Annotated in this window: 38 protein-coding genes and 2 pseudogenes (1 of these 40 cut by a window edge); 26 read left to right on the top strand and 14 right to left on the bottom strand. The window is 47.8% G+C overall.

Features of this window, described 5'->3' with window-relative positions; all coding sequences use genetic code 11:
• Positions 1-278: 278 nt before the first annotated feature.
• From H6F91_RS22280 to H6F91_RS22265, 4 genes and pseudogenes are all read left to right on the top strand, one after another.
• Positions 279-539: pseudogene (locus tag H6F91_RS22280) on the top strand (thioredoxin domain-containing protein); the annotation flags it as partial.
• A gap of 289 nt (positions 540-828) precedes the next feature.
• Positions 829-1218 (top strand): RidA family protein, encoded by a 390-nt coding sequence (locus H6F91_RS22275; protein ID WP_190789497.1) that lies wholly within the window; start codon positions 829-831, stop codon positions 1216-1218.
• A 66-nt stretch (positions 1219-1284) separates the two neighbouring features.
• Positions 1285-1662, top strand: coding sequence for a nuclear transport factor 2 family protein (locus H6F91_RS22270; protein ID WP_190789496.1), 378 nt, complete (start codon positions 1285-1287; stop codon positions 1660-1662).
• Positions 1663-2018: 356 nt separating this feature from the next.
• Positions 2019-2204 (top strand): annotated as a pseudogene (locus H6F91_RS22265) (response regulator transcription factor); the annotation flags it as partial.
• A 119-nt stretch (positions 2205-2323) separates the two neighbouring features.
• Here H6F91_RS22265 and H6F91_RS28040 read toward each other — a convergent pair.
• Together H6F91_RS28040 and H6F91_RS28035 are read right to left on the bottom strand one after the other, a co-directional pair.
• Entirely contained in the window at positions 2324-2500 is a 177-nt protein-coding gene (locus H6F91_RS28040) for a hypothetical protein (RefSeq protein ID WP_242035922.1), read from the bottom strand.
• 12 nt (positions 2501-2512) lie between these two features.
• The gene (locus H6F91_RS28035; protein WP_277874446.1) at positions 2513-2992 is read right to left on the bottom strand and encodes a transposase; all 480 of its coding nucleotides are present in this window, start codon (positions 2990-2992) and stop codon (positions 2513-2515) included.
• Between the two features lie 296 nt (positions 2993-3288).
• Here H6F91_RS28035 and H6F91_RS22255 point away from each other — a divergent pair, with 296 nt between their 5' ends.
• The gene (locus tag H6F91_RS22255; RefSeq protein WP_190789494.1) at positions 3289-4011 is read left to right on the top strand and encodes a Crp/Fnr family transcriptional regulator; all 723 of its coding nucleotides are present in this window, start codon (positions 3289-3291) and stop codon (positions 4009-4011) included.
• Between the two features lie 75 nt (positions 4012-4086).
• Here the strand turns inward: H6F91_RS22255 and H6F91_RS22250 are convergent, their stop codons facing one another.
• Positions 4087-4488, bottom strand: coding sequence for a response regulator (locus tag H6F91_RS22250; RefSeq protein ID WP_190789493.1), 402 nt, complete (start codon positions 4486-4488; stop codon positions 4087-4089).
• Positions 4489-4660: 172 nt separating this feature from the next.
• On the opposite strand from H6F91_RS22250, the gene H6F91_RS22245 reads away from it, so the two are divergent.
• Complete coding sequence (locus H6F91_RS22245; protein ID WP_206754962.1) at positions 4661-5128, top strand: response regulator; 468 nt, start codon at positions 4661-4663, stop codon at positions 5126-5128.
• Between the two features lie 71 nt (positions 5129-5199).
• On the opposite strand, the gene H6F91_RS22240 is transcribed toward H6F91_RS22245, so the two are convergent.
• The 4 genes from H6F91_RS22240 to H6F91_RS22225 all read right to left on the bottom strand — a co-directional run bounded on the left by H6F91_RS22240 (position 5200) and on the right by H6F91_RS22225 (position 10913).
• On the bottom strand, positions 5200-5700 hold the full coding sequence (locus H6F91_RS22240; protein WP_199307990.1) for an IS1 family transposase: 501 nt from the start codon (positions 5698-5700) through the stop codon (positions 5200-5202).
• 195 nt (positions 5701-5895) lie between these two features.
• Positions 5896-7083 carry a substrate-binding domain-containing protein gene (locus tag H6F91_RS22235; RefSeq protein ID WP_190789491.1) on the bottom strand — a complete coding sequence of 396 codons (1188 nt, stop codon included), beginning with the start codon at positions 7081-7083 and terminating at the stop codon, positions 5896-5898.
• A gap of 57 nt (positions 7084-7140) precedes the next feature.
• Positions 7141-9858 (bottom strand): DAHL domain-containing protein, encoded by a 2718-nt coding sequence (locus H6F91_RS22230; protein WP_190789490.1) that lies wholly within the window; start codon positions 9856-9858, stop codon positions 7141-7143.
• Positions 9855-10913 carry a cytochrome c peroxidase gene (locus H6F91_RS22225; protein ID WP_190789489.1) on the bottom strand — a complete coding sequence of 353 codons (1059 nt, stop codon included), beginning with the start codon at positions 10911-10913 and terminating at the stop codon, positions 9855-9857. Before H6F91_RS22225 ends, H6F91_RS22230 begins: the two co-directional genes overlap by 4 nt.
• Positions 10914-10995: 82 nt before the next feature.
• Here H6F91_RS22225 and H6F91_RS22220 point away from each other — a divergent pair, with 82 nt between their 5' ends.
• From H6F91_RS22220 to H6F91_RS22160, 12 genes are all read left to right on the top strand, one after another.
• Positions 10996-12078 (top strand): response regulator, encoded by a 1083-nt coding sequence (locus H6F91_RS22220; RefSeq protein ID WP_190789488.1) that lies wholly within the window; start codon positions 10996-10998, stop codon positions 12076-12078.
• A complete protein-coding gene (locus tag H6F91_RS22215; protein ID WP_190789487.1) occupies positions 12075-12746 on the top strand; it encodes a response regulator transcription factor in 672 nt (223 codons plus the stop codon). The genes H6F91_RS22220 and H6F91_RS22215 overlap by 4 nt, the downstream gene beginning before the upstream one ends.
• 260 nt (positions 12747-13006) lie before the next feature.
• A complete protein-coding gene (locus H6F91_RS22210; protein WP_190789486.1) occupies positions 13007-13237 on the top strand; it encodes a peptidoglycan-binding domain-containing protein in 231 nt (76 codons plus the stop codon).
• Positions 13238-13516: 279 nt separating this feature from the next.
• Positions 13517-14965 carry a M12 family metallopeptidase gene (locus H6F91_RS22205; RefSeq protein ID WP_190789485.1) on the top strand — a complete coding sequence of 483 codons (1449 nt, stop codon included), beginning with the start codon at positions 13517-13519 and terminating at the stop codon, positions 14963-14965.
• 137 nt (positions 14966-15102) lie between these two features.
• Positions 15103-18516, top strand: a complete 3414-nt coding sequence (locus H6F91_RS22200; RefSeq protein ID WP_190789484.1) for a caspase family protein — start codon at positions 15103-15105, stop codon at positions 18514-18516.
• 44 nt (positions 18517-18560) lie between these two features.
• The gene (locus H6F91_RS22195; protein ID WP_190789483.1) at positions 18561-22802 is read left to right on the top strand and encodes a caspase family protein; all 4242 of its coding nucleotides are present in this window, start codon (positions 18561-18563) and stop codon (positions 22800-22802) included.
• 656 nt (positions 22803-23458) lie between these two features.
• Positions 23459-23836, top strand: coding sequence for a hypothetical protein (locus H6F91_RS22190; protein WP_190789482.1), 378 nt, complete (start codon positions 23459-23461; stop codon positions 23834-23836).
• An 869-nt stretch (positions 23837-24705) separates the two neighbouring features.
• Positions 24706-25140: a hypothetical protein gene (locus tag H6F91_RS22180; RefSeq protein ID WP_206754961.1), complete on the top strand. Its 435-nt coding sequence runs from the start codon at positions 24706-24708 to the stop codon at positions 25138-25140.
• Positions 25141-25271: 131 nt separating this feature from the next.
• The gene (locus tag H6F91_RS22175) at positions 25272-26855 is read left to right on the top strand and encodes a B12-binding domain-containing radical SAM protein (RefSeq protein WP_190789479.1); all 1584 of its coding nucleotides are present in this window, start codon (positions 25272-25274) and stop codon (positions 26853-26855) included.
• Between the two features lie 34 nt (positions 26856-26889).
• Positions 26890-27447, top strand: coding sequence for a hypothetical protein (locus H6F91_RS22170; protein ID WP_190789478.1), 558 nt, complete (start codon positions 26890-26892; stop codon positions 27445-27447).
• 61 nt (positions 27448-27508) lie between these two features.
• Positions 27509-28912: an NCS2 family permease gene (locus H6F91_RS22165; RefSeq protein ID WP_190789477.1), complete on the top strand. Its 1404-nt coding sequence runs from the start codon at positions 27509-27511 to the stop codon at positions 28910-28912.
• A gap of 47 nt (positions 28913-28959) precedes the next feature.
• Positions 28960-29745, top strand: a complete 786-nt coding sequence (locus H6F91_RS22160; RefSeq protein ID WP_190770747.1) for a PAP/fibrillin family protein — start codon at positions 28960-28962, stop codon at positions 29743-29745.
• 132 nt (positions 29746-29877) lie between these two features.
• Here H6F91_RS22160 and H6F91_RS22155 read toward each other — a convergent pair whose 3' ends face one another.
• From H6F91_RS22155 to H6F91_RS22130, 5 genes are all read right to left on the bottom strand, one after another.
• The gene (locus tag H6F91_RS22155) at positions 29878-30177 is read right to left on the bottom strand and encodes a hypothetical protein (RefSeq protein WP_190770748.1); all 300 of its coding nucleotides are present in this window, start codon (positions 30175-30177) and stop codon (positions 29878-29880) included.
• Positions 30178-30712: 535 nt separating this feature from the next.
• Positions 30713-31195 (bottom strand): SRPBCC family protein, encoded by a 483-nt coding sequence (locus H6F91_RS22145; protein ID WP_190770750.1) that lies wholly within the window; start codon positions 31193-31195, stop codon positions 30713-30715.
• A complete protein-coding gene (locus tag H6F91_RS22140; protein WP_190770751.1) occupies positions 31188-31742 on the bottom strand; it encodes a pentapeptide repeat-containing protein in 555 nt (184 codons plus the stop codon). Before H6F91_RS22140 ends, H6F91_RS22145 begins: the two co-directional genes overlap by 8 nt.
• A gap of 269 nt (positions 31743-32011) precedes the next feature.
• Positions 32012-32149, bottom strand: a complete 138-nt coding sequence (locus H6F91_RS28030) for a ssl1498 family light-harvesting-like protein (protein ID WP_347280071.1) — start codon at positions 32147-32149, stop codon at positions 32012-32014.
• 187 nt (positions 32150-32336) lie between these two features.
• Entirely contained in the window at positions 32337-32804 is a 468-nt protein-coding gene (locus H6F91_RS22130) for an ATP-binding protein (protein WP_242035920.1), read from the bottom strand.
• Positions 32805-33333: 529 nt separating this feature from the next.
• Here H6F91_RS22130 and H6F91_RS22120 point away from each other — a divergent pair.
• The 8 genes from H6F91_RS22120 to H6F91_RS22095 all read left to right on the top strand — a co-directional run bounded on the left by H6F91_RS22120 (position 33334) and on the right by H6F91_RS22095 (position 40753).
• Positions 33334-34212, top strand: coding sequence for an isoaspartyl peptidase/L-asparaginase (locus tag H6F91_RS22120; RefSeq protein ID WP_190770271.1), 879 nt, complete (start codon positions 33334-33336; stop codon positions 34210-34212).
• A 197-nt stretch (positions 34213-34409) separates the two neighbouring features.
• The gene (locus H6F91_RS27630; protein ID WP_199307988.1) at positions 34410-34580 is read left to right on the top strand and encodes a pentapeptide repeat-containing protein; all 171 of its coding nucleotides are present in this window, start codon (positions 34410-34412) and stop codon (positions 34578-34580) included.
• Positions 34581-34591: 11 nt separating this feature from the next.
• Entirely contained in the window at positions 34592-34684 is a 93-nt protein-coding gene (locus H6F91_RS28635) for a pentapeptide repeat-containing protein (protein WP_199307992.1), read from the top strand.
• Positions 34685-34695: 11 nt separating this feature from the next.
• Positions 34696-34755, top strand: a complete 60-nt coding sequence (locus H6F91_RS28630) for a hypothetical protein (RefSeq protein ID WP_347280070.1) — start codon at positions 34696-34698, stop codon at positions 34753-34755.
• Between the two features lie 490 nt (positions 34756-35245).
• A complete protein-coding gene (locus H6F91_RS22110; protein ID WP_190789476.1) occupies positions 35246-37489 on the top strand; it encodes a family 1 glycosylhydrolase in 2244 nt (747 codons plus the stop codon).
• Between the two features lie 471 nt (positions 37490-37960).
• A complete protein-coding gene (locus tag H6F91_RS22105) occupies positions 37961-39058 on the top strand; it encodes a sulfonate ABC transporter substrate-binding protein (protein ID WP_199307987.1) in 1098 nt (365 codons plus the stop codon).
• A 26-nt stretch (positions 39059-39084) separates the two neighbouring features.
• Positions 39085-39867 carry an aliphatic sulfonate ABC transporter permease SsuC gene (ssuC, locus tag H6F91_RS22100; RefSeq protein ID WP_190770257.1) on the top strand — a complete coding sequence of 261 codons (783 nt, stop codon included), beginning with the start codon at positions 39085-39087 and terminating at the stop codon, positions 39865-39867.
• 100 nt (positions 39868-39967) lie between these two features.
• A complete protein-coding gene (locus H6F91_RS22095; RefSeq protein ID WP_190770258.1) occupies positions 39968-40753 on the top strand; it encodes an ATP-binding cassette domain-containing protein in 786 nt (261 codons plus the stop codon).
• A 477-nt stretch (positions 40754-41230) separates the two neighbouring features.
• On the opposite strand, the gene H6F91_RS22090 is transcribed toward H6F91_RS22095, so the two are convergent.
• On the bottom strand, positions 41231-45253 hold the full coding sequence (locus tag H6F91_RS22090) for an ATP-binding protein (RefSeq protein WP_190770259.1): 4023 nt from the start codon (positions 45251-45253) through the stop codon (positions 41231-41233).
• A 204-nt stretch (positions 45254-45457) separates the two neighbouring features.
• Positions 45458-46047, bottom strand: partial view of an ATP-binding protein gene (locus H6F91_RS22080; RefSeq protein WP_190770261.1) — the end only. The gene runs 2413 nt beyond the window's last position; the window shows 590 of its 3003 coding nt (coding positions 2414-3003); the start codon falls outside the window, past its right edge; the stop codon is at positions 45458-45460.

Here is a 46047-nt window from a genome sequence, read left to right as displayed (position 1 = left end):
GTGAGCGATCGCACCCAAGCTGTGATTGTTGCGGTTAAACGCGGCATTGTTAGTTTATAGAATGTACTTTCGATCGAGTTGAGAGCCTATCTTAAGTTAGAGCCTACCTTCTACTTCGCGATGGCACGGTTAATCTATCAATTTGCACTGTAAAAAATTCAACTTGCTGTAGGCGACAGCTTGAAGGCGGCCGCCTATATTGAATTTATGCAAACAGTCATGCAAATGGATCGAGCAAGTAAATTGCACGGTTCCATGCTTGGTGCAAATGTAAAAAGATGAGTAACGATCGTAGCCACAGTTCTTTACTTGTACCACCTTCAACTCAAGATTGGATTCAAGGTATTCTGAGCGCCAAAGTAGTGCTGGTGATGTACGGAGACTATCAATGCCCTAGAAGTGCGGACGTTTACAAGCTGATTAAAGCGATCAAACGAGAGCTTCGTGCTGCTTTTGGAGAAGATTATTTATGCTTCATCTTCCGTCATTTTCCACAAACACAGATTCATCCTCATGCTCAACGGGCAGCCCAAGCAGCACCCGTTTCTCAAAGCCATCGGAAGGGTCTTCGGTGATCTCGTTAGTTCGTGAAACCATCAGCAAATGTATCAAAGGACTTCATCACTATGCCTAAAGTGTCTTCTAACCACCCACAAAAGCTAGGGAAGTTCCCCACCGCATCCTCGGTTATTTGATTTTGTGCTGAAATTCACCGGAGAAGAAAGAATGAAACGATTTACATTGTTTACTTTCCTGTACCTCTCGCTTGGAGTTTGTCTGACAGCGAACACTGCGTGAAGCGAAGCTACCGCGCTTGGGTATCCAAATCTGCCTTCGGGCCTTCAAACCTATGGGGAATATCTTTTGAATCAATTGCATTACTCGCAAGCGGTAAAAATTGGCGATCGCGTTGAGACATCAGGTCAAGGTGACTGGGATGACAACCTGCAAATTCCAGAATCGCTTGCGGATGAGATTGCCCAAGCATTTCGGAACATAGAGCGAACCCTGGCGACTGTCGGGGCGGGTTGGGAGCATGTTGTTCATGTCAATTCTTACCATGTTGGCGGGTTTCCTCCAGAAGTTAACGATGTGATGGTCAGGCTATATCGTCATTACATGCCCAACCATGCCCCAGTTTGGACACAGGTAGGAGTCGCGGCTCTTGGACTTCCAATGATGCGAATTGAAATCCGCGTTACTGCAATTGTTCTATGAGTTTTGCATCAGTGGCAGCAAAGACGGCTCCGTTAAAGTATCCATTTGAACAAAGGAGAAATTTAGATGTCAAACAACAATAAAGCCATCTTAGAAGCGGCAAACGCAGCAATTGCTGAAGGCAACTATGAAGGATTCTTGTCGTTCTGCACCGACGACACGCAATGGACATTTGTCGCCGACAATACCCTTCAAGGGAAGGAAGCCGTTCGCCAATGGATGGCAACGGAGTATGTGGAACCACCTTTGAATATCGTCACCAACTTAATCGCTGAAGGTGATTTCGTTACAGCAGTTGGCGACCTGACAATCAAGGGCAAAGACGGGAAGGCGGCTCATTACTCGTACTGCGATGTCTGGCGCTTTCGCGGCGGCAAGATGGTCGAACTAAGAGCTTTCGTCATCAAACCCGAAGTCAAGGATGAAACTAGCAGCGTAGCGTAATTAGAAGCTCATAGATTCGTCTTTTGAATTCACCGCAAGTTAGAGGGTATAACTTTAGATCTTGTCCGTGGTGTGATCGCTGAGGTAGGGTAAATCGCGGCAGTGATCGCCGCTCTAGTCACAACGCTTCTGCACAAAGCTGCAAGGCTTTCGTATCAAATTGCAATCCTTTTGCATCAAGCCGCAATGTTTCTGTATCGAGTCATCTTGCTTCTGTCACAGGTTGCAATGTACAGCTATCAGCAAAAACTTGATTGATTTATAACTCATAGTGAGCAACTTTAACACCACCTAAGAGGTTTTTTATGCAAGAGACAAAATACTCTTCCTCAGTGTCTTTTCAGGCTACGCACAGGCTCTCAAGCCGTGAATTGGAAGTTTTGAAACTCATGGCGGAAGGTCAAAGTAATTCTGAAATTGCAGCCCATCTATATCTGAGCCAGAACACTATAAAAACTTATGTACGTGGTATCTTCAACAAACTTGGAGTTGACCATCGTGTACAAGCTGCTGTAGTTGCTTTACGTCAAGGGCTGATTTAGGAGGTTCAATGATGAATTTTGAAGAAGCACTGGAAGTTGTAGAGCAAATTTCACCACCAGGAACACTAAGGAAATTTCCAGGAATGAATTTACCCATGAGCGGGTCGAATTAGGATATCTCAGATCTTGAACCTTTTCCAGTAAGCCTGGTCAGGCAAGAATTTGAGAACAATTTCAAACCCATACTGTGCCGCAATATCTGTACTCATTCGGATCTGTTTGAGTAATTGAAACCAGACAATCACGGGCAATAAAGTTTCCAGAGCTAAACGGCTAGCCGCTTTCCAGTCCAGCATAGGAGGCAGTGACTATTGGTCAATCCAATGCGCTAACAAATAAGCAATCAACGACAAAATGAGCCAACGATATACTCCTAGCGTGGTTCCTTGACCAAAACAATGAAGCCCAAACCGATGTTTAGCTGTTTTGAAAAAGCCTTCGATGGCCCAACGCTTGCGTCCCAACTGCACCAGATAGGCTCCTGAATACGGATAGGTGGACGCGACAAATCGCAGTTCTCGTTTGCCATCGGCCTGTTTGAGCCAAAACCAGGACACGGTCAGGGGATAGTCCATGCCCTTGAGATACACTTGTAGACCACGCTTGTCATGACGGTAGAGGTCTTTGAGGCAGCGACCGTCCTTGAGCGTACGATTGCTCCGCAGGCCAACGACAGGTCGCCAAGAACGTTTACGAACCGCATCGAGAAACTGGAGAGTACCAAACTCGATATCGGCCTGCATCAGAACCACTCGACCGTTGAGCAAGGACTTGGGCACCGTCGCCAACAACTTGCGGCCCAACTGAGCCAGACTGGCATAGCCCTTCCCCCGCCAAACTCGAAATGGCTCTTTGGCAACCCTTACTGAGAATGGTGCAAGATCTCAGGTAGAGAAAGCAAAGATTATTTCCATTATGGATAATCTGCTCCTAAATCACCAACTTTTGCTAGTGTGAAGATAGTTCCGGCAGGTTGTCGTGGAACTAGAAAAGTTTCTATTGCCATATTGGAGTGGATTACAGCGTCCCTCCCTTGTGCTGACAGTTGATTTTCTCGACTTGGCACATTTAAAGGGAGGTACTCATGTCCATCAATCAAGATTCTGGTGTTCCCGTCAATCGGCTACTTGCGGCTTTACCTACTGAAGTCTATCAGCGGCTGCTGCCCCATTTGCAGCAGGTTTCACTAGTTTTAGAGCAAGTCATCTACGAAATTGATGAGCCTGCGCCGCACGTTTATTTTCCTCATCATTCCGTGATTTCATTGATCGCCCCCATGCTCGATGGTTCTGTCCTCGAAATCGGTCTGGTTGGGCAAGAGGGAATGGCCGGAATTTTTTCGGTTTTAGGCAACAGAACAAAGGCACATCGAGCCATTGTGCAGGTTGCAGATAGTGCGATGCGGATGGATGCAGCGGTGCTGAGAGCCGAATTCGATCGCGGTGGACCGTTGCAGCGCTTGCTGCTGCGCTACGTTCAAGCACTGTTCACGCAAGCGTCTCAATGTGCTGCTTGCAATCGGTTTCACACCACTGAAGAACGTCTTGCCCGTTGGCTTTTGCTCGTGCGCGACAGTGTGCAGAAGAATGAGTTCTCGCTCACACAAGAATTCATGGGTCAGATGTTGGGAACTCGTCGCTCTAGTGTGACCGTGGCGGCTGGCAACCTCAGCCAAGCCGGACTGATTCGCTACACACGCGGCAAAATCACGATTCTCGATCAATCGGGGCTAGAAGAGTTTGCTTGTGAGTGCTACGGGGTCATTCAAAGCGAGTTTGCTCATCTATTAGGCAGTGAGACAGCGTAGTCCTTCTTTGGATAGAAAAGTATCTTTATGTTGAAAATTCGACCGACTGGCGCGATCGATTTCTTTACGATGAAATCAGTCTCGATTGAAGGCTTGCTCATTGAACCTACAGTAAGCCTCGACTTTTGACAACACCTCGTCCAAATCAAGCGGTTTGTGCAGGACTCCGTTTGCTCCGATCTCCAACGCTTGCTCCAGCGTGATCTCGTGGTCGGCTGTGAGCAGCAAGATGGGAATCAACGGCAACTCCTGCTCTTGGCGAAGCTGTCGGGTCACCTCGATGCCACTGAGATCCGGCATCATCACATCGAGCAAAATCAAGCAAGGGGGAGCGCGTTGCACGGTGGCGATCGCTGCCGTGCCAGTGGTGACAGTACTCACCAGATACCCTGCTAGATCTAAAACACATTGCATGAGGGTCAAGTTGTCGATGAGGTCATCCACAACCAGCACATAACGACGATGAGAAACAGTCACAATAATTTGATTTTTAAGGAAGAAAGGCTAATTAAATCAAGATTTGAACAGCCTTGCACTATGCTGACGAATGCTTGCTCAGATTTAATCTGCCCAGCGGTGTGCATTGTTATTGTATTGAGCGAGATCGCAGCGCTTAACATTCGTAATCTTGCCCTTCACGGCTGAATTTATGATGTTTAATTACACGGATAACAATTTCCTCGTGAAGGAAAACAATCAGGGACACGGCGCTAAAAATCGGTCGCCAGTTCTCGTTGGATTGCGGGTGCTGGTCGTGGATAATGATATCGATACCAGCAATCTATTTTGCTTCATACTGGAAACCGAAGGTGCAAAGGTGATTGAAGTTGCTTCGAGTCAGGCCGCAGTCTTGGCTGTCCAGCAAGCTTGCCCTGATGTTTTGATCAGTGACATTTGCCTTCCTGATGAAGATGGATACACGTTGCTTCAAAAAGTCACTGCGATCACAGTGGCAGAGGGAAAACAGCTTCCAGCCATTGCAGTGACGGGGCTGTTCACTGAAGAAGATTGCCAAAAGTTAGCATTTTCAGGCTTTCAAAAGCATCTGCCCAAGCCAACCGACCCCGATGAACTAGTGACGGCTGTGGTAGAAGTGATAGGAAGGAGCAGCAAATGATCGGCAAGTACAGTGTGTGATCTATAGAGAGGGTTGTCATTTTCGGTGGTGTTCTAGACGTGTGGGTGGGGCTAAACGACCCGACCCAACTCATAACGGTTGATGAATGGCCCAATAACAGTATCGTGTAATCGTTCAGACGTTGAAAAACAAATCGTTTTGCGTGCTAATCGTTTGATTCGAGTCCATAGGTTGAGATGCTTGCGCTCAATCTTCTGGGTATGGCGTTTACCAACCTCATGAGTATTTTCATCAAGGACTCTGGCATACGCGCCCCAACCATCGGTGTAAAAACGATGAATACCAAAAGGGGCTAACAGTGCCATTAACTCTTTCAACGCAACGTCAACGTGAGGAGCCAGGACGTAAGCGAGAATCTCACCCGTTGGATGATCGATCGCATGCCACAACCATCGCTCTTGTTTTTTGTTGCCACCGAAACTCCACATCTCGTCCATTTCGGCTTCTCCTCCTCGCTGTAGGACAACTTCGAGGTTTTGAGGTTGAGCTAATCGTTCCAGCACCGCTTCGTTAGCAGGCACCCGTTGGAGGAATTTTTTTAAATTCTTCAATCATAGTGCCGAATGAAAGCACTACGGGAGTTCCAACATGAGGAGTTCGCTGTACATTAAATCCTCTGCATTCAAAATTGCCTGTGCGTCTACTTCCTGCTGTTCCTATCTGGCGATCAGTAACAGGTTTCGCATTGCAGGGTTACTCTCTCGATCCTCGACAGTAACTGGATTCCCTTCAAACCGAAGATCTATCTACTGCTTTGCATGAGCAATATTGCGACAGATTCCCGTCGTGTCATCATTTAATCCATGACAAATCTGCTCCCTCGTCAAATATCCATCCGCAATCACTGTCTGCTGAATATTCAATTTATCCACTACGATCGGATCTAACAACACGGTTGCCAACTGTCCTCCTGGTTCCAATGCCGTTTGCCCATTTACCAAGGTTCTCGGATCAGTTCCATTGCTCAACGCCGCGACTACCTGCGCCGTCACTTGCGCCTGTTTCGCGATCGGTTTATAAACCGTCATCACCTGATCACCCGTGAGAATGTTCTGAATTCCTGTGACAGTCGCATCTTGTCCCGTCACTAACACCCTGCCATCTAGATTCTGCGCCCTCAGCGCTGCAATCGCCGCATTCGCCATTCCATCATTTGCAACATAAGCAATCTGAACATTTTGCTGCTGCGTCAGCAGCCTTTCCATACTCGATTGTGCCTGAGCACTATCCCAGTTCGGCGTATATTGGTCGAAAACTAGATTAATCTTTTTGCTATCAATCAACGGCTGCAATGCTTTCAGCGCACCTTCTCTGAACCGCAAGGCATTGTTATCTGTTTGCGCTCCATGGATCATCACCAGATTTGCACCGGGCTTCAGACCAAATTCGCCTTTATGAAACTGATCAACAATGTATTGTCCTTGTAGTTCACCAACACGAACATTATTAAACGAAACATAGAAGGCAGTGTCTGGGTCTTGAATTAAGCGATCGTAGGCAATCACCGGAACCCGGCTAGCTTTCGCTCGTTGCACAATCACCGACGCTTTATCACTATTCTGCGGACCAACCACAAGAATACAAGCTCCCTTCATCAGTGCCTCTTCTGCCTGGTTCTGTTGAGTGTTCGCATTGTTGTTTGCGTTAGCGTATTGAACTGTGACGCCTGGAATCGCTTGCTTAATTTCTTTTTCTAGCAAGGGATGATCGTAAGTCTCATATCTGATTGAAGAATCTGATTCCGGTAACAAAATTCCAACATTCTTACATCCTTTCGCCGTAGCAAATTTTGTAGTGTTTGTACTTATAGATGGATTGTTTATCGTATTCGTGTCTATATTGTTTTCAGCATTATTTTGATGACTACAAGCCGCAAATAGTAAAACACTTATTAAAGGGGAAAACCAACAAGCAAATCTAACTATCGTATTCATGTGCACCCTGCCTTAAAGTCTGATCGAGAAACGGTAACGAATCTACACCCCTTTTTCTTAATCAATCTTCAGCAATAGCTGCTTAGTTCTTGCAACAATTTCTTCAAACTGAAACTGATCAACAAGGTGGGTTAAAGCTTTTGCTAAATCTGCTTGCGACTCTGGAATTTGTTCGATCAATTGCCTAATGACCTCTGCATCGACGCAAATTGCTGCCTGATGCAATTGGGTTTGCCAAGCGGGTGGCATTTGGTTCAGATGGACTACTTCAATCATTTCAGGGGTGAGAACCGAGGTGTGAAGGGACAGTGATCCTGGTTCTGCTGCGTAGCGGTAGCGGACTCCTAAGTACTGTGCGATCTTTTCAAAAATAATCTCTGCTCGAAACGGCTTTCGTACGAAATCATCACACCCCGCTGCTAACGCCTGATCTCGGTCTTCTTCAAAGGCACTGCCTGTGATGGCAATGATGATGGTCGGGGCTTCATTGTTTTGCCGCTGGGTACGAATCTGTTCTGCGACTTGATAGCCATCTAACACGGGCATCCGTAAATCTAGACAGATTAAGTGCGGCGACCAAGCTTTCCATTGCTCAATCGCATCCTGTCCATTGCTCGCCTCCTGCACCTCAAACCCAATGGGACGCAATAACTCCACCAGGAGTTGGCGATTCTCGAGTTTGTCTTCCACAATCAGGATGCGGTACGTGGGTTGCCCTGGTTCTAACCCAATGACTTGGCGTTGGCTCGACTGAATCAGGATGCCATCTCTTTCAGCTATTGGTGCCTGAATCGTGAAGTGAAACGTTGAGCCATCTCCGATCTGACTTTCAACCCAGATCTCTCCGCCCAATAGCTGAACAAACCGATGACTGATCGCTAAGCCGAGCCCGGTGCCGTCCTGGGCTTGCAGGGGTATCCCCTGATGGGATTGCTGTGTCGCCTTAGCTTGAGCAAAGGGATCAAAGATGCGATCGCGTTCCTCCGGTGCAATGCCAATACCAGTATCGGACACTGCGAAGTGAAGGGTGTTCGTGTCAGGTTGCCATTGGACGCGCAGAACGATCGCTCCAGTTTGGGTAAATTTAACGGCATTCCCTAATAGATTGACCAATACTTGACGCAGTTTGCTTTCATCGGTGCGAATATATTGCGGTAAATCAGAAGATTGTTCCACCATTAATTGCAGCCCTTTAGACTCTGCCTTAAATTGAAACATCTGTTGTAGGGTTGAGATGACGGCATCAAGATCAACGTCGGTTTCATTTAAAGTGATGCGACCTGCTTCAATTTTCGACATTTCTAGAACGTCATTGATCAACATCAATAAATGTTCTCCACTGCGGCTTATCGCATCTAAATGTTGTTGTTGCTGAGCGGCGAGGGAATCACTATAGCTTAGAAGTTGGGCAAATCCAAGAATGACATTCAACGGCGTTCGGAGTTCGTGACTCATATTCGAGAGAAAAATGCTTTTCGCTTTGTTTGCGGATTCAGCCGCTTCTTTGGCGCATTGCAGTTCTTCTTGAGATTTTTTCTGCTCAGTAATATCTCTCGTAATGATCAGCACTTCATTTTTACCGCTCACAACAATTCGATTTTCTAAGTGTTGAACTTTACTATTATTTGTTAGCTTATACTCATAAACTTGTAGTTTACCCGTTCGCAGTACTTGCCGAATATAAGCCATCCGTTCTTTTGCTAATTTAGCAGGCAGAACATCAAATACAGTTTTACCCACGACATCCCGTTCTGTATGGTTCAAATAAACTTTGAAATTGTTTGCTGGAATAAAGTCTAAATATGTACCATCGGCAGTTAAACGCATCATCAAATCTGGAATGGCACTGAGCAGGGTGCGGAATTTTGTTTCACTTTGTCGCAGTGCCTGTTCTGAGCGCTTCAGCTTGAGAATAATCGACGTGGCGATCGCAATCACCCCAACCGTACACATGGCAAAAAACCAGAATCGATAAAAGTCAACGGTTGTGAGTGTTCGTTGATAAGACTGATAGTATGTTTTTGCAATCGCTTCGCCAGTGTCTCTGGTGGGAATAATCAAAATGCCGTGAAGAAGGGCTTCCCATCGGGGTTGTCCTCGTAAAATTAGCTGGGCATGAGCGACCACCGTTTTTAACTCTGGCTCATTGGATCGATCGGCTTCTAGTTGTTCAATCTGTTGCATGAGTTGAGCCGAGACATCTCCGTTGTCTCCTAATACATCTAACAATAGAACGTTCTGAAGGAACAAATTTAGCTGCTCAGACTGGGATGGAGCGATTGTTGGTTTTTCGACTAGCGTGCGAACTAAAATCGGAAAATACGACAGCGAATTCTTCAAAACCGCATTTTGGGAATTGAACTGGTTGATCAGTGCTTCTTTGGCTTGCAACAGTTCCTGCTGGCGGCGCAGCAATTGATCTAGGGCAGCATGTTCTGTGGGATCAACAAAGCTGGGAATCTGTTGCAGGTTGGCTTGAATCTGCTTCAATTTAGCCATTTTGGTCACGATGGAATCGTAGGAGGAAAGCTGCCCTAATCGTGCTTCCAAAACGCGCTGATTCAATCGTGCATCAACCTCTTGCGATTCACGTAAAAGTGTAAGGTAGCGGCTATGTTGATGAATATCAAGGATATTCGCTTTGTTCCACAACACCATCAACACGATCGCAAAACCAATCCAGATCACTGTGTTCCAACACAGCAATTGAGAAAAACGTCCTACTCGCTTGGATCGTCTTGAACGATTGTGATTAAAACTATCAACACGGGTCATGATGCACTCCTGGGAGGTTCTCCGGTGAGCGTCTTTAGAAATTGGGCAATGCGACGAACGTGTGCTTGAGGAAGGGGGCGACCGAGTTGATACTTTGCCATTACGGCGATCGCTTGTTCAAGCGTTTGAGCCGTGCCATCATGAAAATAAGGCGGTGTGATTGCGACATTTCTGAGGCTCGGAACCCGGAACACGAATCGATCGTTCTCGCTGCCCGTCACGTTGTAGTACCCATAGTCGGCAGGGGTAATGTTGCCGCGATCGGCAAAATAATTTCCGATCTCCCCAAATTTCTGGAACAAATTGCCGCCCACATTCACGCCCTGGTGACAACTCACACAGCCGTAACTTTTAAATAATCGATAGCCCTCCTGTTCTTCAACTGTTAACACCGTGTAATCGCCGCGCAAAAATTGATCAAAGCGGGAGTTCGGCGTAATGAGGGATCGCTCGTAAACCGCGATCGCATCAATCACATTGGGCAAGGTGATCCCATCAGCATAAACGGCGTTAAATAGTTGAACGTAGTCGGGTACTTGCTGAAGTTTCGGGATGACTTGCTCCCAAGAAAGCCCCATCACGTTCTGGGCTAATCCCTCGTTCTGAGCCTCTAGCGTCTCAAAGCGTCCGTTCCAACTAAACCGGAAATTGTAGCCGATATTGAAAACCGTCGGGGTATTTACCTGTGTTCGCACCCCAGTTGCTCCAATGGATCGAACTTGTCGATCTGCCCCTCCTTGATCCAGGTGATGGCAACTGAGACAAGATACCTGATTATTGGTGGAAATGCGCGTGTCAGCAAAGAGTTTTTCTCCTAACTGCACTTTATTTTTATCTAGTGAAACTTGTAGGGGAATCGGTTGAATTGGCTCGTTCTGTGAACTCGTGATGGTGATTTCGGGCTGAGTTGATGTGGCAATCGGGTCAGGCTGTAACCGCTGCCATAATAGTGCGATTAGGATTGCAGTTCCAATCAGTCCAACTAAAATAATCCAGCGTCGAGGTCGTCGCTCCTGGGGACGTTGAAATATTCGATCGAGACGGTCAAATCGCATGATTCGTACCCCTTGGAATGTTTTGGAAACAAGAGCTTATGACTGAAAGGGTATAATCACCGGATATAGCTCAGGTTAAGTGATGAGCCGTGAATCTTCAACAAAGGCAGATATTCTTATCATTGATGATGCTCCCGACAATTTGCGATTGTTATCAACGATACTGAGTGAGCGGGGCTACAAAGTCCGGGGTGTGATCAATGGATCGGCAGCATTGATGGGTGCACAGGCACAACCGCCAGATCTGATTTTGCTTGATGTCAATATGCCAGGTATCAATGGCTACGAAGTTTGTCGTTTGCTTAAAGAGAATACGCAAACGAATACTATTCCAGTGATTTTTATTAGTGCCCTAAACGAAGTAATTGATAAAGTCAAAGCCTTTTCAGTGGGGGGTGTGGATTATATTTGTAAACCATTCCAGGTTGAAGAAGTCATGGTTCGGATTGAAACCCAACTGTCGCTCCGCCGCTTGCAAGCAGAACTGCAACAAGCCTTAGCCCACGAGCGATCGCTCAACCAACAGATTGAAGCAATGGCAGCTATTGAGGAGCGCAATCGCATTGCTCGCGAGATTCACGATTCGCTCGGACATTCCCTGACGGCGCTGACTGTGCAGCTCCAAGCCAGCATCAGTGTGCTTCAAACCGATCCCGTTCAAGCCCAAGTTTTTCTAACTCAGGCGTATCAGTTAAGCAAAACTGCAATGCTGGAAGTGCGTCAATCTGTCAAGACACTGCGGGCCGATCAACCAGATCAAGCATCTTTAGAAGCAACGATCTTGGATTTGGTAGAAGGATTTCGACAAGTTACAGGAATTATCCCACTCGTTCAGATTGATATAAAGAAATGCATTTCTTTATCTGTATCGAGAACAATTCATCGGATTGTGCAAGAAGCTCTAACAAATATCTCTAAATACGCACAGGCAACTCAGGTACAGATTGACCTGGTGACAATTCGCCAAGCCAGCGGGGATTGCCTTTGCCTAACGCTCAAAGATAACGGCAAAGGATTTGATTGCCACCAGCATACCGCTGGATTTGGACTGCAAGGGATGCAAGAACGAGTGTCCGCCTTAGCGGGAGAATTCCACTTAACGACAGCATCCGGAGCAGGTTGCCAAATTGAGGTTCGATTTCCGTTATCTTCAGGTGCTCTATGATTCGATTGCTACTGGTCGATGATCAAAGTTTGATCTGCCAAGGGCTACAGGCAGTTCTGGATCAGGAAACTGATCTGCAAGTGGTGGGCTGTGCGGAAAATGGAAAGGCTGCGATCGCGCAAGTTACCGCGTTGCAGCCGGATGTTGTGCTGATGGATATCCGCATGCCTGTTATGACTGGCATCGAAGCAACTCAATTGATGACTGAGCAGTTTCCCAACACAAAGGTATTAGTGTTGAGTACCTTTGATGACGATCGCGATATTGCTCAGGCGATGCGGGCTGGTGCAAAGGGCTATTTGCTCAAAGATATGCCCGCTTCTGAACTCATTGAAGCCATTCGTTCTGTTCATCGGGGCTATTGTCAGATGGCTCCAGGATTAATCGAAAAGTTATTAACCAATGTTCCAGACAACGATTCGGGGCAGCGGAACGTCGCAGAGGAAATTAAACAACTACCGTCTAGAGAACGAGATGTATTGCGCTTAATCGGTCAGGGATGTCCAAATCGTGAAATTGCAGCCCAATTGAATTTGGCAGAGGGCACCGTTAAAACGTATGTATCCCATTTACTGAACCGCTTGGCACTCAGTAATCGATCGCAGCTTGCCATCTATGCCACCTCGATTAGCGGCAGCGCATCTTTGAAGGAACCCCCTCAATGCTGAACGCTTAGAAAGCGCTTTTCAAAGCGGACAGGGCACGCCCACAGGGTGTGCCCTGTCCGCTTTTCATTACAAAATGAGAATTGCTGTATTGCTAATTGACGAAAGGCTTAAGTAAGTATACTCAGTCAATCAACGAATGTTAACCGGGTTAACTCTACTTTGTTGAGTGAGGGTCGAGACGTTCTTCAGATGTTTCTCTTGAACCAAATCTCTACGATAAAGACAGTTAAGCAAAGAGCTGAGATTCAAGGATAAAAGATATGCCAGTTCAAAGCGATCAAAGAACTCTAAGTCTTGGTAGCGTCGGTGAAGATGTTCAACGTCTGCAAAACTCCCTAAATACTCTTGATTTTGGCCCTATAGATGAAGATGGAGTATTTGGTGAAAGCACCAAAGCTGCTATCAAGAGCTATCAAAGTAGCCGTGGATTGACAGCAGATGGAATTGTTGGTCCTGAAACTTGGGCGCGTATATTTCACAATCTTGGTTAACGCTTTGAGATTTTTGCAAATACTTCGGTAATTGAATTGAATGCACCGACCGTAGGTTGTGTTAGAAAGTGAACCGTAATTCACCAGAACCATTGAAATCATGCGTTACACAATTAACTCGAAGGGTAAACAGCGAAGCTACCGCTAACGAATCCTACACAATCATCAATATGAGCATCAACAGACGTTGCCGGAATAATAACAACATTTCCTAGAAAGCTACAAAATTTGAGTTTGTTTCGAGCACATCCTTTAGCTTTAATTCCAGGAGCATCACTTATGACGACGACAAATGAACGCAATATTTCCTCTCCTGATTCTGGTTCTATTGAACCCCAACTCAAAGCAGCATCAGATTGCTCTGTTGATGATGTTGATGTTTCAGTTTGGTTTCGATCAGGTAAGCGCAGAACTGGCTATATCCAGGGTCGTACCTTCGATGTCAAAGAAGTGGAATATTCTGAAATTGATGGCAACGCCATCCTGGAAGGTGATATTCTCTTGGGCAGCATTGAAGAAATGGAACAATTTGCTGAGATGGTGCGATCGGGTGAAGTTCCCCGTGGCGTTGGCATTACGCGCAGAGAAAATCGCTGGACGCGGGGAATCATTCCCTACGTAATGGATAAGTCAATTCCACCAAAACAATATGAGGTAATTCGGGCAGCCGTACGACATTGGGATGATAAAACTCCACTTCAATTTGTGGAACGCACCCCTGAAAATGAGAAGGAGTTTCCTAACTATGTGCAGTTTGAGAACACAGAAAAAGGATTTTTTTCGTCCATTGGTATGGTTGGAAAAGAGAAACAAAAAATTAATCTAGAAGGGGAGGGCTATGGCATCGGTGTCATTCTTCATGAAATCGGTCATGCCATAGGTTTGTTTCATGAGCAGAGCCGACAAGACCGCGATAGTTTTGTGCGAATTGTAGAAGAGAACGTTGAACCTGGGAAGATAGATCAGTTTAACAAGAATAACGACATCGCGGACGATATTGGTGAGTATGACTACGACTCAGTCATGCACTATAGTCCAGCTGCGTTTGGCAAAAAGGGTAGCGACGGTAAATCCTTAACCACGATCGAAGCCCTTGACTCCAATAAGGACGCTAAACAGAAGCGTCTAGAGCGAGAAAAGATAGAACTTAGCAAGGGTGACATTGCAGCAGTTGAGTACATGTATAAGGACATCATTCAGCCCACACCCACGCCCCCCTCTCCTCCAGTACCTCCACCTCCCACTCCGATCCCTACTCCACCCCCCACCCCGACTCCGACTAAGCCGCCTCAAATGGCGATCGTCTCGGTCTATCAGTACTCTGCCACCACTCCCGTTTGGCGTTATTTGTATAGCGCGACGCGATCGGAGAGCTTTACTCAAGACGGTTGGAAGTTAGATGGTGTGGTCTTCCGCGCTTTCGATCAGAGCCAACTCGGAACGGTTCCCGTGTACCGACACATTGCTGAAGAACCCTGGAAATATCAGCTTTCCCGCAAAGCGGCGATCGGGCAGGGCTGGAAGAATGAAGGCGTTGCGTTCTATGCCTTTGCTAAACCCCAGGATAAAAATTCTGGTCTTTCTGAACCCCTTCAGCCGATTCATCAACACTATGCGAAAGATCGGCAGGATGGATGGCGGTATCAGTATTCTATCCAGGAGAATATTGGGGACGGCTGGACCTCTGAAGGACCTGCATTTTATGCCTTGCTGCCAGCACCCAAATAGATCTGCTGTATCGCTGTAGTTCACTCTATGACAGGGGTGTGGCTGTAACCTCACGCAGAGGCGAAGTTCCTGCACCCCGTCGTTAGCCGAATGGCTATGGATATCTTTCAGGATCGGCTTAAAAGTAGGAGAAAGCAATGACTCGTCATATCTACGCATTATTAGTCGCAATTGATCAGTATGTTGCTCCTGTCCCTCCATTAAACGGATGCGTGAATGATGTCACTGCTATCAAAACCTATCTAGAAGGACGAACTGAAGACCAGAACAAACTGCACATTCAGACGCTCTTTAACCAAGAAGCGACCTATCGCGCGATCGTCACCGCATTCCGATCGCATCTGTGTCAGGCTAAACCTGGAGATGCGGTGTTATTTTACTATGCTGGACACGGTAGCCAGGAGCAAACGCCAGCAGAATTTTGGGCGATCGAGCCAGATCATTTGCATGAAACGCTAGTGTGCTACGACAGCCGCACACCGACCGGGAAAGATCTAGCAGACAAAGAATTGGCAAAGTTAATTGCTGAAGTTGCTGAAAATAAGCCGCAAATTACGATCGTGCTAGATTGCTGTCATTCTGGATCGGGCACTCGTGAGATTGATCCAGATGTTGCCGTGCGTCAGGCTCCGGCGGATTCGCGAGTGCGATCGCTCGATCAATTTCTATTTTCGCCAAGCGAAATTGAACAGCTCAGATCAGCAACGAATTGGTCAATACCGCGTGGAAATCATGTACTGTTGTCAGCGTGTCGTGATCGCGAACTTGCGAAAGAAGTGCGGATCAGTGGACAAAGCCGGGGGGCATTTTCCTACTATTTGCTGGATACCTTGAAGCAGGCAAACGGCAATTTGACCCTGCGCGAGTTATTCAAACGAACTCATGCCCTGGTTTCTAACAAAGTGACGGCACAATCTCCTCAACTGGAGGCAGCCGTTTCCGGCGAACTCGATCAGCTATTTTTGGGTGGCGCGATCGCTCCCCGTTCTGCCTACTTTACCGTCAGCTATCACAAAGACGACGAATGGATCATCGATGGCGGCGCGGTTCACGGTATCCCACAAGCGTCGGCAGGAGAAACCATGACGCTTGCCCTATTTCCATTGAATGCGTCTGCTGATGAATTAAAAACGCTATCGCGGGCGATCGGCGAAGCGCAGGTGTTGGAGGTGCTGCCGCAGCGGAGCAAAGTGAAGATTACTGGCATTTCAAGCTTAGAGCCAGAACAAGTGTTTAAGGCGATCGCCACCAGCTTACCCCTGCCCCCGAAAGGAATTGTCCTGATGGGAGACGCGAATGGACTGGAACAGGTTCGTACTGCCTTGCAATCCTCGCTGTATATCCAGGAAGTTGAAGCTGCTGAGAATGCAGAATTTAAGCTAACGGCACAAAATCAACAATACTGGATTACCCGATCGATGGACGCTCACCCACTCGTGAACTCCATTCAAGGATACACACCAGAGAGCGCATCAAAGGCGGTAGAGCGGCTAGAACACATGACCCGATGGCTCAACATTGTTGAACTGTCCAGTCCGGCAACCAGCCGAATTCGACCCGACGCTGTGCAGATGCAGCTTTATCAAGACGGACAGGAACTACAGGACTTAGAGATCCGCTTAAGGTATCAGCAGGAGAATCAGAAATCAAAGCCACCTTCCTGCAAAATCAAGTTAAAAAATACGAGTGACGAAGCATTATATTGCGCTTTATTGGATTTAACCGATCGCTATGCCGTCAGTGCAGACTTATTTGAAACAGGTGGAGTTTGGCTCAATCCCGGTGAAGAAGTTTGGGCGTTGGGTAATCGGCCCATTTATCCAACCGTACCAGAAAAACTTTGGAAACAGGGCATTACAGAAACGCGGGATGTTTTGAAACTCATTGTTGCAACGACTGAGTTCGACGCAACCTTACTCGAACAAGCTGAACTGGATTTACCCGCTTTGCCGTCTCGCAGTATCAGTCGGGGTCGAGGAACCCTGAATCGGTTGATGAATCGCGTCCAGCATCGAGAACTCAGGGCAATCCCTGAAGAAGAACTCTACGATGATTGGGTGACGAGTCAAATCGTGATGACCACCGTTCGCCCCCAAGCCACTGTTCCGATTTCGAGCAGGGAAAGCACAGCGTTAGCACCAGGCGTGACACTATTTGCCCATCCCAGCTTGACTGCCCAGGTTCGATTAACTAGCGAAACGGAGTCGACGCGCAGCACAGGCAGCATTTTACCCCCATTGCTCCGAGAAGCGAACAGCCAGTCCTTCCAATTTGCTGCCAGTCGCGGCAGCGATCCAGGCTTGAGTGTGCTGGAGTTGAGCCAGATTGCGGATCGATCGCAGGTCACACCCACTGCGCCCCTCAAACTTTTAGTGGATTCTCCGTTAGCGTCGAATGAGCGATTACTCGCGATCGCCCATGACGGCGAATTTTTCCTGCCTTTAGGCAGCGGACGTTCAGTTGATGGAAAGACTGAAATTACCATCGAGCGGTTGCCGAATGCTTCTGATTCGCTGGCATCAGATAGCCGCAGCTTGGGTGGAGCACTTCGGCTGTGCTTCCAAAAAATTTTGATGGAACAGTTGGGATTAGAGTTTGAGTATCCTGTTTTAGCGATCGCCCAACTCAACCCTGACGAAACGGTCACTTACATCAAAGACAGAGAGGTCATCAAAGCGCGAATTGCTCAAGCAAAACGAGTGGTGCTGTATGTTCACGGCATTACTGGCACAACCTGTGGGATGGCACTGAGCTTGCAGAAGGCGAATCTGATCGATTGCTATGACGTGATCCTGGCATTTGACTATGAGAATCTAAACACATCCATTGAGGAAAATGCCCGATTGCTGAAGCAGAGATTAGCAGCCGTTGGGCTGGGTGAGAATCACGGCAAAACGCTGCACATCATCGCGCATTCAATGGGTGGCTTAGTGTCCCGGTGGATGATTGAGAAAGAAGGAGGCGATCGCATGATTCAACACTTAATCATGTTTGGCACACCCAATGCGGGTTCTCCCTGGGCAACCGTCCAAGATTGGGCTTTGGCAACGTTGAGCATCGGACTGAACGGATTATCTCTCATAACCTGGAGCGCACCGATCGTCGGGATGTTGATCAAAATAATTGATCAAGCAATCGATCATTCTGACGTAGTCCAGGTGAATTTAAAGCGAATGCGCCCCGGCTCTCCTGTATTACAAGCTCTGGCAGATAGCGTTGACATGGGTGTTCCTTATACCCTAATTGCGGGCAATACTTCAATCGTTCCTGCGGCACTTCAAACTCAGCAAGATCAACGAATGAATCCTTTAGAAAGATTGATGAAAAGGCTGTTCAATAACTTTACTGAGTTACCGTTCTTCAATCAACCGAATGATATTGCTGTGACAGTTCACAGTAGTCAAAGTGTCAGTTGGGTCAAGCCATCACAAATTTATGAAGTGGGCTGTGATCATCTGGTTTACTTCAATGATCCAGTCGGGTTAGAAACTTTTTCAAAAGCGGTACTTCAGGCTCAAAATCAAACTGTGTTATTGAGTCAATCACAGTAATCAATTTTTTTAAAGCGGATCATCGATAGCTAGAGGCGCATTCCATGTCTGGGTTCTCAGGAAATTTAGCGATCGTCATTGGCATTAACCAATACGATTACGGAATTGCGCCGCTCCAGAATGCGGTGAATGACGCGAAACAACTGGTCAAGATTCTACGTGAAAAGCACAACTACCGGGTGTGGGTATGCCTTGATGAAGACGCAACGCTGAAGAATTTAGAACACCTGCTCGAAAAGACACTGCCTGAGAACGTGGGTCAGGACGATCGCCTCTTGTTCTATTTTGCAGGTCATGGCATTGCCCTCAGCGGCGATGATGATCCAGCGGGCTATCTGATTCCTCAAGATGCCAGGCAAGGCGAAGTGCAGACTTATCTGCCGATGACCCGCTTGCAGGCCGCACTGGAAAAGTTACCTTGTCGCCATTTTTTAGGCATTCTCGACTGTTGTTTTGCGGGCGCGTTTCGCTGGGGCAGCACTCGCGATTTGCTGGCAGCTCCAGAGGTGATTCATCGGGAACGGTACGATCGCTTTATCCAAGATCCTGCTTGGCAGATCATCACTTCAGCAGCTTCTGATCAAAAAGCTTTAGATGCTTTGTCGCTCAACGCAGAACGCAGTCAAGTCGGTGAACATTCTCCGTTTGCGGCTGCATTGTTTGAGGCACTCTCTGGAGATGCCGATCGCTATCCTCCGGCTACACCTGGAAAACGCCCTGGCGATGGCGTTGTAACTGCAACGGAACTCTATCTATATTTGCGCGATCGCATTGAGCCTGCAACCGAATCTTATCGCCAGCGGCAAACTCCCGGAATTTGGTCACTCAAGAAACACGACAAGGGCGAATATGTCTTTCTCACACCGGGGCATCCCCTGAATTTGCCACCTGCACCTCCGCTTGATGAATCAAAAAACCCCTATCGTGGATTAGAATCCTTTGAGACAGAACACAAAGATTTATTTTTTGGACGAACTGCGATCGTCGAGCAATTAGCGGAGTTTGTGACAAGCCATCCATTGACCGTTGTATTAGGAGCTTCCGGTTCTGGAAAGTCAAGCTTGGTCAAAGCAGGACTCATCCCCAAACTCGAAGCAACAGATTGGGTAAAGATTGTCATTCGTCCTGGAAAATCTGCTTATGCTGCATTAAATATTGCACTCGATCAGGAGGCTGTAGCTCAAAAATCCTACGTTGAACTGATTTCAAATTGGAAACAAGAAAATCCTCATACAAAAATATTACTTGTGATTGATCAGTGCGAGGAATTGATCACACTTTGCCACAACGAACAGGAAAGTCGTCAATTCTTGGAAGAACTGGAACAAGTCATTACAACGCATTCCGATACAATTAAAGTCATCTTAACGCTACGTTCGGACTTTGAACCGCAATTGCGAGATTTAGCCTTAAAAGAGTGGTGGCAGTCTGCTCGATTTATTGTTCCTGCAATGTCTCGATCACAATTACGAAATGCAATCGAGAAACCCGCAGAAGCACGAGTCATGTACTTTCAACCGCATGATCTCGTAGAGAAACTAATTGATGAAGTCGCAGATATGCCGGGCGCTTTACCGTTGTTATCATTTGCTTTGAGCGAACTCTATCTGAACTATCTCAAGCGTCAGCGTGAAGCTAATCTTCGGGGTGAAACGCTTGATCGGGCTGTCACCCAAGCCGACTATGACAAACTAGGCGGGGTCACGCGTAGTTTGACCCAACGGGCTGATCAGGAATGCAACGCCTTAGGAGAGGCTTACGAACAAACCATTAAGATCGTCATGCTACGAATGGTTGCAGTGGGGAGCGGCGAACTCGCTCGACGGAGAGTCTCTTGGACAGAACTCAGCTATTCTCCTGCGAGAGCCGGACAAGTCAAGCAGGTGATTGAGAAATTTTCAGCGGCTCGCTTGTTAGTGGAAGGACAGAATGCCGAAGGAAATTCCTATGTGGAACCTGCTCACGATGCACTGATTTTGGGGTGGGCAAAACTAAGAGATTGGGCGAAAGCTGAGAAAAACTTAGAGCTGCAACGCCGCTTAACGCCTGCCGCCTTTGAATGGAAAACAAAGCAGCAAAATCGTTTCCTGTGGAATGCTGATCCCTATCTAGAGGTTCTGCAAAAAGAGGTGTTCAACTCGTCTAAACAAAATTGGCTGAATCAAGTTGAGACAGAGTTTGTGCAGCGTAGTGCTCAGCAAAAACAGCGCAATGTGCGAACTCGCTGGGGAATTGCGATCGCCGTCATGTTGGGCTTAAGTGGACTGGCGATCGCCGCTTGGTTCGGTCAACGAGATGCAAAGATTGGACAAATGCAGGCAGCCAGTCAAGCCTCAGAAGCCCTGCTCCAAACAAAACAACTGACAATCGATGCGGCACTCGATAGTTTACACGCTGCAAAACTGCTCAAGGAACTCCAACAAGGTTTCTTTCCAATTCCTATCAATGAGCAAACGGCAATCGTGAGAAACCTGCGAAAAGCAGTTTATACCGTTCGGGAAATGAACCGCTTAGAAGGTTTTTCGGGAAGAGTTGCCAAAGTGTTTTGGAAAGACGATCGGTTGCTTGTCGTCACGATCGAGCAAGCAGGAACGGTTCACATTTGGGATAGCCAAAACCGACAAGAGGTTAATAAACTAGACCGTCCGCCAGGATCAACCACTGATGTTGAGTTAAGTCCGGATGGCAATCTGTTAGCGATCGCTGGAGGGGAGGGCGGCACAATCTCTCTATGGGGTTGGCAACAACAGCAAGTCACCGCAGAACTCCCAGTAGATGAAAACATCACGCGTCTGCGATTTAGTCTAGATAGTCGTCAATTGGCGGTTGTCGGTTATCGATCAACGGATACGGGAGTTTCTAATATCTTCTACCACTGGGACTTAGCCACTAACGCCTACAGTCAAGTCACCCAACCCAATCTTCTCGACGTTGGATTTGATACCCAGGGACAATTGCTCCAAGCGATCGCCAAAGAGGACGGAACCCTACAAATCCTCAATGCTTCAAACCAGCTACTCCAGCAATTTAATTCTGGAGTCTCCCATGCACCTTTGGATGCAGTATTCAACCTCAATGGCAGCCGCATTTTTATTAACCAAAAAAGAAACGATGGTCAGGGGCTAGAGGAAGGTGCGATCGTGCGAGATTTGAACACCGATGAAGTTACGGCTCTGGGGCAAGATTTTACCTTTGCCTTTAGCGCCAAGGGCAGTATTTTGGCAACCACTGGAGCAGCAGATGGCACGGTTCGCTTGAGAACTGGATCGGGTGAGCCGATCGAATTCAAAGCGCATCAGACTCAGGTTGCCAATCTCGACTTTAGAGAAGATGGTAGTCAACTTGCAACTGCCAGTGCAGATGGAACGGTTCGCATTTGGTCAGTGGAACCTCAGCCCTTAACTTTTCTCCAACAGCTACCCGGTTCTTTTCAAAGTGTTGCTTTTCAGCCCGGGAGAAATCGAATTATCGGGCAATCTCCCGATGGAATTTTGCATTGGTTCAACGCTAAAGGAGAGTTAACGGAGCAATCGCAGGCTTCTCTCCCATTGTTCAATGAAATGAGTTTTAGCCCAGATGGTCAACGGCTGGTTGCGCTAGCGCAAGACGGAACCTTGTACTCCTTAACCCCCGATGGCACAGTATTAAACCCGTTTGAGGGAAACTATTCTCCTAGTAGTGTGTATCCTCCTAGTAATGTGGCATTTAGTCCTGAGGGTGGACAAGTCGCTGTGATTGCAGGAGAAGAATCTGAGAGAACGATCAACATTCTGGATGTGACCTCTGGTAGGATTGTGAATCGCTTTCGTCAAACGCAGCCAACAAAGTTCGATCAAGTGATTTGGCAACCTGACAGCAACCGAATTCTATATGCCTCCCTAACCGTAGTAGAGGATGGGGTTAGAGATAATAGCGTCCGGTTGTGGGATGTTGCTTCAGAGCGGCAATATGCAACACCTCTAACCGCTTATCAGCGAAATGGATTTAGCAGTCTTACCTTCAATCAAGATGGTAGCTTGATGGCGATCGCAGAAAACGATCGAATCATTCTGACCTATCTAGATGGAACAACGATGGCGGAATTTTCGACGGATTCAGGCGGGATTAAAAGCTTAAAGCTCAGTTCTGACGGAGCATTCCTCTTATCCATTGGAGAAGATGGAACAACAAAACTATGGCAAATTGGCGAATTAGATCAACTGATAGAACAGGGGTGCAATCGCCTTCGCAACTATCTCACCCAAATGAATGTCAGTGAGCGCGATCGACAACTTTGCAAGGACTAAATTTAGGAGTGATCAGAAAACTGTCTTAGAACAGCTTGAAGCTTTTTATAGCTGTATCCATTTTCATTAGGACAAAGGAGTGAGGCGGCGCGTTGCGCCGCCTCACTCCTTTGTCCTAATGAAAATGGATAAGAGTATATCCTAGAAAGTTCGTTCAGAAGTGCGAGATAACAATCCGCTGACATTATGGAGTCGATCGCAGCTTGCCATTTATGCAAACTCGATTAGCGCGATCGCAGCTCTGAACGAACTCCCTCAATGTTAAACGCTTAGAAAGCGGCAGTCAGGCAAACCGTTGAGGAAAAAAGAAAAAACTTACTTCCGACTGGAGCAAGTACTCTGGTCGTTTTTTTGCTGTCAAGCAGGGAGCGTTGCTCATTGACAAAAGACTTAAGTAATCATACTCAGTCAGCTAACTAATGTTAACTGGGTTAACTTTACTTCGTTGAGTGAGGGTCGAGACGTTCTTCAGATGTTTCTCTTGAGCTGAATCTCTACTATAGAGACAGTTAAGCGAACAGATTAGCTGCACAGCTAATCTGTTCGCTGGGGGAACAGATATAACCAACTTTCAGATTTACAGCAAGCAAACACAAAAATGAAAGCAAATGAGCAGTAGCTTTCATTCAACCTATTGAGTCATTAGGAGAAAATAAATGAACACTAAATTGATGAAAATCATGGTTTCTTTCGTTGCTGTCGTTTTGACTTTTATGAGTTCGATTCCATCCGCGATCGCTGCAGAAGCTGGATCAACTCTAGAGGTTCAGTTGTATGAGCATAGCGATTTTCAAGGAAAGTCTTTGCCATTCTATGTTGGTGGAGTAAGGTCTGAACCAATTAGCCCGCAACTCATCAATCAAGTCAGCTCTTTGAGTGTCCCCTCAGGCGTTGCAGTTACGCTGATCGACCAAGAAACTGGAAGACGTGCCACGTATAGAGGGAGTTACAGCTATGTAGGTGATTTCATGAATGATCGAGCCGATTCCGTTGAAATCGTTCAAGATTGCTCACCCGACGCAGAAGTGTGTTAGCGATTAGAGAAAATTGCTCTAGGCTCTGTTTTAAAAGTTGTTTTTTTGTGCGTGAAGCGCACAAAAAAACAACCCTTCCAGCAAGTTTTAAAACACGCCCTAGCAGATGGATCCGTAGGGTGCGTCAATGGCGTAGCATGCCCTACACAGGACTAACTGGCTTTCGAGAAATTGCTTAGGATCCTTACAAAAATAACTTGAGTACTTCTGGAAAAAGTTGCTTACCTGTAGGGTTTACAAGGTTTTGGTAGAGCAGTTTAAATTTGTAAGGATTCTTAGGTCGAGTTTTGGCTGTCAAGCTAGGGGCGTTGCTGATCGGCAAAAGGCTTAAGTAAGCCTATGCGACTTTGTTCATAGTAGCCCAACCAACAAGGAGATTAATCATGGCGGATAGATTTCTTGTCGCACTTAGATGTATGGGAGAGATAGATGGGCCTAGATTTCTAGGTGGTAACCCATATGAAGGAACTGTTAGGCTAGCATCCAATCTTGAATCCTATGGAACTAACTGGATACTCAATTTTCAACCCGGTCTCGAAGGAGTATCTTTTAAGTGCGTGGAAGATGAAGATGGTTATCTAGAGCGTATAGACGATGCAACGGTTGGACTAATATCTGACAGTCCAGGTACTAGATGGGTAACCAGATGGCGCTACGGTGATAACAATCAAGTAGTAACATTTCAGTGTGTAGCTAGCACTGGTCGTAATCTGTTCCTCGATGGTAGGACAGGAAGTGAAACTGTTGGATTCGCACCTGGTACTGATGGGTTTTCTGGAACTCAATGGGAAGTGATCAAGCTAGCAAACGATCCTTTTTAACTGAATACATTCGAAGATACGAATACCAATTCTCCGATCACTGGAGTGGTGGATACTGAGAAGCTTGGTTTATTAGGGCATTCCTTTGGTGGGGCTGTTGGTCTTTCAGTGAGTGCCAATCAATGTTTGGCACTCCTCTGTCAAGAACCTTTTACTCGTCCGCCTCAACTTCTTGCGGGTGCTTTCTTTGGGGCAAATCTTCGTGATCAAGTTACTGGAAATTTTGTGTCAATTAATAATAACGGCATTGAAGTTGCTTTGTTGCAAGGCGATCGCGATGGTGTTGCACTTTTCCCTCGAACAGAACAAACCTATAACAATATTCAATCTCCTCCAAAACTATTGTTATCAGTAACAGGAGCCAACCATTTTGGGATAACTAACATCAATAATCCTCCTGGCGCACAACCCGTGGGATTGTTGACCTTTGGGATTGTAAGTTTTGGTTACTCTGTTCTTAAAACCAAACTACTAAAAAGATGATTAAGTAGGGCTTGCTGAAAAAGTAACAAAGAAGGAAACGAATGATCAGCTAACTAAAGGAGTAAAAGTGAGAGATAAGTTTTTTTCGGGTTAATGAGTTAGTAAAACGCTCTTTGGAGAACCAATTGAATATGAATGTGTTACTCCTATATCCGCTTTTTCCCCAGAGCTTCTGGTCATTTGAAAAGACGCTTGCCCTGCTCGGTTTCAAAGCCATGCTGCCGCCTCTGGGATTAGCGACCGTGGCAGCCATCTTACCGCAGGACTGGAATTACAAACTGGTCGATCGCAACGTGCGATCGGTCACACAAGCCGAATGGGACTGGGCTGACCTGGTGATTCTGTCCGCCATGATTGTGCAGAAAGAAGACCTGCTCGAGCAGATTCAGGAGGCAAAACGCAGAGGCAAGCGAGTCGCTGTCGGTGGACCCTACGCCACCGCCCTACCCCACGAAGTCAGCGAGGTCGGAGCCGATTATTTGATTTTGGACGAAGGTGAGATTACACTACCGATGTTTGTCAGCGCGATCGCAGCAGGGCAAGAGAGCGGCACCTTTCGAGCCGCGATCGGCGAGCGTCCCAATGTCACCGACACCCCCATTCCCCGCTTTGACCTGCTGGAATTTGATGCCTATGCCCAGATGTCGGTGCAGTTCTCGCGCGGCTGTCCCTTTCAGTGTGAATTCTGTGACATCATCGTGCTCTACGGTCGCAAGCCTCGCACCAAAACCCCAGAACAACTGTTGAAAGAGCTTGATCGGCTTTACGAGTTAGGCTGGCGACGCAGTATCTTTATGGTGGATGATAACTTCATCGGCAACAAACGCAACGTCAAACTGCTGCTGAAGCAACTGTTACCTTGGATGGTTGAACACCACTATCCCTTCTCCTTCGCGACTGAAGCATCGGTCGATTTAGCGCAGGATCAGGAATTGATGGATATGATGGTGCAGTGCAATTTTGGCTCCGTTTTTCTGGGCATTGAAACGCCCGATGAGGAGAGTTTGACCCTCACCAAAAAACACCAAAACACCCGCGACTCCTTGAGTGATTCCGTCTTGAAGATTACGCGCAGTGGGCTGCGGGTGATGGCTGGCTTCATTATCGGGTTTGACGGCGAGAAGAAGGGCGCGGGCGATCGCATTGTCAAATTTGTCGAGAAAACGGCTATCCCGACGGCGGTGCTTAGTATGCTGCAAGCGTTGCCCGATACAGCGCTGTGGCATCGCCTGGAAAAAGAAGGCAGATTGCATCAGAAATTGGGGGATATCAATCAGACCACGTTGATGAACTTTGTGCCGACGCGATCGCTAGAAGACATCGCACACGAGTATATCGAGGCGTTTTGGCAGTTATATGATCCGGAAAAGTTTCTCGATCGTGCCTATCGCCATTACCTACTTCTTGGTGAAGCCACCTATCCCAAAAAAGGCAGAAGCGGCAAAGAGCGAGTGAATTGGGTGAGACTGCGTGCCCTGTTGGCGATCTGTTGGCGACAGGGGGCGATCCGCAAGACCCGCTGGCAGTTCTGGCGCAATCTGGCAGGTATGCTGCAACGCAATCCAGGAGGCATCAGTCCCTATCTTTCCGTCTGTGCTGAAATTGAGCACTTTATCGAGTATCGCCAAATTGTCCGGACTCAAATTGAGGCTCAAATGGCAGAGTTTCTGGCAACGGAACGTCAACTGGCGGAATGCTCCCCCAGCACCGCCTGAAGAGAAATCCCTTTTATTGTTTGGGAGTCTATCGATGGGTATTCGATCAAACCTGACTTCTCAATTTAGGCAAGTACCACCCGACCATATAGAACCAGACTTCTATATTGACTCAAATATTTGTACGTTGCATGACGTAGTGCAACAGTTAGCGATCGATAGTCAATCAGATACACCCCTCATGACCTGGTTGCTTGAACATCCCCATAGCCCGATCGCACTACCCGGAAAAATCGACCTCTACGGGCATGATTGCCTTCACGCAATCCTCAACCGGGGGCATTCTCTAGCTGATGAAGCCTTTATCCGAGGATTCACGATGGGGAATGACTTGCAAACCACTTGGCTGCACAAATTTTTGTATAAGATTGCTGCATCCACGGTGTATCCCAAAAAATATCGCTTTTCGTGGAAAGACTTGAAATTCTTTGATGCGGGATTCGTGTACGGTCGATCGATACAGCGTAGAAATCTAAATCAACTCGACTTTAGCACTTATCAAAACCATGCTGTTTTACAAGTTAGACAACAGCTTGAAATTTCCAAAGCAGCCGAGATAGAACTACTTCAATTTTTTAGTTCTCCACTTTAGTCAATGGTGTTAAGCAGAGCAAAACTCTACTTCTATTACACTGTCATTTCTTATACCCCTCATGAATAAGTCAAAAATTGCGATCGCTTTGCCAATGACTGATCGAATCAGTCATTTTTTCCGATTTGAACAGCTGGGAACATGCTATCGCACTGAATTGCTTGCCAGCCTCACGACATTTATGACCACAGCTCCGATTCTGGTTGTCAATGCTCATATTCTAGGAAACGCAATGTTTCTAGATCAGCCAGGAGATTTGTTTGAGCAAATTTTGGTGGCGCTAGTTCTTTGTTCTGCGATCGCAACGATTCTAATGGGATTGTTCGCAAATTATCCGTTTGCAATGGGACCTGGAACGGGAACTGCGGCTCTGTTTACGTTCTCGATCGTACTAAACATGGGTATGGATTGGCGACTTGCCCTAACCGCCGTCTTCGTCGAAGGAATTCTTTTCACAGCACTGGTACTCAGTCCGTTTCGTCGCCATATCATTGATGCCATTCCCATCTCGCTCAAGCAGGCAATGGTCGTTGGTTTAGGATTGTTTCTCTCTTATATTGCGCTCTCTGGCAACGTCGCGCCTCCAAGTTTAGGAGCAGGCATCATTGTAAGTAGCACTGCAACGACAACTGCTTTGGGATCGCTAAAGCAGCCCGCCACCTTGATTGCGATCGCAGGAATCTTGATGACGGCAATTCTGACTGTTCGACGGGTAAAAGGGGCAATGTTGCTCGGAATTTTTAGTACAGCAAGCCTCGGTTGGCTCTTTGGTGTGGCTCCTCTGCCCGAAAAGCTTCTGACCATACCAGAGTTGCCGCTGGATCTCGTGGGGCAAGCGATCGCGGGAAGTCAGTATCTTACCTGGTCACAACTCGGAAACTTTGTTGCTGCTGTGTTCATGCTGCTGTTTGTTTGTTTTGCAGATACGATTAGTTCACTCAACGTCTTGGGGCAACAGCTAAACCGTGTGAAGCCCGATGGAGAACTGCATCGCTCAAAGCAAGCTCTACTTTCAAACTCCCTCAGCATCGTCTCTGGAGCGTTTTTCGGCGGTGTGCCAGCGATTCCTTATCTTGAATCTGCTTCTGGTATCTTTGAGGGTGGACGCAGTGGTTTTGTGGCGATCGTCGTTGCGCTGTTGTTTCTCGTCTCAGCTTGGTTTGCACCACTCTTTGCGGCAATTCCTGCGTTTGCAACGGCACCTGTTCTCCTGATGATTGGAGTCTTGATGATGAGTTGTGTCCGCGCGATCGACTGGAATAACTTAGCTGAAGCCATTCCTGCTTTTCTGGTGATCTTGATTATGCCGCTGACGTTCTCGGTTGCAGATGGGATGGCAATCGGTTTTATTGCGGATGCTGCGATCAAGATGACTCAAGGCAAGAAACAACCCGTATCGAAATCGAGCTTGACGCTTGCGGGAATTGCAGTCGCTTACTTTCTGCTAACCACTTTGCAGTCTTAAGATTGTGGATTAAATAACAATACTCAACACTAGAATTACGAAACACTATGGCTTCCAAAACGCTCAGGAATTCTGAAACCTCTAGAAATGTCCTAAAAGACAATCTCCGTGCAGCATTAACAACCTACGATGGTAATCCACACCACCCAATGGTTGCCGAGATCCTTGAGAAGCTTGCAACCCTCAATCCCACCCCTGTTCCCACGCAAAATTCTCAATTGCTGGATGGAAACTGGCAACTCATCAGTGCCCCCATTTTCCCTGACGGTAAACGCCTGGCAGATGGCACCTACTGTTACACGCTGGGACGGTTGGCGTTCAATATGTTCCAACCGCAGGATCTAACGGTTGTGATCCAACAGGTTTTTCAACCCGTGTTGCCGATGGAAGAACCCATGCAGCGCACCCATGATATTGTGGTGGACTTTGCGATCGCCCATCCCAACACCCCATCACTCCGGGGCACCGTGCGTAACCTGGGCATCTGTAAACCTGCCAGTGATACAGTCCTCCAGGTGCAGTTTACAGGAGGTGTGTTAGAACCTGCCGCTGATACGGATCTGCAACAATGGAACGCAATTTTCGAGAACCCCAAGGTACCGACCCACAGCAGCATTAAGGATTGGTTTCAGGGCCAACTGCTCAAGCTGATGTTTGGGTTGGTTCCACCCAAGGAAATGGACAAAGAAACCGGACGCATGGAATTTCAGATGCGGCGATCGCCCAAAGGCTCCCTCACCATCCTGTATCTGGATGAAGAACTACGAATTACCCAGGGGCAACGGGAAACCGTTCTGGTTTGTGAACGGAATAATCAATTTCTAGCGATTTAATGAAATCTTTGCTGTACAAGGATTGCAGCGTTAGCGTTGTTTTTTCGCGTTTGCTAAACAAAGGCGTAGTACCTCAGTTGAGCTTAATTGATGCCAGGTACTCATGTCTCACCTCTTTATACCCAGAGGTATCTAATCAAACAAACCCTCTACAGGTTGCCGAAAAGCAATTAAAGCGTGATTCGATTGCAAGGGTTTCAGGTCTTCAAATAATTGATCAGAGGTTTCTGAAGCTACAACCGTTTTAATCTCAATATTAGTGTTATAGCCAGCCATATCACCCATGCGTCTTCCATGACTGCCTGCACCCTGTGCTGCAATAATTGTGTAACCAGACACACCTAATTTTGTGAGCAAGCGTATCAATCGATCTTGCAATACAGCTTCACCAATGATGGTAACGAGAAGACCGGATGTTAAGGAAGTAGACATAAAACCTCTAGAACTATATTTTGTATTGGAAGGACTCAATCAACGAATTGCGTCCTGTCACCTAAGAGAGAAGGCGTAATTAGTCAGCCTTGCGATATTTCTCTACCCTATCGATGCGAATTCTTTGAGTAGTTGCTTTATACTTGTTGGATGAGCGATCGCCCAGATATTGAGACTGAGACAAACGCAGGCTAAGGCTAGCAAAATGTAGGTTGGAGCCATGACCACTCCAATACTGAACCAGGTAAAATCGTGCAATAGCAAAGCCAACGCAAATAGGCTTGTCACAAAGGCTGACCAATAAACCTGAACTGGAGGCTGAAGCCTCACGACCAGGTATAGGGTACACAGGGTTAACAAAAGATTAGCGGGTATCAAAAAAGCACAGATCGTGATGCAATAATTCCGTGAAAAATCAAACAAAAAATTCATAGTTTCTACCTCTTTAAAGCCAAAAAATTAAGAGTTAGAGGTTGTCAGACTGTTACCTCATTCCTGTCTTTAGGGTGCTCTGAAATAAAAGGAATTCATCATCCTATGCAACGCTCTGCCGCAGCACTTCGGCTTCAATTTGAGACCGAAATTGATTCAAACTCTGAGCCAAGTTAACCTCTAACCAGTGGTCTAACCCAATATTCTGCAAAAATATTCCTACAATTCCCCCTGGTAGATCGAAAGCAAGAGTCAGACGCAACCGGCATCCCTGATCCGTTGGAAAGAATTCTGCAACCCCCTGGTTTGAGAGTCCAGAAACTGAATTCCAAGCGATTAACTGTAGGGGAATACGTCGAGTAATGCGCGAAGTCCATTCGGTTACTAGCGGGAACCCCAAACCGCAGATCCAGTGCCACAGTTCCTTATCACCCCGGACCCGCTTCACGTTTTTTACAAGCGGCATCCAACGGGGTACATTTTCCAAGTTTTCCCAGAGGTCATAGACTTGTTGCACAGAGCAGTTTACTTCCACCTCCACACTGCGTTGAAGTATAGGATTGGAATGACTCACAAAGTCAGGCATGAACCATCCCATTGGGCATTTTAGCCCCGTCGAGTCCTGCCTTATCAATTTTGGCTCCCTCGAGATCTGCTCCAGTTAAATCTGCCTCATTTAGATATGCCCCATCTAGATCTGCATCACTGAGATCAGCCTCTCTCAGATTGGCTCCACATAAATCGGCTCCTCGTAAGTCAGCCCCACTCAAATTGGCTTTACTGAGGTCGGCTTTCCTTAAATCGGCTCCTCCTAAGTTGGCACCACTCAAATCGGCACCACTCAAATCGGCATGCGTTAAATCTGCGCCACTTAGATAAGCATCTCTCAAATCCGCATGGGTTAGACACGCTTGAATCATTTCTGCATCAGCTAAATTGGCTTGATTGAGCTTTGCCTGGTTGAGATGAGCCTCCGTCAGATCTACCCCACGTAGATCGGCTCCAATCAGATCTGCACCAACTAACTTTGCACCGATCAACTTTGCATTCATTAAACAAACTTGAACCAGACTAACGTGACTAAAATCCCGATGTCCTGTTGCATAAAGTTTTAAAATCTCTTGAGCATCCATATCCTTCTCCTAAAAATAGAGTGAGCAAATTTTGTAACAAACGGTACGAAAATTCTAAATGTTGATTACGTTGAATTGCTTCAAAGCCATAAGCTGATCTCCTGGCCTAGACCAAGAGATCAATCCTATTGATGAAATAATGGCTTAAAGGATGAGTTGTTTTTTCCGGTTCAGCTTACAAGTAGGCGAAAGCCAATTGCTTAGATTCAAAAGAACAGCACGATGTAATCTGACCAACACTACACATACCTAACTCACGAGAACAGCAGCTAAAAGCAGCATGACAACAAAGAAAAAGCTGTTGCTCCCAGAACAATATACTGCCGCTGTTGTCGTGGAGAGGGATACTCTGATGGATGCATACCAGGCTCAGTTGCAAAGTTATCGATTAACCCTTCATCATCGATCGTATAGCCAATTGCAAAAGGAATATCGATCGATTGAGCCTCATCGTGGCGGATATTATGAACTTTAACCGGGATTAGTTCAGTACTATAGCTGTAGCGATTTTGGATTGGTCGAGGATTTCCCCTTGGATCTTGCTGTAGCTCATGGGAAACCTCAGTAGTCTTCGTACTAACGATTATAGCCTATTTAAACAATCAAGTGGTTGCTAAATAATACACCCAGTACTAAAACGCACTGGCGATCACTATCAACAGGTATCTCAACCGTGAAACAAGTTTGCCCAGCTTCACTCTTGACTTGTATGACTCCTCCTAAATGCTCTGTTAGCTTTTTTACTAATGTCAATCCTAACCCAGTCCCATCGTGTTTCCAGCGATCGCCTTTAGGAATGCGATAGAACCGATTAAAGATGCGGGAGTATTCATTCAACGGAATTTCTACACCTGAATTTTTCACTCTGAATAGCAGTGTATTTAAGGCTTCAGTAGATAGTGTCTTTGAGCAAATCTCGACTATGATTTCTCCCCCAACAGGAGTAAACTTGCAGGCATTGCAAAGTAGTTCAGCCAATATTCGTTCCAGACTAGTACGCTGAGGCGGAAATCCATCACCTATGTTTTTGTGTGGGGTGCTTCGCACCCCACACAAAAACATAGTATGTAAACTTAGGACGCAGCCTACTAGTTTTTTGATTGTTAAGCCTGAACAGCATCGAGATGCAGAAGGGGTCGATTTGTTAGCTCGATTGGTAGCAGTACATCCGGACTTGAACAAAGCAGTTGAGCTAGCCGAGAAGTTTTCACAATTGCTGCGTGAACGTAAAGCAGAAGGGTTTGAGCCTTGGTTGATGAAGGCGTTCAAGAGCACACTCGCCCCCTTTCTAGCATTTCTCCATCTATCGTAGAGATGAATTGTTGGTAATTGAAAGTATAAGTATCAGCAAATTAGCTAGATCTTCCCTTGAAAAACCAATGCCTATTCTTAAGTTGGTAGTACAGTAGCCCTACATACCGTCACTATTGAGAAGGGGCAACAGGCGGATTGACACTGTTAGCAGTGTAGAACTGAGCTTTGAATTCGCTGCGATTCGGTATGGGAAGAAAGCATGTGTTGAATTCCCAATAAGCCATTGCACGATCGCCCAACTTATACCTTTAAGACTGAGGGGAAAAACATGAATCCCATCAAGCCTGTCATCATTGTCCATGGTGGCGCAAAAACGATTACAGAAGACAAAGTAGAGGCTAACCATATCGGATGCCGTGCAGCGGTTGAAGCGGGTTGGGAGGTGCTTTCTAACGGCGGTAGCGCGGCAGAAGCGGTGGAAGCGGCCATTCAAGTTCTGGAATCGGACCAAACATTTAACGCGGGCTTTGGCTCAACCCTCAATAGTGAAGGAGAGGTAGAAGTTGATGCGGCCATGATGGATGGCACAACGTTAAGCTGGGGAGCTGTTGCAGCCGTACAGGGTCTGCGCCATCCCATCTCTGCGGCTCGCAGAATTATGGAGGAAAAACCCCGGCTACTGGTCGCCCGTAGTGGAGAACGGTTTGCTCTGGAACATGGGTTAGCCATGTGTTCTAAAGACGATTTAATTGCTGAGGAACAGTACCAGGAATGGAAGGAGGAAGCTGAGGTGATCGATCGCCCCAACACCGTGGGCTGTGTAGCGCTGGATATCCATGGCAATCTTGTTGCTGCTACCTCGACAGGTGGCACGACAGGGCAGCCCCAGGGCCGGGTGGGAGATACAGCATTGGTAGGTTGCGGCCTGTATGCCGATAATCGTCTAGGAGCTTGTTCAACTACCGGAGATGGGGAATCAATTATTCCGGTTGTTTTGGCAAAGACAGCGATTGATGCCTTAGCTGGAGATCGACATCCGCAAGAGGCGGCTCAACACGCGATCGCTACGCTGAAAGATCGCGTAGAAGGAGAAGCGGGTTGTATTTTGATTGATCGCCAGGGGCGCATTGGTTGGGCCTATAACTCACAACACATGGCGGTTGCTTATAGAACCGATGAGTTATCAGAACCCGCTACGTTTATTGAAAAAGAGTAACCGTTGGCGATCGCCTAACCATTCCTCCAGATCCATTGGAAAAGAGTAACCGTTGGCGATCGCCTAACCATTCCTCCAGATCCCCAAAAACTTCAGGCCAGTCCTTGGCAGGATATGAGCAGGGTACGGGAGGGAAACTACCTTTACGTGTGGGTATTCCTACCCCCCCATTTGTGAAGGCTGTAGCGGGGTTGACTATGAATCAGAACGAAATCCAGGAACAGTATCAATTTGGCAAACGAGATTTCCATGGATTCGATTTGGCAGATGCCAGGCTGGGACGCGCAAACCTGGCTGAGGCAGATTTATCGGGCGCTAACTTAAGCCGGGTCAACCTGCATGAAACCATCTTAGCTACGCAAATTTAAGTCATGCAAACCTGCATGGTGCTGCTCTAAGCGATGCAAATTTAAGCGGGACTAATTTGAGAGGGGCTGATTTGCGGTATGCCTTCTTAAAAAGGCAAATCTAACCGGAGCAAACCTGGATGGTGCCAATTTGCAATGGGCATCCCTGATGAATGTTACCCCCTTTAAATATTGATTTAAGCCACGCTTGTGTCAGCCGAACCGTTTTACCAAAAGGCTATCCATTAGATGGTTGGCATCTATTTTGAGTATTGTTTTTCGCTTGCAAAGTAGTCCTTTCGTCACTGAACAAGGCTAGTTGGCAACCGAGGAAGAATAGACGGTGTGCATTGAAATGTGATCCCGTACAAAGATTCAGGAAATGAAATATGAACCAATTCAATACCCTATTTTCTAACTCATTATCTTCCTTCAGTTCTGAAAAACTTTTACCTAACAATACTCTGGACAGTTTTTCTGAAACCCTTGATTTTGCGTGCGCTTCACGCACGCAAAATCAAGGGTTTCAGAAAAACTGTCCGAACTAATGACCTAATAAAGCTTTACTTCGAAGGGCTGAATCGAACAATACAGATGTTGTTTGTTTTTCTCACTTTTCATTGAGGTAGGGCGATCGGCGGAGTGTGGTGTCATAGCGTGCTGTCTCGAACGCAACGAGGAATTTTATGGATTCAACGCAGATAATGCCACCGCTAGCGGTGTGGGCTGGGGTAGAATGCACGGTTAATCGTATTGGGGACGAGTATTTTGATCAACTGGAATGGAATGGACACGCGACACGGATTGATGATCTGAAGCAGTTTGCAGCCCTTGGGGTGGAAGCTATCCGCTATCCCGTTTTGTGGGAACGCATTGCCCCCAACGGGTTGGAGCAGGCTGATTGGTCGTGGACGGATCAACGTTTAGCCTTGTTGGATGATTTAGGGATTCGTCCGATCGCCGGGTTAGTGCATCATGGTAGCGGCCCTCGCGATACAAACCTGATCGATCCAAGGTTTCCAGAAAAACTGGCAGAATTTGCTGCTGCCGTTGCCCAACGGTATCCTTGGGTGAGCCATTACACCCCCGTCAATGAGCCTTTAACAACAGCACGGTTCAGTGGCTTGTATGGACACTGGTATCCCCATGCCTGTGATGACTTGATGTTCACCAAAGCCCTGCTTCACGAGTGCCGTGCTACGGTGCTGGCAATGCAAGCCATCCGGCAGATTAATCCTCGTGCGCAACTCGTCCAAACTGAGGACTTAGGCAAAACCTTCAGTACGCCTTTGCTGTCTTACCAGGCACAGCTTGAAAACGATCGCCGCTGGCTATCCCTCGATCTGCTCTGCGGTCGGGTGAATCCCTCTCATCCCCTGTGGGATTACCTGATGCAGGTAGGCGTTGAGCCAGCCGAATTGCTCTGGTTTGAGGACAATCCTTGCCCACCCGATATTATTGGTGTCAACCGTTATGTGTGTGGCGATCGCTTCATCGACGAGCGTATTGATCGCTACCCGCCCCACACTTGCGGCGGTAACGGCAACCATCAATACGCCGATGTGGAAGCCGTATGGGTCTGCGCCGATGGCATTTATGACCATGCCACGCTGTTAAAGGAAGTGTGGGAACGCTATGGGCAACCCATCGCCATTACCGAGGCTCATCTGGGCTGCACCCGTGAGGAGCAGTTACGCTGGCTCAAGGAAATCTGGCAGATGGCCCAATCCCTTCGAGATGACGGCGTAGACATGCGGGCTGTCACCGTCTGGTCGCTACTCGGCACCTATGACTGGAACAGCCTTGTCACCTGTGCCGATGGTTTCTATGAACCGGGAGTCTTCGATGTACGCTCTGGGGTGCCGCGACCTACGGCGATCGCCTCCATGGTGAAAGTCCTGGCGGAAGGACGAGAGTACACCCACCCGCTGCTGGATCTACCCGGTTGGTGGCAGCGATCGCAACGGCTCCTCTATTCCCCCGTGAACTACTCCCAGGATGCAGGCGCTTGGGTGGATTCCCCAGCGGGTACGGTTTGTCCGTCGGTGGAGATGCGGCGTATCGCTCCATCATCCGCTGCGGCTTCTACACCACCTCTGCTCATTACCGGAGCAACAGGGACGCTGGGGCAAGCCTTTGCTCGTCTTTGCGAGGTGCGCGGCATCCCCTACCATTTGCTATCGCGCCAAGAAATGGACATTACCGATGCTGGTTCTGTGGAGGCGACTTTGCAGGAGTTGAAGCCCTGGGCTATGGTGAATGCAGCGGGGTATGTGCGGGTCGATGATGCCGAGCGAGAACCCCATCTTTGCCATCGCATTAACGCTCAGGGAGCCACTATTCTGGCAAATGTCTGTGCCGAGCGCGGTATTGCCATGGTCAAGTTTTCCTCGGATCTGGTGTTTGACGGGAATCGGGCTGAACCCTATACGGAAAGCCATCAAGTTGCCCCCCTAAATGTGTATGGGCAGAGTAAGGCGATCGCCGAACAACAGGTTCTCGCCGCCCATCCCGATGCCTTAGTTGTCCGCACCAGTGCCTTCTTTAGCCCCTGGGATCAATACAACTTCTTGACGATTGCCCTTCGCACCCTGTCTGCCGGACAGCCCTTTCTTGCCGCATCCGATGCGATCGTTTCACCTACCTATGTTCCTGACCTTGTCAACACGGCTTTAGACTTGCTGATTGATGGGGAATCAGGGTTGTGGCATTTGGCAAATGCCGGGGCGATCGCCTGGGCAGATTTAGCACGGGAGGTGGCTGAGTTAGCAGGGCTGGATAGCACTCGTGTTCATGCCTGTCCTGCCAAAGAATTAAATTGGGTTGCCCCCCGTCCAAGCTATAGCGTGTTGAGCAGTGAGCGGGGTGTACTGTTGCCGACGTTGGAGAAGGCGATCGGTCGTTATCTGGATGAGCGTATTTGTGTGTAATTTGTGCAGGTATTTACATAGTCAATCTATGGATGCAGCGATCGTCCGGATAAGTCATTCCATTAGTTGGAGGAAGGCGAGCAGTTCGCTGTTTACTATATGGGTAAACTCAATCATTTCTAATAAGAACAATGGCTCTAAAACTGCCAGATTTCAGCGATATGGGTTGAATGAAAGATTTCTAATTTTTGTGGTGTGAGAGCAATCGCTTCAGAGATAAACAGTCAATCACCGGGTTAAAGTGCATTCTTAGCAAGGACAACAGTAAGTTGAGCAACCTCTATAAGGGTTGCTCAATTTACAAGTATTTTTTGCCTAAATTTGCATTTTATCGTAATCGCAGGATTGCTTATGACAAATTCCCTTTAGCAGGAACGTTGTATGTAACATTCCTACCAAAGGGGTGTCCTAGCGATCTCCTCGATTGCCATAAAATTCAGCTTTTCAGGTTAATAATAAAGACTAATCAAAATGCCCAAAACTCAGGCCATATTATTTTCATTATGGAGTCGCTGGGCTGACCTGCTCAAGCGGATTCAATCCCGATCGCTTCAATTCTTTTGTGGAATGTTTGCGATCGCGTTGAGCTTGAGTTTGGTACTCTCTGGCTGCGATATCAATTTGCTCAGTAAATACGTTGCATTGCCCCAATTTAGCCTGGGTTTAAACCGGGAACATGTTGTCCGGCTAGGTCACCAGAAGTATGGAACCCTCAGCATTATTCGGATGCATCGAGCGGTTGAAGAACGCTTGCGGCCCCTTGGCGTCACAGTGCGTTGGAACCAATTTGCCACAGGCCCCCAGTTGCTTGAAGCTCTGAATGCAGGTCGGCTCGATTTTGGCCATACCGGAGAAGCCCCTCCCATTAACGCCCAGGCCGCAGGAGTCTCACTGCTTTACGTTGCCAGCCAACCTCCCACCCCAGCCGGAGAGGCTATCCTGGTGCCGCCCAATTCCCCCATTCAGAAGGTGGCTGATCTGAAAGGCAAAAAGATTGCCTTTAACAAAGGCTCGAATGTCCATTACTTTGTTGTCAAAGCTCTGGAGAAGGCTGGCCTGGATTATGCCGATGTGGACGTTGTATTTCTGCCGCCCGCCGATGCCCGAGCCGCTTTTGAGCGCAAGAATGTGGACGCATGGGCGATCTGGGATCCCTATTTAGCTGCCGCTCAACACGCCACTGATGCTCGTATCCTCACGGACGGGCAAGGCATTGTTGCTAACCGAGAGTTCTTCTTGTCCTCGCAGCACTTTGCCCAAACCCATCCCGATCGCCTCCAGACCATTCTCGATGTGATTGCAGAGACAGCGGAATGGGCCAAAGTGCGCCCCCGAGAGGTTGCCGAACTTACCTCACCCCTCCTCGGCGTTGGTGTTGAGGTACTAGAGCACGTTGCCAAACGCACCAGCTATGGCTTGAACCCAATTACACCTGAGATTGTGGCCTATCAACAGGAATTAGCCGATACATTTCATCGTCTGAAGTTAATTCCAAAACCCATTGATGTTGATCAGGTAGTGGTGATGGAGTTGCCTTCAATACATAAAAAGACGGTTAGCCAACAGTAGAGCGATCGCCCCCTGGAGTTTTAGAGATGCAACGCAGCTATTCTAATCGAGCTATCACGCAGATCATTCCCTGGATCTTGCCGATTACTCTGCTCATTCTCTGGCAAGTTTTCGTGAAATTTGAGTGGCTTTCTACCCGTGTGTTACCTGCCCCGTCTGATGTTGTCGTTGCAGGTGTACGGCTCACGTTGACTGGAGAATTATCCCGAAACCTGATCATCAGCACCGTTCGAGCGATCGTTGGCTTTCTCATTGGAGGCAGTATTGGCTTTGCGTTGGGATTGCTCAATGGCATTGCCCGTTCTGCGGAGAAGGCGCTGGATACTTCCGTTCAGATGATCCGCAACATTCCGCATTTAGCGCTAATTCCACTCGTCATTTTGTGGTTTGGTATTGGAGAAGAAGCGAAGATCTTTCTGGTTGCATTGGGTGTCTTTTTCCCTATTTATCTCAATACATTTCATGGGGTTCGTAGCGTTGATTCGCAATTGATTGAGATGGCAAAATCCTACGGTTTACAGGGATGGTCGCTGTTCCGAAAGGTGATCTTTCCGGGGGCACTGAGTTCAATTTTAGTGGGTGTGCGCTATGCCCTCGGAATTATGTGGTTAACGTTGATTGTGGCTGAAACGATTACCCTCGATTCGGGTATTGGCTATATGGCTATGAATGCCCGCGAGTTTATGCAAACGGATGTCGTTGTCCTCAGTATTTTAATGTACGCAATCCTTGGCAAACTGGCAGATTCAGTCACTCGTATGGTCGAAAAGAAATGGTTGAAGTGGAACCCAAACTACCAATCGGTCTAACAGCAACATTGTTTTCTTTGTGCCTATAGCAGGGGCGAAGAATCAGCTTTTTAATGTCAGCCATTTAAGTCACTTCTTGCAAGGAAATAAGGTGTATCACATGGAACGGGTAAACGGTGCAGATGTGAAAGTGATGGGTTTAACGAAAACCTATGGAGAAACCCAGGTTCTTCGGAATCTTGATTTAGACATTGCCCCCGGAGAATTTGTAGCTATCGTTGGGCGCAGTGGCGGCGGCAAAAGCACTCTCCTGCGGCTGATTGCGGGTTTTGAGGCCGCGACACAAGGAGGCATTCTGATCGATGGAATGCCCCTAAAAGGTCGTAACCGAGCCACGTGCACGATGTTCCAAAACGATCGCCTTCTCCCCTGGGAACGGGTTCTAGGAAACATTGGCCTGGGACTTCAGCAGAAAAACTGGCAGCAAAAGGCACAGCAAGCCCTGGAGCAGGTAGGTTTAGCCGATCGCGCTAATGAATTTCCATCTGTTCTGTCGGGTGGACAGAAACAACGGGTTGCCCTGGCGAGGGCGCTGGTCAGAGAGCCACGCTTGCTGATGCTGGATGAACCCCTTGGGGCTCTCGATGCTCTTACCCGCATTGAGATGCAGCGGCTGATTGAAGACCTCTGGCTCGAACAGCAGTTTTCGGTTTTCCTAATTACCCATGATGTGGATGAGGCAGTGACATTGGGCGATCGCGTCCTCCTCATCGAAAACGGGCAAATTAGTCTGGATATGCCCATTCCCCTACCACGCCCGCGGCAACGAAAATCCCAGGCTTTTGTGAACCTGAGTGAGGACATTTTGGAACGAGTCATGCGAACGCCAGCGAGTTTGGCAAATACCATACCAGATGGACTACCAGAAATGGCTCATGCCCATTAGCTTCCGCTATGGAAGTTGTGTTTTTAAGTGTGCCCTGGTTTAGCTTCTCGTTTCAACGTTTCTTTTCCCTGTAATATCATGTCGTGTTAAATGCACACAACAAAAAGCAAGGTGACGCAAAGCGTCACCTTGCTTTTTGTTGTGTGCATTTAACCTTACTTGTTATAACGCATTCCCTAAAATCCTATTTAACCTCAGTTCGGGATAAGCTGAAGTGCTCATTTTGGCGTGCGCAAAGCGCACGCCAAAATGAGCGTTTTCGAGTGCCACGCGTTGCGCGGCACTCGAAAACGCCCTTAACCCGAACTGAGGTTACCAACTTCGCTCGTCCATCGATCGGCACCACAATTACCTTAGGCACCATTCCCCTCCCTCCCATCCATGATGCCAACCCACCCATTCTCCCAAGTTTCGCGAATTCCAGATAGAGATAACAATAAATGTCTATGAGGTAAGCTACTGTACCGTTATCTCTATCTAAAATTTGCTTTCTGGAGGTAGAGAGCATTTCACCTGTTGCACAAGGAGCAACCTAACGATAAAGGTTGCCCCCTGCCCTTCTCCTGAGCTTTCTACCCGAATCAAGCCATTGTGCAGTTCGACAATGTGACGGGCGATCGCTAATCCCAAACCTAATCCCTTGGCTGAGTGTGCCCTTTCAGCTTGGCTGAAGCGATCGAAGACATAGGGTAGAAAATCAGTCACAATCCCAATCCCTGTATCCGTAACTCGAATTTCAGCATAGGAAGTATCCGAAGCACGATCGTCATGAATCACGGATAGTTCAAGGGTGACACTGCCAGATTCGGGAGTGAATTTAATGGCATTGGTCAGGAGATTGCAGATGACTTGCCCAAGGCGATCGCCATCTCCCATCACGACAAGGGGTTCTGCGGCATTTTCCTGCCACGTTAGGTTAATTCCTTTGTTTGCTGCGGTTTGAGTCACCGTTGCGATCGCGGCTTCAATCACAGGTTGCAGTTCAATCGGTTGAAGATTCAGCCGGAATTTACCTGCAGTGATGCGGGACAGGTCAAGGAGATCTTGTACCAGTTTGCTTTGTAGGGTTGCATTACGTTCGATTGTGTCTAGGGCTTTGTTTAGCATCACTGGACTGGGCGGATTACTCCGCAACATGCGCGTCCAGCCAAGAATAGACACTAAGGGTGTGTTCAGTTCATGGGAAACAACAGAGATGAACTCATCTTTTTGACGATTTATCGTTCGTTCCTGCCGAAGGGCTTCTCCACGGAGTTGCGCCATCTGAAGATGAGCCGTGACACGAGAAATCAGTTCTTGGGCTGAGAAGGGCTTGATCAAATAATCATCTGCGCCGGCTTCCAGTCCTTCGGCGATCGCTTCTTCTCCAGCACGAGCAGAAAGTAGGATGATCGGTACTTCCCTGGTACGCAAGTCGGCTCGCAATGCCTCAAGCAATTCAAATCCATTTAGCCCTGGTATCATGACATCGCTTAGGATGAGATCGGGCACTTGTTCTTGGGCCACAGTCAGAGCCGTTGCTCCATCTGCAGCCGCTTTGACTTGAAAGTGCTCACTCAAGATACGAGTCAGATACTCTCGCATGTCGGCATTATCATCCACTAAGAGTACATGAGCAGAAGCAACTGTCGGGCATGAGGAGAAATTGGCAGTTTGAACAGTCTGCTCTTCCGTATTCTCAATGGTCTGTTCCCAATTTTTCTGTGCTGGAAGCCATCGCTCGGCTTCTTCCATATAAGAGGTGGCTCTCACTGCAGTGGATGCCAAAGTTCGAGTGGGTTGGCGATCGCCTTCAAGTTGAAGTCGATCGCTGGGCAGATGTTCTGTCCCAAACGGCAGGGCGATCGCAAAACAAGTTCCCTCTCCTACTGTGCTGCTGACCTCGATCGTGCCACCCTGTAGTCGCACCAGTTCATGCACCAGGGTAAGACCGATGCCTGATCCTTCATGGGTTCGTGCCTGGGTTCCTCGGATTTGGTAGAACCGCTCAAACAGATGAGGCAAGTGTTCTGGGGCAATTCCGGTTCCTGTGTCTTTAATTTGGAGGAGGGCTTGATTGCCATCGGTCGCATGCAAGCTGACTCGGATTTCGCCTGTAAAGGTGAATTTAAAGGCATTAGAGAGCAAATTTAGAACAATCTTTTCCCACATCTCCCGATCGATGTAAACAGGTTCGGGTAAGGGGGGGCAATCGACAATCAACTGTAAACCTGCGCGTTCGATCGCTGACCGAAACACACTGGCGAGTTCAGTTGTAAACAGAGCTAAATCCGTTGGTTCGTACGCTGCTGCCATGCGTCCGGCTTCAATGCGGGAGAAGTCGAGCAGGGTATTGACCAGTTTCAATAAGCGGAGGCTATTGCGGTGAATGAGTTCTAACCGTTCTCGGTGAATGGGGTCGAGGGGATGGTTGCGATCTGCGTTAGCAGATTTCTCTTCGAGATCGCTCAACACGTCTTGTAACGGAGCCAGTGATAGCGTTAACGGGGTGCGGAATTCGTGGCTGATGTTAGTGAAGAAGAGGGTTTTGGCGCGATCGAGTTCTGCCAAGGATTCGGCGCGTTGGCGTTCTTGTTCAAGGGCAGATTGTTCTCGAATCCGTTGAACTTCCAATTCGCGTAGGGCGGCTTCGGCGCGGGCACGTTCGACCGCCGCCCAAGTTCTTTCCGCCGTTTCTTCCAAGATTGAAACGTCATACTGCGTCCAGTTGCGAGCTTTGCTGTAATGGGCCACAACATTGACAACCCACTGTCCTTGTTTAATCAGTGGCACCACAACGAATGCCTGCACATTAATGCCCCGGCAGATCGCTCTTTCCTCTTCGTTAAACTGCTCCTCATTTTCTACGTCGTAAATGACAGACGTTTTACCCAGGCGTAAATTTTTTACGGATTCAGCGAAAAGGCGTATTGGGTAACTGCCGGTATAAGAGGGAAATCCCTCCCGCACATAATTGACATAGACGGTGTATGTTGTGACATCCGGATCGATTTCGCTGTATAGGACACGGTCAAGATCCAAGTATTCACCGACGATATTTAGAGCTTGCCACTGGATCTTAATTGGGTCTGAAAGTGGACGTAAAGCATCACTTAACCTGAGTAAGTAAGCCTGTCTTTCTTCGCTTTCCTGCAAGGCTGCTTCTGCTTTCTTGCGATCGGTGATGTCGGTAAATAGGACGGCCACGCGGCGGCTACCGTCTCCACCCAGACGGAAAACATACAGGTCGAAAACGCGACCCAGGGTGGCTTCGCCTTCTTCAACCCGGATCGGTTCACCCGTTTCGGCAACACGCCCATAAATTTTTGCCCAATTTAAATTGGGTGTCCCTAGAAGTTCCGTGGCTTTACGTCCGACCGGATACTCCATGCCGGTCTGCTTCACGAAAGCGGGATTAACTTCCAAAAACAGGAAATCGTTCCACTCGCCGTTGTCATCTGCCAGGACTTCGACAACCGCATAGGCTTCGTCCATTGAGTTGAACAGCGATCGATATTTTTCTTCCGATTGGCGCAACGCGGCTTCGGCGTAGATGCGATCGCTGATGTCATAGGAAACCGCAAGCACCGCGTAGACTTCACCCTCCGGCGAATAAAGCGGTGTTCCCCGTGAAATGTAGGTGCGGTCGTGAGCCTGGTGCTCATGTTCAAACGGCTCACCCGCGAAGGCTTGACGGTATAGCGGCTCATACTTTGCGGCCAGGTCGGACGGCAGCACCTCAAAAATGGTTCGCCCCACAAAGTCTTCGGGTTTGAATCCGGCGATCGCCAGGGCTTCTCCTTCTGCCAGCAAATAACGGAGATCGCGATCGAGCACAAACGTTGCCCCACCGGGAAGATTGGAGATTAAAGCCCGTAATTGCGCTTCTGCATGTCTGTGTTCTTCAACTTTTGCCTCTAAAGCTGCATTGACCGCCAGCAATTCACGCGTTTGTCGCTGATTTAAGAGCAGGGCGGTGGCGGTAAAGTCTGCCAGGCTGGTCATGATTCGCACATCTTCTGCATCAAAGTGCCGCTGCTCATCGTGCGACATAATCCAGATCGTGCCAAGGGCGTGATGATCAGCCATCAGAGGCAACACCAGGCCTTCGACGATTAGAGTATTGGCTGCCTGAAAGTAGGTGAAATAAGATCCAGGGTGAGAAAAAAGGACGGGAGTGCCCTGATCGAGGCAAACCCCGCAGGGGCTAAAGTGGTGGGGGGTCGTGCTACCGGCATGATGGGCTAGGGTTCCAGCCAACACATTCCAGCGAAAGCATTTTTCTCCGTCCGCTGTGGTTTCCAGTAAGCTAACGCCTGCTGTGCCTGCCTGACACAGTTCCAGCGCCGTGTCTGCCAGGGTTTGCATCAGGCTTTGGGAATCTCGCGCCATCTGCTGAGCCAGCGATCGCATTGCCTGATTCTCTGCTTGCAAGTTAGGCGAACGGGGCGGGCGTTGGGCTAGCTCCTCCGTAATCAGGATGTCCTTTAAAGTGACGGTTTCAGATTTAGGTCGTTGCATAACTTGATCGCTCACGCAATCTAACGTTAGGGGCTGTATCCAGGTTTAATAGCGTTATCTAGGCACAGTTAATTGCTGCCATTGGCTAACTTTTTGGGAAGCATTAAGAATTTCTACACCGATCACGTTGCCAGTAATCGTCCACCCATCTTTTTGCAGTGCCAGCTTCACCGTATCGTGAAAAATATCCCTCGCTATATTGTCTTATTGAGCTAAAGGTAGCCAAACGGTAAACGTTGCGCCTTGTCCTTCTCCGGCACTGTCTACCTCGATCGTACCGTGATGTAATTCAACCAGGTGACGGGCGATCGCCAGCCCAATGCCTACTCCTCCTGGTGTCTGACGGCTGGGGACTTCTGCCTGGGTGAAGCGATCGAAAACATAGGGAAGAAAATCAGGATGAATGCCGATTCCGGTGTCGCTGACCATAATTTGCACCCCAGATTTGCGGCGTTCTAACTGGATGATGACCTGTCCACCTTCTGGTGTGAATTTAATGGCATTCTCCAGCAGGTTAGTGATGACTTGTTTGAGGCGATCGCCATCAGCAAAAATATCTCCCCGCAACTTCTTCGATATTTTTTCGACGAGTTGAATGCGCTTTGCCTGGGCGACTTCGCGGAATGTTGTCGTCACATTTTGTGTCAGAGAAGCCAGGTCAACGACTTGAGACTTCAAGCGCAGCTTTCCAGAAAGAATGCTGGCAACATCTAGCAAGCCCTTGATCAGTTTTGCTTCGATGGTGGCGTTGCGCTCGATCGTGGCAAGTGCTCGTGCCGTTGTCTCTGGATCAA

Source organism: Leptolyngbya sp. FACHB-8, from assembly GCF_014695575.1.
Taxonomy (GTDB): domain Bacteria; phylum Cyanobacteriota; class Cyanobacteriia; order Elainellales; family Elainellaceae; genus Vacuolonema.
The sequence above is the reverse complement of the archived record's forward strand: the minus strand, read 5'-3'. Positions and strand labels throughout refer to the sequence as shown.

Coding starts and splice junctions, on each gene's coding strand:
- H6F91_RS22270 (WP_190789496.1), top strand. CDS start 1,285: ATGTCAAACAACAATAAAGCCATCTTAGAAGCGGCAAACGCAGCAATT.
- H6F91_RS28040 (WP_242035922.1), bottom strand. CDS start 2,500: ATGCTGGACTGGAAAGCGGCTAGCCGTTTAGCTCTGGAAACTTTATTG.
- H6F91_RS22255 (WP_190789494.1), top strand. CDS start 3,289: ATGTCCATCAATCAAGATTCTGGTGTTCCCGTCAATCGGCTACTTGCG.
- H6F91_RS22245 (WP_206754962.1), top strand. CDS start 4,661: ATGATGTTTAATTACACGGATAACAATTTCCTCGTGAAGGAAAACAAT.
- H6F91_RS22235 (WP_190789491.1), bottom strand. CDS start 7,083: ATGAATACGATAGTTAGATTTGCTTGTTGGTTTTCCCCTTTAATAAGT.
- H6F91_RS22230 (WP_190789490.1), bottom strand. CDS start 9,858: ATGACCCGTGTTGATAGTTTTAATCACAATCGTTCAAGACGATCCAAG.
- H6F91_RS22225 (WP_190789489.1), bottom strand. CDS start 10,913: ATGCGATTTGACCGTCTCGATCGAATATTTCAACGTCCCCAGGAGCGA.
- H6F91_RS22220 (WP_190789488.1), top strand. CDS start 10,996: ATGAGCCGTGAATCTTCAACAAAGGCAGATATTCTTATCATTGATGAT.
- H6F91_RS22215 (WP_190789487.1), top strand. CDS start 12,075: ATGATTCGATTGCTACTGGTCGATGATCAAAGTTTGATCTGCCAAGGG.
- H6F91_RS22210 (WP_190789486.1), top strand. CDS start 13,007: ATGCCAGTTCAAAGCGATCAAAGAACTCTAAGTCTTGGTAGCGTCGGT.
- H6F91_RS22205 (WP_190789485.1), top strand. CDS start 13,517: ATGACGACGACAAATGAACGCAATATTTCCTCTCCTGATTCTGGTTCT.
- H6F91_RS22200 (WP_190789484.1), top strand. CDS start 15,103: ATGACTCGTCATATCTACGCATTATTAGTCGCAATTGATCAGTATGTT.
- H6F91_RS22195 (WP_190789483.1), top strand. CDS start 18,561: ATGTCTGGGTTCTCAGGAAATTTAGCGATCGTCATTGGCATTAACCAA.
- H6F91_RS22190 (WP_190789482.1), top strand. CDS start 23,459: ATGAACACTAAATTGATGAAAATCATGGTTTCTTTCGTTGCTGTCGTT.
- H6F91_RS22175 (WP_190789479.1), top strand. CDS start 25,272: ATGAATGTGTTACTCCTATATCCGCTTTTTCCCCAGAGCTTCTGGTCA.
- H6F91_RS22170 (WP_190789478.1), top strand. CDS start 26,890: ATGGGTATTCGATCAAACCTGACTTCTCAATTTAGGCAAGTACCACCC.
- H6F91_RS22165 (WP_190789477.1), top strand. CDS start 27,509: ATGAATAAGTCAAAAATTGCGATCGCTTTGCCAATGACTGATCGAATC.
- H6F91_RS22160 (WP_190770747.1), top strand. CDS start 28,960: ATGGCTTCCAAAACGCTCAGGAATTCTGAAACCTCTAGAAATGTCCTA.
- H6F91_RS22155 (WP_190770748.1), bottom strand. CDS start 30,177: ATGTCTACTTCCTTAACATCCGGTCTTCTCGTTACCATCATTGGTGAA.
- H6F91_RS22145 (WP_190770750.1), bottom strand. CDS start 31,195: ATGCCTGACTTTGTGAGTCATTCCAATCCTATACTTCAACGCAGTGTG.
- H6F91_RS22140 (WP_190770751.1), bottom strand. CDS start 31,742: ATGGATGCTCAAGAGATTTTAAAACTTTATGCAACAGGACATCGGGAT.
- H6F91_RS22130 (WP_242035920.1), bottom strand. CDS start 32,804: ATGTTTTTGTGTGGGGTGCGAAGCACCCCACACAAAAACATAGGTGAT.
- H6F91_RS27630 (WP_199307988.1), top strand. CDS start 34,410: ATGAATCAGAACGAAATCCAGGAACAGTATCAATTTGGCAAACGAGAT.
- H6F91_RS22110 (WP_190789476.1), top strand. CDS start 35,246: ATGGATTCAACGCAGATAATGCCACCGCTAGCGGTGTGGGCTGGGGTA.
- H6F91_RS22105 (WP_199307987.1), top strand. CDS start 37,961: ATGCCCAAAACTCAGGCCATATTATTTTCATTATGGAGTCGCTGGGCT.
- ssuC (WP_190770257.1), top strand. CDS start 39,085: ATGCAACGCAGCTATTCTAATCGAGCTATCACGCAGATCATTCCCTGG.
- H6F91_RS22095 (WP_190770258.1), top strand. CDS start 39,968: ATGGAACGGGTAAACGGTGCAGATGTGAAAGTGATGGGTTTAACGAAA.
- H6F91_RS22090 (WP_190770259.1), bottom strand. CDS start 45,253: ATGCAACGACCTAAATCTGAAACCGTCACTTTAAAGGACATCCTGATT.